At 70.3% G+C, this 56,254-nt stretch carries 55 protein-coding genes, 1 tRNA gene and 2 pseudogenes (1 of these 58 cut by a window edge); 27 read left to right on the plus strand and 31 right to left on the minus strand.

The window, feature by feature from the left end:
• The 3 genes and pseudogenes from CW359_RS46900 to CW359_RS36705 form a co-directional block, all read right to left on the minus strand.
• Nucleotides 1-293 (minus strand): annotated as a pseudogene (locus tag CW359_RS46900) (hypothetical protein); the annotation flags it as partial.
• Nucleotides 294-1,139: 846 nt separating this feature from the next.
• Nucleotides 1,140-2,609, minus strand: a pseudogene (locus CW359_RS47210) (SUKH-4 family immunity protein); the annotation flags it as partial.
• A 3-nt stretch (nt 2,610-2,612) separates the two neighbouring features.
• On the minus strand, nt 2,613-3,629 hold the full coding sequence (locus tag CW359_RS36705) for an SMI1/KNR4 family protein (protein WP_105974544.1): 1,017 nt from the start codon (nt 3,627-3,629) through the stop codon (nt 2,613-2,615).
• 410 nt (nt 3,630-4,039) lie between these two features.
• Here CW359_RS36705 and CW359_RS36710 point away from each other — a divergent pair, with 410 nt between their 5' ends.
• Nucleotides 4,040-4,633 (plus strand): YwqJ-related putative deaminase, encoded by a 594-nt coding sequence (locus CW359_RS36710; protein ID WP_105974545.1) that lies wholly within the window; start codon nt 4,040-4,042, stop codon nt 4,631-4,633.
• A 113-nt stretch (nt 4,634-4,746) separates the two neighbouring features.
• Entirely contained in the window at nt 4,747-5,241 is a 495-nt protein-coding gene (locus CW359_RS36715) for an SUKH-3 domain-containing protein (RefSeq protein WP_105974546.1), read from the plus strand.
• 169 nt (nt 5,242-5,410) lie between these two features.
• On the opposite strand, the gene CW359_RS36720 is transcribed toward CW359_RS36715, so the two are convergent.
• The gene (locus CW359_RS36720) at nt 5,411-6,727 is read right to left on the minus strand and encodes a sensor histidine kinase (RefSeq protein ID WP_105974547.1); all 1,317 of its coding nucleotides are present in this window, start codon (nt 6,725-6,727) and stop codon (nt 5,411-5,413) included.
• A 335-nt stretch (nt 6,728-7,062) separates the two neighbouring features.
• On the opposite strand from CW359_RS36720, the gene CW359_RS36725 reads away from it, so the two are divergent.
• From CW359_RS36725 to CW359_RS36750, 6 genes are all read left to right on the plus strand, one after another.
• Nucleotides 7,063-7,134, plus strand: a tRNA-Gln gene (locus CW359_RS36725).
• 129 nt (nt 7,135-7,263) lie between these two features.
• Nucleotides 7,264-8,712 (plus strand): bifunctional UDP-N-acetylglucosamine diphosphorylase/glucosamine-1-phosphate N-acetyltransferase GlmU, encoded by a 1,449-nt coding sequence (glmU, locus tag CW359_RS36730; RefSeq protein WP_105974548.1) that lies wholly within the window; start codon nt 7,264-7,266, stop codon nt 8,710-8,712.
• Between the two features lie 78 nt (nt 8,713-8,790).
• On the plus strand, nt 8,791-9,774 hold the full coding sequence (locus CW359_RS36735; RefSeq protein WP_105974549.1) for a ribose-phosphate diphosphokinase: 984 nt from the start codon (nt 8,791-8,793) through the stop codon (nt 9,772-9,774).
• Between the two features lie 197 nt (nt 9,775-9,971).
• Nucleotides 9,972-10,556, plus strand: coding sequence for a 50S ribosomal protein L25/general stress protein Ctc (locus tag CW359_RS36740; protein ID WP_105974550.1), 585 nt, complete (start codon nt 9,972-9,974; stop codon nt 10,554-10,556).
• A 71-nt stretch (nt 10,557-10,627) separates the two neighbouring features.
• Nucleotides 10,628-11,230 (plus strand): aminoacyl-tRNA hydrolase, encoded by a 603-nt coding sequence (pth, locus tag CW359_RS36745; protein WP_105974551.1) that lies wholly within the window; start codon nt 10,628-10,630, stop codon nt 11,228-11,230.
• A 65-nt stretch (nt 11,231-11,295) separates the two neighbouring features.
• A complete protein-coding gene (locus tag CW359_RS36750) occupies nt 11,296-11,787 on the plus strand; it encodes a hypothetical protein (protein WP_232838766.1) in 492 nt (163 codons plus the stop codon).
• 67 nt (nt 11,788-11,854) lie between these two features.
• Here the strand turns inward: CW359_RS36750 and ppc are convergent, their stop codons facing one another.
• Nucleotides 11,855-14,596, minus strand: coding sequence for a phosphoenolpyruvate carboxylase (ppc, locus tag CW359_RS36755; RefSeq protein ID WP_105974553.1), 2,742 nt, complete (start codon nt 14,594-14,596; stop codon nt 11,855-11,857).
• A gap of 297 nt (nt 14,597-14,893) precedes the next feature.
• Here ppc and CW359_RS36760 point away from each other — a divergent pair, with 297 nt between their 5' ends.
• Nucleotides 14,894-15,913, plus strand: coding sequence for an acyl-CoA desaturase (locus tag CW359_RS36760; protein WP_105974554.1), 1,020 nt, complete (start codon nt 14,894-14,896; stop codon nt 15,911-15,913).
• On the plus strand, nt 15,910-16,587 hold the full coding sequence (locus tag CW359_RS36765; protein ID WP_105974555.1) for a TetR/AcrR family transcriptional regulator: 678 nt from the start codon (nt 15,910-15,912) through the stop codon (nt 16,585-16,587). Before CW359_RS36760 ends, CW359_RS36765 begins: the two co-directional genes overlap by 4 nt.
• A 6-nt stretch (nt 16,588-16,593) precedes the next feature.
• On the opposite strand, the gene CW359_RS36770 is transcribed toward CW359_RS36765, so the two are convergent.
• Both CW359_RS36770 and CW359_RS36775 read right to left on the minus strand, forming a co-directional pair.
• Nucleotides 16,594-17,217 (minus strand): Uma2 family endonuclease, encoded by a 624-nt coding sequence (locus CW359_RS36770; RefSeq protein WP_105974556.1) that lies wholly within the window; start codon nt 17,215-17,217, stop codon nt 16,594-16,596.
• A gap of 161 nt (nt 17,218-17,378) precedes the next feature.
• Nucleotides 17,379-18,194 (minus strand): trans-aconitate 2-methyltransferase, encoded by an 816-nt coding sequence (locus CW359_RS36775; protein WP_105974557.1) that lies wholly within the window; start codon nt 18,192-18,194, stop codon nt 17,379-17,381.
• An 89-nt stretch (nt 18,195-18,283) separates the two neighbouring features.
• Here CW359_RS36775 and CW359_RS36780 point away from each other — a divergent pair, with 89 nt between their 5' ends.
• Nucleotides 18,284-18,781, plus strand: a complete 498-nt coding sequence (locus tag CW359_RS36780; protein ID WP_105974558.1) for a MarR family winged helix-turn-helix transcriptional regulator — start codon at nt 18,284-18,286, stop codon at nt 18,779-18,781.
• A gap of 62 nt (nt 18,782-18,843) precedes the next feature.
• Here the strand turns inward: CW359_RS36780 and CW359_RS36785 are convergent, their stop codons facing one another.
• Nucleotides 18,844-19,617 carry a LuxR C-terminal-related transcriptional regulator gene (locus tag CW359_RS36785; protein WP_105974559.1) on the minus strand — a complete coding sequence of 258 codons (774 nt, stop codon included), beginning with the start codon at nt 19,615-19,617 and terminating at the stop codon, nt 18,844-18,846.
• 297 nt (nt 19,618-19,914) lie between these two features.
• Between CW359_RS36785 and CW359_RS36790 the strand changes: the two genes are divergently transcribed.
• Both CW359_RS36790 and CW359_RS36795 read left to right on the plus strand, forming a co-directional pair.
• The gene (locus CW359_RS36790) at nt 19,915-20,400 is read left to right on the plus strand and encodes a GNAT family N-acetyltransferase (protein ID WP_198655523.1); all 486 of its coding nucleotides are present in this window, start codon (nt 19,915-19,917) and stop codon (nt 20,398-20,400) included.
• A gap of 31 nt (nt 20,401-20,431) precedes the next feature.
• Nucleotides 20,432-21,325 carry a sulfotransferase family protein gene (locus CW359_RS36795; protein ID WP_105974561.1) on the plus strand — a complete coding sequence of 298 codons (894 nt, stop codon included), beginning with the start codon at nt 20,432-20,434 and terminating at the stop codon, nt 21,323-21,325.
• Between the two features lie 31 nt (nt 21,326-21,356).
• Here CW359_RS36795 and CW359_RS36800 read toward each other — a convergent pair whose 3' ends face one another.
• The 3 genes from CW359_RS36800 to CW359_RS36810 all read right to left on the minus strand — a co-directional run bounded on the left by CW359_RS36800 (nt 21,357) and on the right by CW359_RS36810 (nt 24,216).
• A complete protein-coding gene (locus CW359_RS36800) occupies nt 21,357-21,770 on the minus strand; it encodes an SHOCT domain-containing protein (RefSeq protein ID WP_105974562.1) in 414 nt (137 codons plus the stop codon).
• A 46-nt stretch (nt 21,771-21,816) separates the two neighbouring features.
• The gene (locus CW359_RS36805; RefSeq protein ID WP_105974563.1) at nt 21,817-23,214 is read right to left on the minus strand and encodes a DUF2252 domain-containing protein; all 1,398 of its coding nucleotides are present in this window, start codon (nt 23,212-23,214) and stop codon (nt 21,817-21,819) included.
• A 126-nt stretch (nt 23,215-23,340) separates the two neighbouring features.
• A complete protein-coding gene (locus tag CW359_RS36810) occupies nt 23,341-24,216 on the minus strand; it encodes a LysR family transcriptional regulator (RefSeq protein ID WP_105974564.1) in 876 nt (291 codons plus the stop codon).
• Between the two features lie 103 nt (nt 24,217-24,319).
• Between CW359_RS36810 and CW359_RS36815 the strand changes: the two genes are divergently transcribed.
• Nucleotides 24,320-24,685 (plus strand): YybH family protein, encoded by a 366-nt coding sequence (locus CW359_RS36815; RefSeq protein ID WP_105974565.1) that lies wholly within the window; start codon nt 24,320-24,322, stop codon nt 24,683-24,685.
• 19 nt (nt 24,686-24,704) lie between these two features.
• On the opposite strand, the gene CW359_RS36820 is transcribed toward CW359_RS36815, so the two are convergent.
• The 3 genes from CW359_RS36820 to CW359_RS36830 form a co-directional block, all read right to left on the minus strand.
• Complete coding sequence (locus CW359_RS36820) at nt 24,705-24,965, minus strand: hypothetical protein (RefSeq protein WP_105974566.1); 261 nt, start codon at nt 24,963-24,965, stop codon at nt 24,705-24,707.
• Nucleotides 24,962-25,309, minus strand: coding sequence for a DUF6247 family protein (locus CW359_RS36825; protein ID WP_105974606.1), 348 nt, complete (start codon nt 25,307-25,309; stop codon nt 24,962-24,964). The genes CW359_RS36820 and CW359_RS36825 overlap by 4 nt, the downstream gene beginning before the upstream one ends.
• 86 nt (nt 25,310-25,395) lie before the next feature.
• Nucleotides 25,396-26,124, minus strand: a complete 729-nt coding sequence (locus tag CW359_RS36830) for an ATP-binding protein (protein ID WP_157968705.1) — start codon at nt 26,122-26,124, stop codon at nt 25,396-25,398.
• 145 nt (nt 26,125-26,269) lie between these two features.
• On the opposite strand from CW359_RS36830, the gene CW359_RS36835 reads away from it, so the two are divergent.
• From CW359_RS36835 to CW359_RS36845, 3 genes are all read left to right on the plus strand, one after another.
• Nucleotides 26,270-27,109, plus strand: a complete 840-nt coding sequence (locus CW359_RS36835) for a helix-turn-helix domain-containing protein (protein WP_232838767.1) — start codon at nt 26,270-26,272, stop codon at nt 27,107-27,109.
• Nucleotides 27,109-27,309 (plus strand): DUF397 domain-containing protein, encoded by a 201-nt coding sequence (locus CW359_RS36840; protein WP_105974569.1) that lies wholly within the window; start codon nt 27,109-27,111, stop codon nt 27,307-27,309. Before CW359_RS36835 ends, CW359_RS36840 begins: the two co-directional genes overlap by 1 nt.
• A gap of 171 nt (nt 27,310-27,480) precedes the next feature.
• Nucleotides 27,481-28,053, plus strand: coding sequence for a hypothetical protein (locus CW359_RS36845; protein WP_157968706.1), 573 nt, complete (start codon nt 27,481-27,483; stop codon nt 28,051-28,053).
• Nucleotides 28,054-28,066: 13 nt separating this feature from the next.
• On the opposite strand, the gene galK is transcribed toward CW359_RS36845, so the two are convergent.
• From galK to CW359_RS36880, 7 genes are all read right to left on the minus strand, one after another.
• Entirely contained in the window at nt 28,067-29,248 is a 1,182-nt protein-coding gene (gene galK / locus CW359_RS36850; protein WP_232838768.1) for a galactokinase, read from the minus strand.
• A 28-nt stretch (nt 29,249-29,276) separates the two neighbouring features.
• Nucleotides 29,277-30,239 carry a UDP-glucose 4-epimerase GalE gene (gene galE / locus CW359_RS36855; RefSeq protein WP_105974571.1) on the minus strand — a complete coding sequence of 321 codons (963 nt, stop codon included), beginning with the start codon at nt 30,237-30,239 and terminating at the stop codon, nt 29,277-29,279.
• Nucleotides 30,239-31,297: a galactose-1-phosphate uridylyltransferase gene (galT, locus tag CW359_RS36860; protein WP_105974572.1), complete on the minus strand. Its 1,059-nt coding sequence runs from the start codon at nt 31,295-31,297 to the stop codon at nt 30,239-30,241. Before galT ends, galE begins: the two co-directional genes overlap by 1 nt.
• Nucleotides 31,298-31,450: 153 nt before the next feature.
• Nucleotides 31,451-32,134, minus strand: coding sequence for a helix-turn-helix transcriptional regulator (locus CW359_RS36865; RefSeq protein WP_105974573.1), 684 nt, complete (start codon nt 32,132-32,134; stop codon nt 31,451-31,453).
• 222 nt (nt 32,135-32,356) lie between these two features.
• On the minus strand, nt 32,357-33,898 hold the full coding sequence (locus CW359_RS36870; protein WP_105974574.1) for an outer membrane protein assembly factor BamB family protein: 1,542 nt from the start codon (nt 33,896-33,898) through the stop codon (nt 32,357-32,359).
• Nucleotides 33,899-33,946: 48 nt separating this feature from the next.
• Entirely contained in the window at nt 33,947-35,701 is a 1,755-nt protein-coding gene (locus CW359_RS36875) for an outer membrane protein assembly factor BamB family protein (protein WP_105974575.1), read from the minus strand.
• Nucleotides 35,702-35,944: 243 nt separating this feature from the next.
• Nucleotides 35,945-37,750: an ABC-F family ATP-binding cassette domain-containing protein gene (locus CW359_RS36880; protein WP_105974576.1), complete on the minus strand. Its 1,806-nt coding sequence runs from the start codon at nt 37,748-37,750 to the stop codon at nt 35,945-35,947.
• A gap of 460 nt (nt 37,751-38,210) precedes the next feature.
• Between CW359_RS36880 and CW359_RS36885 the strand changes: the two genes are divergently transcribed.
• A complete protein-coding gene (locus CW359_RS36885; RefSeq protein WP_105974577.1) occupies nt 38,211-39,818 on the plus strand; it encodes a S8 family peptidase in 1,608 nt (535 codons plus the stop codon).
• A gap of 107 nt (nt 39,819-39,925) precedes the next feature.
• Here CW359_RS36885 and CW359_RS36890 read toward each other — a convergent pair whose 3' ends face one another.
• From CW359_RS36890 to rsmA, 5 genes are all read right to left on the minus strand, one after another.
• Complete coding sequence (locus tag CW359_RS36890; RefSeq protein WP_105974578.1) at nt 39,926-41,899, minus strand: sensor histidine kinase; 1,974 nt, start codon at nt 41,897-41,899, stop codon at nt 39,926-39,928.
• A gap of 164 nt (nt 41,900-42,063) precedes the next feature.
• Nucleotides 42,064-42,843 (minus strand): MHYT domain-containing protein, encoded by a 780-nt coding sequence (locus CW359_RS36895; RefSeq protein ID WP_105974579.1) that lies wholly within the window; start codon nt 42,841-42,843, stop codon nt 42,064-42,066.
• 143 nt (nt 42,844-42,986) lie between these two features.
• Complete coding sequence (locus tag CW359_RS36900) at nt 42,987-44,069, minus strand: peptidoglycan recognition protein family protein (protein WP_232838769.1); 1,083 nt, start codon at nt 44,067-44,069, stop codon at nt 42,987-42,989.
• A 295-nt stretch (nt 44,070-44,364) separates the two neighbouring features.
• Nucleotides 44,365-45,264, minus strand: a complete 900-nt coding sequence (locus tag CW359_RS36905) for a 4-(cytidine 5'-diphospho)-2-C-methyl-D-erythritol kinase (RefSeq protein ID WP_105974581.1) — start codon at nt 45,262-45,264, stop codon at nt 44,365-44,367.
• A complete protein-coding gene (rsmA, locus tag CW359_RS36910; protein WP_105974582.1) occupies nt 45,261-46,169 on the minus strand; it encodes a 16S rRNA (adenine(1518)-N(6)/adenine(1519)-N(6))-dimethyltransferase RsmA in 909 nt (302 codons plus the stop codon). Before rsmA ends, CW359_RS36905 begins: the two co-directional genes overlap by 4 nt.
• Nucleotides 46,170-46,534: 365 nt before the next feature.
• On the opposite strand from rsmA, the gene CW359_RS47215 reads away from it, so the two are divergent.
• The 5 genes from CW359_RS47215 (at nt 46,535) to CW359_RS36940 (ending at nt 49,598) form a co-directional block, all read left to right on the plus strand.
• Entirely contained in the window at nt 46,535-47,347 is an 813-nt protein-coding gene (locus tag CW359_RS47215; protein WP_157968707.1) for a hypothetical protein, read from the plus strand.
• Nucleotides 47,348-47,369: 22 nt separating this feature from the next.
• Complete coding sequence (locus tag CW359_RS36925) at nt 47,370-47,744, plus strand: Tox-REase-5 domain-containing protein (protein ID WP_105974585.1); 375 nt, start codon at nt 47,370-47,372, stop codon at nt 47,742-47,744.
• 87 nt (nt 47,745-47,831) lie between these two features.
• Nucleotides 47,832-48,209 (plus strand): hypothetical protein, encoded by a 378-nt coding sequence (locus tag CW359_RS36930; RefSeq protein WP_232838770.1) that lies wholly within the window; start codon nt 47,832-47,834, stop codon nt 48,207-48,209.
• A 163-nt stretch (nt 48,210-48,372) separates the two neighbouring features.
• Nucleotides 48,373-48,780: a hypothetical protein gene (locus tag CW359_RS36935; protein WP_105974587.1), complete on the plus strand. Its 408-nt coding sequence runs from the start codon at nt 48,373-48,375 to the stop codon at nt 48,778-48,780.
• 428 nt (nt 48,781-49,208) lie between these two features.
• On the plus strand, nt 49,209-49,598 hold the full coding sequence (locus CW359_RS36940; protein ID WP_105974588.1) for a VOC family protein: 390 nt from the start codon (nt 49,209-49,211) through the stop codon (nt 49,596-49,598).
• 315 nt (nt 49,599-49,913) lie between these two features.
• On the opposite strand, the gene CW359_RS36945 is transcribed toward CW359_RS36940, so the two are convergent.
• Nucleotides 49,914-50,372 (minus strand): hypothetical protein, encoded by a 459-nt coding sequence (locus CW359_RS36945; protein ID WP_105974589.1) that lies wholly within the window; start codon nt 50,370-50,372, stop codon nt 49,914-49,916.
• A 274-nt stretch (nt 50,373-50,646) separates the two neighbouring features.
• Here CW359_RS36945 and CW359_RS36950 point away from each other — a divergent pair, with 274 nt between their 5' ends.
• The 3 genes from CW359_RS36950 to CW359_RS36955 all read left to right on the plus strand — a co-directional run bounded on the left by CW359_RS36950 (nt 50,647) and on the right by CW359_RS36955 (nt 51,729).
• The gene (locus CW359_RS36950; protein ID WP_105974590.1) at nt 50,647-50,922 is read left to right on the plus strand and encodes a hypothetical protein; all 276 of its coding nucleotides are present in this window, start codon (nt 50,647-50,649) and stop codon (nt 50,920-50,922) included.
• A gap of 183 nt (nt 50,923-51,105) precedes the next feature.
• Complete coding sequence (locus CW359_RS47220) at nt 51,106-51,234, plus strand: hypothetical protein (RefSeq protein ID WP_269805621.1); 129 nt, start codon at nt 51,106-51,108, stop codon at nt 51,232-51,234.
• A 237-nt stretch (nt 51,235-51,471) separates the two neighbouring features.
• Nucleotides 51,472-51,729, plus strand: a complete 258-nt coding sequence (locus CW359_RS36955; RefSeq protein WP_105974591.1) for a hypothetical protein — start codon at nt 51,472-51,474, stop codon at nt 51,727-51,729.
• Nucleotides 51,730-51,947: 218 nt separating this feature from the next.
• Here CW359_RS36955 and CW359_RS36965 read toward each other — a convergent pair whose 3' ends face one another.
• The 4 genes from CW359_RS36965 to rsmI form a co-directional block, all read right to left on the minus strand.
• Nucleotides 51,948-53,315, minus strand: coding sequence for a ubiquitin-like domain-containing protein (locus CW359_RS36965; protein WP_408647566.1), 1,368 nt, complete (start codon nt 53,313-53,315; stop codon nt 51,948-51,950).
• Between the two features lie 104 nt (nt 53,316-53,419).
• A complete protein-coding gene (locus CW359_RS36970; RefSeq protein ID WP_105974592.1) occupies nt 53,420-54,289 on the minus strand; it encodes a TatD family hydrolase in 870 nt (289 codons plus the stop codon).
• Nucleotides 54,290-54,422: 133 nt separating this feature from the next.
• A complete protein-coding gene (locus tag CW359_RS36975) occupies nt 54,423-54,821 on the minus strand; it encodes a hypothetical protein (RefSeq protein WP_105974593.1) in 399 nt (132 codons plus the stop codon).
• Between the two features lie 217 nt (nt 54,822-55,038).
• Nucleotides 55,039-55,893, minus strand: coding sequence for a 16S rRNA (cytidine(1402)-2'-O)-methyltransferase (gene rsmI, locus CW359_RS36980; protein WP_105974594.1), 855 nt, complete (start codon nt 55,891-55,893; stop codon nt 55,039-55,041).
• A 73-nt stretch (nt 55,894-55,966) separates the two neighbouring features.
• Here rsmI and CW359_RS36985 point away from each other — a divergent pair, with 73 nt between their 5' ends.
• Nucleotides 55,967-56,254: the beginning of a dolichyl-phosphate-mannose--protein mannosyltransferase gene (locus tag CW359_RS36985; RefSeq protein ID WP_105974595.1), read on the plus strand. Its footprint extends 1,455 nt past the window's final position; 288 of the gene's 1,743 nt are visible here — the first part of the coding sequence; the start codon lies at nt 55,967-55,969; its stop codon lies beyond the right edge, outside the window.

Genomic DNA, 56,254 nt, shown 5'->3' on the forward strand with positions numbered 1-56,254 from the left:
GGTGCGGAGAGGTGAGGAGGAGTGGAGAGGTGGGGGGTCGGGGGTGGCGGGAAGCCGGGGGTGGGCGCACCCGGGGGCACCTGGCCGGGGCCCGCGAGGGTCTGGGCCGGGGGCGGGACATGGCCCGCGAGGCCGGGGGTGGGCTGACCGCCGGGCGCCGGGATGCCGGGGACGGGCTGACCGCTCGGCGCGGGCATACCGGGGACCGGGCGGGCGCCGGGCGGCGGGGGCGGCTGGGGGGTGTTCGGGGGTACGCCGGGGGTGCCCTGGGCGCCGGGTGCACCGTGGGACACCGGGAAGCCGGGAGTGCCCGGGGCGCCGGGGGCGCTTTGTCCGGCGGAGGCACCGGGAGTGCCCGGGGTTCCGGGGACGGGTTGCCCGCCGGGGGTGCCCGGGGTTCCAGGGGCACCGGGGAAGGCGGGAGCACCTGGGGCGGCTTGCCCGGCGGGGGCGCCGGGGAAGCCCGGGGCACCTTGGCCGCCGGGAGCGCCGGGAGCGCCGGGAGCGCCGGGGAAGCCTGGGGCACCCGGAGCGCCAGGGAAACCGGGAGCACCTGGGGTCGAAGCGCCTTGAGCCCCGGGACCGCCCGGGCTACCGGGAGCGCCAGGGAAACTCGGGGCACCCTGGGCACCGTGCCCACCGGAGGCGCCGGGCGTACCGGGGGCGCCGCCGGGGAAGCCAGCAGCACCCTGGCCCCCAAGACCGCCTGGGGCACCGGGAGCGCCGGGGAAGCCCGGAGCCCCCGAGGCACCCTGCCCGCCGGGAGCACCCGGGAAGCCAGGTGCACCTTGGCCGCCGGGAGCGCCCGGGGTACCGGGAGCACCGGGGAAGCCCGAAGCGCCCGGGGCGCCCTGCCCGCCGGAAGCACCCGGCGCACCCGGACCACCAGGGAACCCAGCAGCACCCTGGCCCCCGGCACCGCCCGGGACACCCGGAGCACCGGGGAAGCCCGAAGCCCCCGAGGTACCCTGCCCGCCAGAGGCACCAGACGCACCGGAAGCCGACGATCCAGCAACCGCACCAGGCACGCCCGGAGCCCCCGGCGGTGGCGGAACCCCAGGCCCGCCCGGCGGACGGGGCACGTTCGCGCCGCCGACCTGGACCGGGTCGGCGAACATCGTCGCGGCCTGGTGAACGCCCTCGGGAGTCGCGCCCCCGGGCGAGTTGGGAGCACCGGGCCTGTTCGGAGCCCCAGGGGGACCCGGAGGCTGAGGCGCACCGGGCCGGTTCGGGGCACCCGGAGCTGCCGGAACACCGGGCGCGTTCTGCGCCCCCGGAGCCCCCGGAACCCCCGGCGGACCAGGCGGGCCCGGCGGGTTCGCCGCACCCGGAGCACCCGGAACCCCCGGCGCCCCTAGAACTCCTGGACCTCCCGGAGGCTGAGGCGGCCCAGCCCGGCCCGGGCCGGAGAGCATCGTCGCGGCGTGGTGAACGCCGTCAGCCGACGCACCCCCAGGCGGATTCGGAGCACCAGGAGCCCCCGGCGGACGCGAACCACCGGCCGCAGCACCACCGTCACCGGAACCGAGACCACCAGTCCCGCCAGAGCCGCCCGCCCCCTCAGCCCCACCTGCCTCAATCGCCGAAACGAACTGCGTAGGCACATACCCACCCGGAGACCCGGTCCCCGCCACCGGAGGTACAACCCCCGGACGCGCACCCGGAGTTGTTCCAGCCGCACCCGGCGTAACCGGTGCGCCCGGCGACGACACAACCCCCAGCCGCGCCCCCGGAGTACCCGGCGCACCCGGCGGAGGTGGAGTGCCCGTGCCCCGGGCGCCGCGCGGCGGTGGGGCCTTGCTGGTCGCCGCGTCCGCGATGTCGCCGGCGTTGGGCGCCAGCGGACGTCCCGGAGGCGGGTAGCCGTACGAGGGACCGCTCGCCGCCTGGGGATAGCCGTACGCCGGAGCGCCACCCGGACCCGGGCCCGGAACCGGACCTGCCCCCGGGCCAGAAACCGCTCCCGCTCCCGCACCCGCAGCCGCTCCAGCACCCGGAGGGATCCGGTCGAAGTCGTCCCGCGACCGCGGAACCTCCTCCTCGCCCAGCGGCGGCGAGAACACCGTCGCCGGCAGCGGCACGGAGCGGTCCTCGCCCGCGTCCACGCTGGTCGTGTCGGTGCCGGTCCACGGCGTGGCCCCCGGCGGCACGGCATCCATCGGCGGTGCGTCTGCACCCGCAGGCGCACCGGAGGTGCCCGTACCCCCGCCGGAGGCGTCGCCCCGGCGGTCCGGGATGCCCAGCTTGTCCGCCGCCTCCTGCAGCCACTCCGGCGGAGTCAGCAGGAACGACGTCTGGTTCAGGTCGACCCTGGCCGGAGGCGCCGGTACCGCGTCCTCGACGGCGTCCGGGCGGCCGTACTCCTCCTCGTACCGGCGGATGACCTCACCCACCGGCAGCGCGGGCCACAGCGTGGCCTCGCCGCTGTCCCGGGCGAGGACCAGGCGCTGGGCGCCGCCGTCCGAGCGCGGGCCCTCGGCCCGGTCCTCGGCCCAGACCACGAAGCCCAGCTCGAACTCCCGTACCCGCACCTCCCGGTGCTGGTACGACGGCACGTCACCGTTGACCCATTCCTCGGCGCGCTCCTGCGCCTGCGCGAAGGTCACCATCGGTCAGTTCACTCCCCCACCGAAGTCACCGGACGACCCCGAGTCCGCCGTGGGCACCGCGCGTGCGAAGCCGCCGTCCACCATCAGGTTCGCCACCGTCTCCAGCTCCGGCGGATTGCCCGCGAGCCGGGACAGGAACTGGTCGAAGTCGTCGCCACACGGCAGCAGCAGCCGTCGTACACGATCGTCCGGCGGCCAGGTCGGATCGACGTCACGCGCGTCGTCGTACGCGCAGAACCACACCGAACCGAGCCGCTCGCCCTTCACCTTCACCGCCAGCAGACCGCCCTGTACGAAGCCGACGCACAGGTAGTCCTTGGTGAGGTGGTCACGCAGGCACTTGTTGACGTACACGAGGTCGTTCACCGCGGCCTCGTCCCGCACCGTGAAGAACGGCTGGTCGATCAGGAGCCCCAGCTCCGCGTCGAGCGCGGCGCCCACCGGCGCGCAGCCGCCCGCCGCCTTCAGGAAGGAGCGGTAGGCGCCCGGCAGGCGGTAGCCGAGGTCCTCCTCGACGCCCTGGACCTGCTGCTCGGTCACCGCGACCGCAGACTTCGGCAGCGCGAAGTGCGCGGGCCGCGTCTCCTGCAAGGGGCGCGTGCCGCGCTTGTACTGGTCGACCGTCGAGGTCGCGATGCCGCCGTGGTGCCGCAGCAGCGCCTTCACCTCGACGGGGACCAACTCCAGGCGCCGGCCTCCCGGCGCGTGGTGCCAGGTCCAGCCGTGCGGGGTCGCCACCGACGGGACCGTGTCCCACAGCTCGTGGCCGGACGCCGCCAGCGCCGCGTTCGCCGACACGTAGTCCGTCAGCCGCAGTTCGTCGACGCCGAAGCCCTCGGGCGGCTCGGCGATCTCCGCCACCGCACGCGCGTAGAGCGAGAAGTCCGGATAGCCGTGTTCGTCGACCCGCACCCCTCTCGGATGCCGGGTGGCCCGTACCGGGTCCGGGAAGTGCACGACCTGCCCGGCGTAGGCCGCGTTCGGCGGCACGGCTCGCTGCCCGAGCCGACCTGTCGTCATGGCGGTTGCCCCCTGCGGCGTTCTGTAGGACCAGCACATCAGTGCGGGCCGTACGTCTGTCACATCACATGCACATCACATGGACCACACGCGCACCTCGCGCGTACGTCACCTCACGCCCCGATCACGCCCCCGAACCCGTCCCGACCGTCAGCACATCAGTGCGGACAGCCGCCCGGACGAGGCCGTGGATCGCGGTTGCCCGACAGCCTATGCGGTACGCCGACACCGGTCACCGGCACCGGCCACCGGCACAGGTCACCGCCCCGCCGCTTCCGTGACCTGCCGTCACCCCGCCGTGACGGTACGCCGAAGCCCTGGCGTGTCACACCGCCCCAGCTTCCGCACCAGCCACGCCATTTGGCACTCTGTGTCCGCCGGGGGGATGTACGGGGGAGGCACGGGAGGGGATGACGATCATGAACGCGACGCAGACGGGGACACACACGGGGCGGCCCGCGGGACGACCGACGCAGGGCTCGGCGGGCACACCCGCGCCCGAAACGCCCGGTACGGGCGGCAGACCCGGCGGCGACCCACGGGTCGGCTGGAGCGCCAGCGAGACGCCCCGCGTCCCGGCCCTCCGCCACCGCCGCGACGGCATACTCCCGACCGTCGCCGCCGCCCTCTCCGTACGCGGCGAAACCCTCACCGGCACGGCGGCACGCGGCGACCAGCCGCCCGCGCTGCACCCCCTCGTCCAGGACTTCCTGGACACCCTCACCAGCGTCCAGCGCGACCGCTCCACCGGCCGCTGCGCCGAGGCGCTCCTCATATCCCGGCAGATCTCCGTCGCCGACGAGGCCCGCAGCCGCCGCGCCGCCCGCAAGCCCATGACCAACGGCGAGGCCCGCAGGGCACTGAAACAAGCCAAACTCACCGCCCGCCGCATCCGCGAGGACGGCGACCCCCTCCACGGCAGCTTCGCCACGCCCTGCCGTTCCTGCACCGCCCTCAGCGCCCACTTCGGCGTCCGCATAGTCGACCCGTCGGCAACCGACTGACGACGCCCGCTCCCACTCCCGCCCCCGCTCCCACTTCCCCTCCCCACCACGCACCACGGCGCCGCACGCACCCCCGGCCGCGCCGGTCCATGACCTCGACGATCGAAGGGCAGATGCACACCGACCGCACGTCAACCACCCGCTTCCCCGTGGCCGTGGACGCCGCCCTGCGCGCCGCCGGCTGGCAGCCAGGCCGCTGGGACATAAAGCAGGCCGAGTACTGGGCCGACACCCTGCGCGGCCACATCTCCCCCGCCGGCCACCGCCACGCGGTCTTCCCCGCCGCCGTCGAGGCCTGGGCCGAGTTCGGCGGCCTGCACCTCACACCCCCCGGCCCCGGCCGCCAGGTCGCCCCCAGCGCCCTGCACCTGGACCCCCTGCACGGCCTCCACATGGCCCGCACCCTCGCCGACCTGGGCCGCGCCCTGGACACCGAGGTCTGCCCCCTCGGCGAGGAACGAGAGACCCAGTCCCTCCTCGCCATCGACACGGAGGGCCGCGTCTACGCCCTCGACCACACCGGCGACTGGTACCTCGGCCCCGACATCGACCAGGCCCTGGCCACCCTGGTCACCGGCCTGGAACCGGTCCGCCTGACGACTCCCTAGGCCGGGAAGAAGCCTGGGCCGAGGGGCAGTCGGTTGGGCCGAGGGGCCCGCAGTCCGAGGGACGCACGGCCCGAGGGCCAGCCGGGGCCCGAAGAGACACCCGGCCCGAAGAGACACGCGAACCGAACGGACACCTGGGCCGGAAGGCCACCCAAGCCGCAAGAAACACCTACGTCGGAATGACCGCCGACACCCGGAACCCCCCGGCGTCCGTCGGCCCCGACACGAAGACGCCGCCCAGGGCGGCCACCCGCTCCTTCATCCCCAGCAGGCCGTTGCCGCCCGACGGCAGCCCGACCAGCGAGGCCGAGGACGGCTCGGGCGGCGGCTCGTTCTCCACCTGCATCGCGATCTCGCCGGGCCGGTGCGCGAGCCGGACATACGTCTTCGCGCCCGCCGCGTGCTTGTGGACGTTCGTCAGCCCCTCCTGCACCACCCGGTACGCGGTCTGCTCCACCTCCGCGCCGTACGACCGCGCCTCCCCCTCCACCGACAGATCCACGACCATCCCCGCAGCCGCCGACTGCCCGATCAGCTCCTCCAGTTCGGACAGACACGGCCCGTCCCCCACCCCGTCACCGCTCTCGGCGGCCCGCGAGGCGGCGACAGCGGCGGCCACCACCCCCACCGACGCCAACGGCACACCCTGCGCCCGCCGCCCCAGCCCGTCCCCGGACCGCAGCACACCGAGCATCTCCCGCAGCTCGGTCAACGCCTGTCGCCCCATGTCCCCCACAAGGGCGGCGTTCCGCACCGCCTTCTCAGGATCCTTCCGCGCGACGGCCTGCAGCGCGGCAGCGTGCACGACCATCAGGCTCACCCGGTGCGCGACCACGTCGTGCATCTCCCGCGCGATCCGCGTCCGCTCCTCGTTGCGCGCCCACTCCGCCCGCTCCTCGGCCCGCTCGGCCAGCAGCTGCAACTCCCGCTCCAGGCTGTCGGCCCGCTCCCGCAGGCTCTCCATCAGCCGCCGCCTGGCCCCCACGTACAGCCCGAGCAGCAGCGGCGGCGCGGTCACCCCGAGGGACGTCGTGATCGCGACCACGGGAACGAGCCAGTCCCCGATCTTCAGCCCCCCGTCCGCCACCCCCTGGTGCGACCGCACGAACGTCACGATGAGCGTCCCCACCATCGCCATCCCGGCCAGCGACCCGATGATCCGCCGGGGCAGCTCGGAGGCGGCGAGCGTGTACAGCCCTACGATGCCCATCAGATAGCCCATCTGGGCCGGCGCGACGGCGATGGACACCAGCACGACAGCGATCGGCCACCGGCGCCGCAGCAACAGCACCGCCCCGGCGACAAGTCCGAACACGATTCCGGCCGCCACGGGAATCCCCGCGTCCCTGGCGAACGGGATCCCCTCCGCCGCGCACTCCCCCGCGGACAGCAACGCGAGCCCCGCGTCCAGCACCGCACTGCGCCACCTGGCCCACCACCACGGCCCGGTCAGGGCCGCGGTGTGGTCTTCCCCCGTAGTGGTCATGCGTCCAGCCTACGGGCGCCACACCCCGCTTTTCCGGTGAGTTTCGACGACTGGCCTACACCACATGGGGCCGCGACACCACAATCGAACAGAAGCGAAACCCACCAGAATCCCTCGAACTGCTGAATCGTGCACCGTTCGACCCCGGAAGCGAGGATTCCGACCGGAGGGTTTGCCCGTGGAACACGCGTGCGGCAAGCGCGCGGACCACGAGGGGGCGCGGGAGCGGACCCAAGAGCGCCGGGCAACACCGTCGCATCGAGGGCCGGTGGTACGGCATAGTGGTGGGTGCCAATTCGACGGCCTGACCAAATGTCCGGTTCAGTCGACTTCATTCCCCCGTGGTGTAATTGGCAGCACTGTGGCTTTTGGTGCCATCTGTCCGGGTTCAAGTCCTGGCGGGGGAGCAATACCAGAGCGATACCGAATGTGGGCCCTGACAGCTCTGTCAGGGCCCTTACTCATGTCCCCCACGAAACGCCCCGGTATCCTGCGGATGTCCACCCCGCCCCCTCCGCAGCCGAAGGGCACACCCCGTGAGCGCCAATCGCCCCGCCGCCGTCGTCGTACTCGCAGCGGGTGAGGGCACCCGTATGAAGTCGGCCACACCCAAGGTCCTGCACGAGCTGTGCGGGCGGTCGCTGGTGGGCCATGTGCTCGCCGCCGCCCGTGAGTTGGACCCCGAGGAACTGGTCGTCGTCGTGGGGCACGCCCGTGAGAAGGTCACCGCCCATCTGACCGAGGCCGACGCCGCCATCCGTACCGCCCATCAGGCGCAGCAGAACGGCACCGGTCACGCCGTACGCATGGGGCTGGAGGAGCTGGGCGGGACCGTCGACGGGACTGTCGTCGTCGTCTGCGGTGACACCCCGCTGCTCACCGGGGCCACCCTGCGGGCCCTCGCCGCCACCCACTCCGCCGACGGCAACGCCGTGACCGTGCTGACCGCCGAGGTGCCGGACGCGACCGGGTACGGGCGGATCGTGCGGGACGGGGCCTCGGGTGCCGTCACCGCGATCGTCGAGCACAAGGACGCGAGCGATTCGCAGCGGGCCATCCGGGAGATCAACTCCGGGGTGTTCGCCTTCGACGGGCAGTTGCTCGCGGACGCGCTCGGGAAGGTGCGGACCGACAACAGTCAGGGTGAGGAGTACCTCACCGACGTCCTCGGGATCCTGCGGGAGGCGGGGCATCGCGTCGGGGCCTCCGTCGCCGGTGATCACCGCGAGATCGCCGGGATCAACAACCGGGTGCAGCTCGCCGAGGCGCGGCGGATCCTCAACGACCGGCTGCTGACCGAGGCCATGCTCGCGGGGGTGAGTGTGATCGATCCGGCCAGTACGTGGGTCGATGTCAACGTCACCTTCGAGCAGGACTCCGTCGTCCACCCCAACACGCTGCTCCAGGGGGCGACCCACCTCGCCGAGGGTGCCGAGGTCGGGCCCAACTCGCGGCTCAAGGACACCCGGGTGGGGGCGGGGGCCCGGGTCGACAACACCGTCGCCGACGGGGCCGAGGTCGGGGCTCAGGCGAACGTCGGGCCCTACGCCTATCTGCGGCCGGGTACGCGGCTCGGGGTCAAGTCCAAGATCGGGACGTACGTCGAGACCAAGAACGCGTCGATCGGGGACGGGACGAAGGTGCCGCACCTGTCGTACGTCGGGGACGCGACCATCGGTGAGTACTCGAACATCGGTGCCGCGAGCGTGTTCGTGAACTACGACGGCGAGGCGAAGCATCACACGACCGTGGGGTCGCACTGCAAGACGGGTTCGGACAACATGTTTGTGGCGCCTGTCACGGTCGGGGACGGCGCGTACACCGCGGCCGGCTCCGTGATCACGAAGGACGTACCGCCCGGCTCGCTGGCCGTGGCCCGGGGCCAGCAGCGGAATATCGAGGGTTGGGTGGCCCGCAAGCGTCCGGGGAGCGCGGCGGCGAGGGCGGCCGAGGCCGCCTCCGCCCAGCGGGAGCACGAGAGCTGACCGGAAACAGGTGCGCCAAAGTCGTCGTACCGTGATAACTGCACACCCCGCTGTAGACACCTCTGAGGAGACAGTGCTGTGACCGGGACCAAGACGACCGGCGAGAAGAAGAAGATGATGTTCTTCTCCGGCCGCGCCCACCCCGAGCTTGCCGAGGAGGTCGCCCAGCAGTTGGGGGTCGGGGTTGTCCCGACGAAGGCCTTCGACTTCGCGAACGGTGAGATCTACGTTCGTTACGAGGAATCGGCGCGTGGCGCGGACTGCTTCGTGATCCAGAGCCACACGGCTCCGATCAACCAGTGGATCATGGAGCAGCTGATCATGATCGACGCGCTGAAGCGTGCTTCGGCCCGCTCGATCACCGTGATCGTGCCGTTCTACGGTTACGCGCGGCAGGACAAGAAGCACCGTGGGCGTGAACCGATCTCGGCGCGTCTGATCGCCGACCTGATGGCGACGGCGGGTGCGGACCGCATCCTCACCGTCGATCTGCACACGGACCAGATCCAGGGCTTCTTCGACGGCCCGGTGGACCATCTCTTCGCGCTTCCGCTCCTCGCCGACTACGTGGGCGACAAGGTGGACAAGGGCAAGCTGACGGTCGTGTCGCCGGACGCCGGCCGGGTGCGCGTCGCCGACCGCTGGTGCGACCGGCTCGGCGCTCCGCTGGCGATCGTGCACAAGCGGCGTGACAAGGACGTGGCGAACCAGGTGACCGTCCACGAGGTCGTGGGCGAGGTCAAGGGCCGGGTGTGTGTGCTGGTCGACGACATGATCGACACCGGTGGCACGATCTGCGCCGCCGCGGACGCGCTGTTCGCGCACGGTGCCGAGGACGTCATCGTCACCGCCACGCACGGCGTGCTGTCCGGCCCCGCCGCCGACCGGCTGAAGAACTCCCGGGTCAGCGAGTTCATCTTCACGAACACGCTGCCGACGCCGGGTGAGCTGAGCGGCGACCTGGACAAGATCACGGTGCTGTCGATCGCGCCGACGATCGCGAGCGCGGTGCGCGAGGTGTTCGAGGACGGTTCGGTGACGAGCCTGTTCGACGAGCAGTGAGCCTGTCGCCGTTGAGGCAGAACGCTTCTGCATGATCGATTTTTCTATGGCCTCCCCTGCCGAGTAGTCTGTGCGAGTTGCTCGGCGAGGGAGGCCGTACCCATCAGGTACGGCTGTCCGTTATCGACGCGCTCTTCGTAGCAGGCCGTTCGTGGCCGGGTGACCTGTCCGTCTCTCATCTACGAGGAGTGCACAGCATGTCCGACGTAAAGCTCACCGCCGAGACCCGCACCGAGTTCGGCAAGGGCGCCGCCCGCCGCATCCGCCGCGAGGCCAAGGTTCCCGCGGTCGTCTACGGCCACGGTGCCGACCCCGTCCACATCACGCTCCCGGGCCACGAGCTGCAGCTCGCCCTGCGTACGCCGAACGTCCTGCTCACCCTGGACATCGAGGGCCGCACCGCGCTGGCGATCCCGAAGGCCGTGCAGCGCGACCCGCTGAAGGGCTACCTGGAGCACGTCGACCTGCTCACCGTGAAGAGCGGCGAGAAGGTCACCGTCGAGGTCTACGTCCACACCGAGGGCGAGCTGGCCCCGGGTGCCTTCCTCCTTGAGCACGTGCTGAGCACGCTGACCGTCGAGGCCGAGGCCACGCACATCCCCGAGTCCGTCACCGTGTCCATCGCGGGCCTGGAGGCCGGTGCCTCCATCCTCGCCAAGGACATCCCGCTGCCCAAGGGCACCACCCTGGCGATCGACGAGGACGCGGTCGTCCTCCAGGTCCTGTCCGCGCAGGCGGAGGAGGCCCCGGCCGAGGGCGAGTCCACGTCCACCGAGGCCTGATCCCCGACTCGGTAGAGTTCATCGGCCGCCGTTCCCACCAGGGGGCGGCGGCCGACGCGCATCAAGGAGAGATGGACGTGACGACCGACGCGGGCGCCCCCTGGCTGATCGTGGGACTCGGCAACCCCGGGCCCGAGTACGCGGCCAACCGGCACAACGTCGGTTTCATGGTGGCCGACCTGCTGGCCACACGGATCGGCGGGAAGTTCAAGCGGGCCGGCAAGGCACAGGCGCAGGTCGTGGAGGGGCGGATCGGCCCGCCGGGGCCGTACAACCGCCGGGTGATCCTGGCGAAGCCGATGTCGTACATGAACCTGTCGGGCGGGCCGGTGAACGCGCTCAAGGACTTCTACAAGGTGCCCGTCGCCAACATCGTCGCGATCCACGACGAGCTGGACATCGACTACGGCACCCTGCGGCTGAAGTTCGCCGGCGGGGACAACGGCCACAACGGTCTGAAGTCGATGACGAAGGCCTTCACAGCCGAGTACCACCGGGTGCGGTTCGGCATCGGGCGCCCGCCCGGCCGGATGCCGGTCGCCGACTTCGTACTGAAGGATTTCGGCGCCTCGGAGCGCAAGGAGCTGGACTACTTCGTGGACCGGGCGGCGGACGCGGTGGAGTGTCTGGTGGTCGAGGGGCTGGAGCGGGCGCAAAGCACGTACAACTCCTGACTTGTCCGGGCGTCCGGACCGCCCGAGGTTGACTCGTCGTGGAGGCATGGCCAATGATCCCGGCCATGCCTGCCACAGCCACCACCTCCCGCCAGGCCCCGATCAGCGCCCTCCGGTTCGGACAGCTGACCGCGATGGGTACGGTCGCCGCGCTGATCCTGATCGCGGGCGTCTGGGCGTCCTGGGGGACGGCCCAGCACGTGATGCTCGCCAAGGGCCGCGAGCAGGGCACGATGACGGTGGCGAAGTGCGAGGACGGCGTCTGCACGGGCTCGTACCGGCCGGTGTCGGTGGGCTCCGAGGCGCGCGGCGAGGTGGTCCTGGACCAGTCGGTCGGGGTGAGCGAGGGCGAGACGTACACCGTGGTGGTGAAGCCCGGCAGCAGTGATGTCGTACGGTCCGGCCCGGCCGGTTTCCTCTACGCCTGGGTGCCGCTGGGCGGCGCGCTGCTGCTGGCGTCGGTCGTGGTGGCGGGCGGCCTGGGGCTGACCCGGACGGGCTGGGCGCTGGCGGGGAGCGGGCTGGCGCTGGTGACGGCGGCGTGGGTGGTGTTGTAGCCGACGTGAGGGTGCCCCCGTACACATCTGACTCATGTGTACGGGGGCACACCCGTGTGGGTCCGGCTCAGCCGGTGTTGCGCAGGCCCGCCGCGACTCCGTTGACCGTGAGGAGCAGGGCGCGGGCGAGGAGCGGGTCGGGTTCGGCGCCGGCCGCCGCCGCGTCGCGCTGGCGCTTGAGGAGGGTCACCTGGAGGTAGGAGATCGGGTCCAGGTAGGCGTCGCGGATGGTGAAGGTCTGCTTCAGCACGGGGGTGGCGTCGAGGAGTTCGGACTCACCGGTGACGCGCAGGACCTCGGCGACGGTCAGCTCGTGCTCGGCCCTGATGACGTCGAAGACGTGCTTCAGCTCGTCGGGGACGAGGGTGTCGACGTAGTGGGCGGCGATCCTGAGGTCGGTCTTCGCGAGGGTCATCTCGACGTTGGAGACGAAGTTGCGGAAGAAGTGCCACTGTTCGTGCATCTCGTCGAGCACGGTGTCGAGGCCCGCGTCGCGCAGGGCCCGCAGGCCGGAGCCGACGCCGAACCAGCCGGGGACGATCTGGCGGGACTGGGTCCACCCGAAGACCCACGGGATGGCGCGCAGTCCGTCGAGGGAGACACCGGAGCCGGGGCGGCGGGAGGGCCGGGAGCCCAGGTGCAGATCGGCGAGCTGGTCCACCGGCGTGGAGGCGAGGAAGTACGTCGGCAGGTCCGGGTCCTCCACCAGGCGGCGGTAGGCCGCGTGGGCGGCGTCCGAGACGAGGTCCATGGCCGCGTCCCAGCGGGCGAGGGACTCGTCGGACTGGCGCGGTGAGGTGTGCAGGGCGGAGGCCTGGAGGGTGGCGGCGACCGTCAGTTCGAGGTTCTCGCGGGCCAGCGAGGGGACCAGGTACTTGTCGGAGATGACCTCGCCCTGCTCGGTGACCTTGATCTCGCCCTCCAGGGTGCCCCAGGGCTGCGCGAGGATCGCGTCGTGCGAGGGACCGCCGCCCCGGCCGACGGTGCCGCCACGGCCGTGGAAGAGCCGCAGCCGTACGCCGTACCGGTGGGCGACGTCACGCAGGCGCCGCTGGGCGCGGTGGATCTCCCACTGACTGGTGGTGATGCCGCCGAACTTGGAGGAGTCCGAGTAGCCGAGCATGACCTCCTGGACGTCGCCCCGCAGCGCGACGAGGCGCCGGTAGGACGGGTCGGAGAGCATGTCCTCCAGGATCGTGTCGGCGGCCTTCAGCTCGTCGGTGGTCTCCAGGAGCGGCACGATGCCGATCTTGGCCCAGCCGCCGTGCAGGTCGATCAGCCCGGCCTCGCGGGCGAGCACGGCAGCCGCGAAGACATCGTCGGAGCCCTGGCACATCGAGATGATGTACGACTCGATGACCTCGGGCCCGAAGACGGCGAGCGCCTTCTTGACGGTCTCGAACACCCCGAGCGTCTTGGCACCGGCCGCGTCGAGCGGCGCCGGGGTCGGCGCCAGCGGCCTGCGGGACCGCAGTTCCTTCGCGAGGAGCTTGTTGCGGTACTCGCGGGGCATGTCCTCGTACCGCCAGGACTCCTCGCCGAGCCGGTCGAAGAGCTGGCCGAGGGCGTGGTGGTGGGCGTCGGCGTGTTCCCGTACGTCCATGGTGGCGAGCTGGAGGCCGAACGCGGCGAGGGTGCGGATCGTACGGTCCATGCGGCCGTCGGCGAAGAGGCCGCCGCGGTGTTCGCGCAGGGAGGTCTGGATGAGGGTCAGGTCCGTGAGGAGCTGGCCGGTGCCGAGGTAGTCGCGGCCGGGGACGTGCGGGGTGTCCTTGGCCAGGCGCTGCTTGGTGTTCTCCAGCTTCTGCCGGATGCAGGTGGCCTTGAGGCGGTAGGGCTCCTCGGCGTTGAGGCGCTTGTAGCGGGGGCTGATCTCGGGCAGCAGCTCGATGTCGGCGCGGAGAGACTCCAGGAGTTCCTCGGTGGCTCCGGTGTAGCGGATGGAGTTGGAGAGGAAGCCGCGCAGCTCGTCGATGAGTTCGAGGGCGTCGTTGATGCCGTGCTCGTGCTGGAGGATCAGGACATCCCAGGTGACCTGCGGGGTCACGTTGGGGTTGCCGTCGCGGTCGCCGCCGATCCAGGTGCCGAAGGTGAGAGGGCGGGTGTCGTCGGGGATCCGGACGCCGACGCGCTCCAGTTCGGCGGTGAGGTCCTCGAGTACGTCCCCGACGGCGCCGGCGTGCAGTTCGTCGAGGTAGTAGATGGCGTTGCGGGCCTCGTCGGCGGGCTCGGGGCGGACGACGCGGAGTTCGTCCGTCTGCCACACGAGGTCGATGTTCTCGGCCAGACGGGTGTCGTAGCGGCGCCGGTCCGTCTCGATGACGGGGGTCTCCAGCAGGGCAGCGATGCGGCGCAGCTTGTTGAGGACCGAGCGCCTGGCCGCCTCGGTGGGGTGGGCCGTGAAAACTGGACGAACGTTGAGATTCCTGACCGTGGCGCGCAGATGGTCGGGGTCGGCGTCCTTGAGGCGGTCGGCCGTACGGGCGAGGAGGCCGCCCTCGGCGGCTCGCCTGGCGCGCAGCTCGCGGCCTCGGTGCACCTGCTCGGTGACGTTGGCGAGGTGGAAGTAGGTGGAGAAGGCGCGGACGAGCTTGGCGGCGGTCTCCAGCTCGGTGCCGCGCAGCAGCTCGGCGGCGGCCTCGCCGTCCTCGCGGGTCAGATGACGGACCTTCTCCACGAGTTCCAGCAGCTCAGGGCCCTCCTGGCGGACGAGGGTCTCGCCGAGCAGGTCGCCCAGGCGCCGGATGTCGGCGCGCAGTTCGCTGCTGGTCGTGATCGTGGCCTGGCCATGGTCGTCGGCACTGCTCACAGGTGCGGCTCCTTGCAGTGTGGAGGCTCGGCGGGGCATAGGGGCGGGGCATCCGGGAACTAAACAAAGCGGACCGCGCTGTCCGACCGGTCTAAGGATAGGTGGCGAGGGGGACGCGCAGAATTTCGGGCTCTTGCCGCCGGGCGACGCGCTGCCATACTTACGACGCCGTAGGTTACGCAACCGTAGGGAGCCTGAGGATCCGAGGGCTTTCTCGGATCCCGTACCCCGGTGTCCGCCCGCTGTCCGCCCGTTCTGCCCAAGCCGACTGGACCCACCACCCCACAGGGGACGCGCATGACCACCTCCGGTTCCGAAGTGATCGACGACGCTTCGAACTCGACCGTGCCCGACGGCACTCCGCTGCCCTCCGCCACCCTGGGCGGGGAACAGAAACGGTCGCTCGAACAGATCACTCTCCTCCTCTTCATCATCGTCCCGTTCCTCGCCGTGCTGACCGCTGTGCCGCTGGCGTGGGGCTGGGGGGTGAGCTGGCTGGACCTCGGCCTGCTCGTCTTCTTCTACTTCCTGGGCTGCCACGGCATCACCATCGGCTTCCACCGCTACTTCACGCACGGCGCCTTCAAGGCGAAGCGCCCGCTCAGGATCGCGCTGGCGATCGCCGGATCAATGGCCGTCGAAGGCCCGCTGGTGCGCTGGGTGGCCGACCACCGCAAGCACCACAAGTTCTCGGACGCGGAGGGCGACCCGCATTCGCCGTGGCGCTTCGGGGAGACGGTTCCGGCGTTGCTGCGGGGCCTGTGGTGGGCGCACATCGAGTGGATGTTCGACGAGGAGCAGACACCGCAGGACAAGTACGCGCCGGACCTGATCAAGGACCCGGCGATCAGGACGATCTCGCGCCAGTTCCTGCTCTGGGCCGGGCTGTCGCTGATGCTTCCGGCGCTGATCGGCGGCCTGGTGACGATGTCCTGGTGGGGCGCGTTCACGGGCTTCCTGTGGGGCTCGCTGGTCCGCGTCTGTCTCCTCCACCACGTGACCTGGTCGATCAACTCGATCTGCCACGCGGTGGGCAAGCGCCCGTTCAAGTCCCGGGACCGCTCGGGGAACGTGTGGTGGCTGGCCGTCCTGTCCTGCGGCGAGTCCTGGCACAACCTGCACCACGCCGATCCGACGTCGGCGCGGCACGGTGTGGAGCGCGGGCAGATCGATTCCTCGGCGCGGCTGATCCGCTGGTTCGAGAAGCTCGGCTGGGCCTATGACGTGCGCTGGCCGTCACGCTCGCGTATCGATTCCCGCCGCAACACGGATCTGGACAGCTCCCGGCGCCGGAAGGAGCCCGCGAAGGCGGCATGATTGACGCCGTGGCAGCCGACTCCAGCAACACTGAGAGCAATGAGAAACCGCGGCGCCCCCGCCGCACCCGGATGACGGGTGCCGAGCGCCGGGCCCAGTTGCTGGAGATCGGCCGCACGCTGTTCGCGGCGAAGGGCTTCGAGGCGACGTCGGTGGAGGAGATCGCGGCCAAGGCCGGCGTCTCCAAGCCCGTCGTCTACGAGCACTTCGGCGGCAAGGAGGGCCTGTACGCGGTGGTGGTGGACCGCGAGATGCGCCGCCTGCTGGACATGGTGACCAGCTCCCTGACGGCAGGCCACCCCCGCGAACTCTGCGAACAGGCGGCCTTCGCCCTCCTCGACTACATCGAGGAGTACACGGACGGCTTCCGCATCCTGGTCCGCGACTCCCCCATCCCCCAGTCGACGGGTTCCTTCGCGTCCCTCATCTCGGACATCGCCACCCAGGTGGAGGACATCCTGGGCCGCGAGTTCAAGAGCAGGGGCTTCGACCCGAAACTGGCCCCCCTGTACGCCCAGGCCCTGGTGGGCATGGTGGCCCTGACGGGCCAGTGGTGGCTGGACGTACGCCGCCCGCGGAAGGCGGAGGTGGCGGCACATCTGGTGAACCTGGCGTGGCACGGGTTGGACGGCTTGGAGGCGAAGCCGCATCTGATAGGGCGGCGGAAGAGCTGACGGGGGTCAAGCGCGAGTGACCGTGTCCCCGATCGTGAAGCCCTTGGCGGGGCCGACCGGGATGACTACATCCACGCCGTAGAGGACACGCTGCTCTGCGTTGTAGGTGGCCTTCTTGTAATCGGGCTCGGTCAACACCAGCACAGCGCCACCCTCATCGAAGTCATCGATGATCACGTAGATAGGGATGTCCGCCCGAGCGTACTCGCGGCGCTTGCGTACCCGGTCGCGCTCGATGTTTCGGCGGCCGGGAGAAACAACTTCGACGACCATGAGAACTCCCGCCGCGTCGACTCCCAGGTCGTCCTCGTCGGGGATCTCATCCAGGTCCCTGGGAGCGATGAAGAGGTCGGGAATCCAGGACTTGCGACGGTGGATGACGTTGATGTCCTGGTATGGCGCATGGTCACCATGCGCGAGATGGACCTCCAGCGCCCGGCGAAGGCGGTTGATGAGCACGCCATGACGACGGCGACCTGTCGGCGACACCTCGATGGACCCCTCGATGATCTCGGCGCGGTAGCCCTCGGGAAGGTCCATGGACTTCCATGTCTCCCAAAGGATCTCGTCGAGGGTCGAGACCGGCTCGTCCTGCATCACGGGAATCACCTCATGCGCGAGAGCAGTCATCAAGAAGCACCTCCTCCTTCAGTGTGGGCGCGGGCGCCACTGCGGCACAAGCGACACCCGAACGCTACGGAGGCGAAACGCCTGGTGCCGCCCCTTCTCACCTGATCATCCGAACGAGTGATCGCGCCTCGCAGGGCGATGCCCACGGCGGTGATCACCCTTCACTCACCCTTCCGCGCCACCACGAACAACCGCTGGAACGGCAGTACCGTCCCGTACCCCTCCGTCGGGTACACCGCCCGCAGCAGGTCGCGGTACTCCGTCAGGAAGGCGTCCCTTGCCTCCGGGTCGGCCGCCAGGGCCGTCAGTACCGGGCGCAGGCCCGTGCCCTTGGCCCAGTCGAGGACCGGGTCCCCGCCTGCCAGGACGTGGAGGTACGTCGTCTCCCATACGTCCGGCTCGCAGCCCAGGCGGGCCAGGCGGTCCAGGTAGACGAGGGGGACGTGGACCGAGTCGTCCCGGCGGAGTGCCTTGCCGAGGCGGCTTCGCCAGCGGGCGCCCGTGGCCAGTTCGCGCATCAGGGTGTGCAGGGGGGCGTCCAGGTTGTTCGGGACCTGGAAGGCGAAGGTGCCGCCGGGGGCGAGCGCGTCCAGCCAGGCCGGGAAGGCGTCCAGGTGGCCTTCGACCCACTGGAGGGCCGCGTTCGACACGATCAGGTCGTACGTCTCCGAGGGCGCCCACGCCGAGGCGTCCGCGTGGGCGAAGTCGAGGTGTCCGCCGCCCGCCGTGGGGCCCGCGTAACCCGCCGCGCGTTCCAGCATCGGTGCCGAGTTGTCGTACCCGGTGATGTGCGCGGTGGGCCAGCGGTCGGCGAGGAGTGTGGTGACGTTGCCCGCGCCGCAGCCAAGGTCCGCTATGCGGGGACGGGTGGTGTGAGGGAGGGCGGGGACTCTGGCCAGCAGGTCCGTGAAGGGGCGGGTGCGGTGGTCCGCGTGGCGCAGGTACTGGGCCGGGTCCCAGGTGGGGGTCGTCGTCATGGCTCCCACTCTCCCCCCATATTTATCTCGACGTCAAGAGACTTGATGCCAAGAGACTTCACGTCGACACAACCACTACACTGATCGTCATGGAGGACGAGGTCGATCGGCTGGTCGCTGCGTGGCGCCGGGAGCGCCCGGACCTCGACGTGGAACCACTCGAAGTGCTCAGCCGGGTCAGCAGGCTCGCCCGGCATCTGGACCGTGCGCGCAGGCTCGCCTTCGCCGAGCACGCCCTGGAGCCATGGGAGTTCGACGTACTGACGGCGCTGCGGCGGGCCGGGAACCCGTACCAGCTCTCCCCCGGACAGCTCCTGACCCAGACCCTGGTCACCTCGGGCACGATGACGAACCGTATCGACCGGCTGACGAAGAAGGGCCTGGTCGAGCGGCTCCCCGATCCCAGTGACCGGCGGGGTGTGCTGGTGCGGCTCACTGTCGAGGGGCAGGACAGGGCGGATCAGGCGCTCGCCGGGCTGCTGGACCAGGAACGCGCCATCCTGGCCGAGCTGTCGCGCGCACAGCGGGGCGAACTCGCCGGGCTGCTGCGGCAGTTGACCGCGCCGTTCGACAACATCCCCGGCTGATCAGCAGGGTTGCGGGGGGTAGCGGGGGTACCGCGAGTACCGGAGTTCCTGCCCGGTCGCCGCTACGCGCTGCTGCTCTCCTCCACGCCCAGCCGGTTCGTGGTTCCCAGGTCGACGGGGCCGACCCCGGCCCGGCGGGCGAGGGCGACGGCGGCGAGGGTGGAGTGGACGCCGAGTTTGCCCAGCACGTTCTGCATGTGTGTGCGGACCGTGTGCGGGGAGAGGAACAGGCGCTCGGCGACGGCCTTCCGCCCCAGCCCGGCGACCATGCACCGCAGTACCTCCCGCTCCCGGGGAGTGAGGGACTCGACGAGCCGTTCGCTCTCGGTGCGGTGCTTGCGGGCGGCGGTCAGTTCGCGCAGGACGCCGGTGAGCAGGGCGGGCGGGAGGTGGGTCTCGTCGCGCAGGACGCCCCGGATGACCGTGAGCAGCCGGGACAGCGAGCAGTCCTTGGCGACCCAGCCGGAGGCCCCCGCCTGGAGGGCGAGTGCGGCCCGGCGCGGGTCGTCCTTCTCGGCGAGGACGACGATCCGTACATGCGGATGGCCCGTACGGACGCCCGCGACCAGCGAGATGCCGTCGACCAGCCCTTCCTCGTTGCCCTCCTGCACGGGCACCGCCGGACGCGCGCCCGGGACGTTGCCGCCCAGGTCGGAGTCGACGAGCAGGACGTCGAACCGGCGGCCCTCGGCCACCGCGCGCTCCAGACTGCGCAGCGCGGCGGGACCGCTGCCGGCGGCGGAGACGTCGACGTCGGGCTCCGCGGCCAGTGCGGCGGCGAGCGACTCGGCGAAGATACGGTGGTCGTCGACGACCAGGACTCGGATGCGAACCACTGAAACCCCCTTCCCCGAGCTCCTCAAGAGCTGGGGACACCCAATCGTCGGGGGGACACCCCGTGCGGACACGACGCCCGGAGCAGTCCCCGGCTGTTGCTTCTGGCCTGGGACGGGGCTGTCGCAGTCACTGGGACACGGCCGCCGCCGTGCGATGACTGCTACCCCCACTCCGGGCGTCGTACCCGACTGTCTCGCCCCCTGATCAGCACCGGCCCCCACCGGTGCTGTTCATCAGGGTACGGCCGGGAGGCAGGAGCGGAAGGTAATTCGCAGAACTGATTGGCCAGCGCGTTTATGGTGTGCCGCATGTTTCGTATTGAGACAGAAGTCGACAAGGAATGGCTCACTCTGCTCCGGGCGGGGCTGCGCGACGCGAACACGACGGCCTCCCCCGTCCTGCGCGCCCTGCGCGGCACCCCCGCCGAACGCGAACTTCCGCTCCACGTATGGGCGTTGGACGAGCGTGGCGAACTGGCGGGCGGTGCGGTCGGCTACACCTGGACGACCTGGCTGCACGTCCAGTACCTCTGGGTCGACCCCGTGCACCGGGGCGCGGGCCTGGGCTCCCGGCTCCTCGCGGAGGCGGAGCGCAAGGCGCGCGAGGAGCGCGCGTGCAGCCACGTACGCCTGGAGACGTGGGACTTCCAGGCGCCGGACTTCTACCGGAAGCAGGGGTACGAGGTGGTGTGTGTGATCCCGGACTATCCGCCGGGGGTGACGGAGTACACGCTGACGAAGCGGCTGGGGCATTCAGGCCCGTCTCAGGTGAGGCCAAGGTAAGTCTCAGGTAAGAGTTCTAGCGTGCCGGACCATGAGCATCCTGCGGAAGCTGAACTCCAAGCTGGCCGACACGACAGGTTTCCAGGTCCGCCGGGTCCCGGCGCCGAAGGCCGACGGTCTGAACGCGGTGCCGAAGCCGCGGCAGCCCAGGCCGGCCCGGCCGCCGGCCGCGCCCCGGCACCCCGTGGACCCGGAGTTCGACCGCCTCCTCGACCGCCCGGTGTTCGTGCTGGCGCCCGTCCGCTCGGGCTCCACTCTGCTGCGCATGATGCTGGGCGCCCATTCCGAGCTGCACGCCTCGCACGAACTGCATCTGACCGGCCTGGAGGTCTACTTCAAGTCGGGCAGCCCGACCGAACGCTCCTTCGAGGCGCTCGGGCTCGGTTACGAGGATCTGGAGGGCCTGCTCTGGGACCGGGCCCTGCACCGGGAGCTGGTCAAGTCGGGCAAGCCGTTCATCGTGGAGAAGACGCCGGGCAACACCTTCCAGTGGCAGCGGATCGCCGAGACCTGGCCCGACGCCCGCTTCGTCTTCCTGCGCCGGCACCCGGCCGCGGTCGCCCGCTCGTGGCACGAGGCGGTGCCGGACCGTACCCGGGAGGAGGCGGCGGCCCGGGTGCTGCAGTACATGGTGGCGATGGAGGAGGCCCACGCGAAACTCGGCGGCCACATCCTCACGTACGAGGATCTCACCGCCGACCCCGCCACCGAACTGCGCGCCCTCTGCGACTTCCTGGACCTGGAGTGGCAGCCCGGGATGCTGGAGTACGGCAGCAGCCTGGAGGGCGCGGTGCTGGGCGGCGGCTTCGGCGACTGGAACGACAAGATCCGCTCGGGGAAGGTGCAGCCGGACCGGCCGGCGCCGGCGGCCGGGGAGATACCCGAGGTGCTGCGGGAGATGTGTCGCACGTGGGGCTATCTGTAGCTTCCCAGCGTTCCCAGCGTTCCCGGTGCGGTCAGGACGACAAGACCTTCTCCTTCGCGTGCTGGAACTCCGCCTCGGTCAGGTCACCTTTGTTCTTGAGTTCGGAAAGTTTGGCCAGTTCGTCCGCGTGGCCGCCCGTGCCCGTCGCCGTCTGGCGGATGTACGCGTCCAGCGAGTCCTGCCGTGCCCTGGCCGCCTGGTGTTCGCGCTTGCCCATGTCTCGGCCCCGGACGATCAGGTACACGAGGATTCCGAGGAACGGCAGGACGAGCAGGAAGAGGGTCCAGCCCGTCTTCGCCCAGCCGCTCAGGTCGTCGTCGCGGAAGACGTCCCCGAGGACGCGGAACAGCAGGATGATCCAGAGGATCCACAGGAAGACCCACATCATCGTCCAGAACGCGCCCAGGAGTGGGTAGTCGTATGCCAGGTACACGCTGTCGCTCATGGTCGTTCTCCTGTCTCCCTGTGTCTGCCTAGGTGCTCTGTTCTCCCTAGGTGCTCTGCGCGCCGACCCGGCCGGTGCGGACGGCGTCGACGAGGGCCTGGTGGTCGCGCTCGTTCTGGTCGGCGTAACTCTCGGCGAAGACGGTGAGCGCGCGGTCGAAGGTGTCGCCCGCGCCGAGGTAGGCGGCGATGGCGACGCGGTCCCCGGAGCGGGCGTGCGCGCGGGCGAGGGTGGCGCCGCAGAGTTCGCCGAAGGCGCGCATACCCCTGGGGACCATCAGGTGGGGTTCGGCGATGCCCTTCCAGTCGCGCAACTGGCGGATGTAGAAGTCGCGTTGACGTCCGTCGAGGCCGACGAGGCGTTCCCAGCCGAGGAAGATGTCGCTGGTCGCCTGCATGAGGCGCTGCCCGCTGACGACGCGTTCGCCCTGGTTGTCGTAGTCGCTCGCACCGGCGTACGGGGCCAGTACGGAGTGGTCGGCCTCCTTGGCCTGGAGGAGCAGGGGGTCCTCGTCGTCCCGGCCGAGCAGCAGGACGATCCAGCAGCGGGTGCCGACGCTGCCGACCCCGACGACCTTCCGGGCCATGTCGACGAGCCGGTACCCGCTCAGCAGGTGCCGGCGGTCGGACTGCAGGCTGTGGCTGTAGCGCCGGATCAGCTCGCGCAGCTGGTCCTCCATGCCGTCGGGCTCGATGCCGGGCATCAGCTCCTGGAGCGGCACGATCAGGGGCGGGTCGGGGGTGATCCGGCGCCGGCCGTCGCTCACCCGGGTGAGCTTCCCGAAGGCCTGGCGGCTGTCCCGGCGGCGGGCCTTGGCCATGGCCTGCCGGGTACGTTTCCGGCCGCGCGAGTCGAGCCGTTCGTCGGCCAGGCCCTGGAGTACGTCGGCACTGGCCTGGGCGTACCAGACGGCGAGGTCGCCCTGCCCGGCGAAGGCGCGCATGCGCTCGCGGTAGGAGCGCACGGTGGCCCGTACGACGGCGGCTCGCTCGGCGTCGGTGTAGCCGTTCTCGCGTCCGGCGATGACGAGGCTGGCGGCGAGGCGTTTGACGTCCCATTCCCAGGGGCCGGGGAGGGTCTCGTCGAAGTCGTTGATGTCGAAGACGAGGTGGCGCTCGGGGGAGGCGAGCAGACGGAAGTTGAGGAGGTGGGCGTCTCCGCAGAGCTGGGCGGTGAGGCCGGTGCGGGGGGTGTCGGCGAGGTCGCCGGCCATGATGGCCGCGGCGCCCCGGTAGAAGCGGAACGGGGACTCCAGCATCCGGCCGTAGCGGATGGGGACGAGTTCGGGGAGGCGGGTGGCGGACTGGGCCTCTATGACGTCCACGGGGTCGGGTCGTTTCGGCGAGGGCTCGTACTCGGCGTGGGCGGATCGGGGTGCGTCGGCCCGGGCCGCCCGTCCCCGCGCCGCCCGTTCTTCCGGGTCCCCGCTGCTCCGGTCGGCCATGACGCCACCTCCTGGGCGAAGCCGCGCCACGGGGCACCTGCCCCGGCCGGGCCCCGGCCCTCTCCCACGGTTCCACACTCGGCAGGGGCGGGCATCTCGGCCAGGGGCCGGGTGGGGTGGCATGGCTCAGGCGAACGCCCGTCCGCAGTGGACGAGCAGTTCGCGCAGAGCGGGGCTGTGCGGGCTCCGCCAGACCAGGGCGAGCAGCGCCGGTGTGTCGACGTCGTCGAGGGGGCGGGCGGTGAGGCGGTCGCGGTGGTGCGTGGCCATCGACTCGCTGAGGACGCCGACGCCGAGCCCGCGGGCGGCGAGGTCCGCGACGGCGTCCGCCGAGCCGGCCTCCAGGGCGATCCCGGGTTCGAGGTCCTGCGCGGCGCAGGCACGGTCGAGCACCGCGCGCAGGCCGGTGCCGGGCGGCATGCACACGATCGGGTGGGCGACCAGGTCGCGAAGGGTGACCCGGCGCCGGTCCGCCAGCGGATGACCGGGCGGTACGGCCACCACGAGCCGCTCGCTGACGACGGTCAGCGCGTCCAGCCCCTCGGGGGGTGCGGTCGCGGTGCCGATGAGAGCGAGGTCCACGGCACCCGCGCGCACCTTCTCGACGAGCCGGTCGGAGTTGTCCTCCAGCAGCGCAAGTTCCACACCGGGATGCGCGCGGTGGAACCCGGCGAGGGCGACGAACAATGGGGTGACCGTGCAGCCGACGACCATCCCGACCGTGAGCCGGCCCCTGATCAGGCCGGTCACCTCCCCCACCGCCTGCCCGACCGCCCCGGCCGCCGCGAGCGCGGCACGGGCGTGTTCGAGCGCGGCCTTTCCGGCGACGGTAAGGGTGGCGGTGCGCCCGGAGCGGTCGAACAGCTCGGCGCCGAGTTCGTGTTCCAACCTGCGGATCTGGGCGCTGACACCGGACTGGCTGATGTGCACCCGCTCAGCGGCACGCGTGAAGTTCCGCTCCTCGGCGACGGCGACGAAGTACTCCAGCTGCCTCAGTTCCATGAGCGTTGATTCTAGTTTCCAGAAGAACCATCTGTTGGACTTCTGACTGACCGCTGACCAGGCTGGGAGGCAGGCCACCCGTTCACGACCTCAGGAGACACCCGTGCCGAAGTACGAGAAGGCCATGCGGCCCGAGGACATCACCCGTCTGTTCGTCGAGCGGTCCAACGCCGGCGACGCAGCCGGGGTCGCCGCCCTGTACGAGGCGGACGCGGTGCTGGCCTATCCGCCCGGCGAGCGGACGGTGGGCCGGGAGGCGATCCGGGCGCTCTGGGAAAAGGTCCTGTCGACCAGCCCCCGCTTCACATCGGAAGCCCCGCTGCCGACCCTGGTCAGCGGGGACATCGCCCTCACCTCGACCCCGCCGAAGGACGGGACCGGCGCCCGGGCCCAGGTCGTCCGGCGCCAGCCCGACGGGAGCTGGTTGCGGGTGCTGGACCAGCCCGAGTTCACACCTCCCGCGCGTTGAACACCGGCGGGAACTCGGCTCAGCCGTACCAGGTCACGTTGCACACGTAGACGCACTCGTGACGCGGCACCGCGAGAAAGCTGATGAAACCTCTGCCGCCGAGGAGATCGAATTCCCGCAGGCCGCCTTCCTTGTCCACGGGGCGGCCTACCCGCACGGAGTCCGGCCCGAGGGCTGCGAGTTCCATTGCCAGCCGCTCCACCTCGGCGACGGCACCGGGAGGCAGTCCACCGGTGATGTACTCCTCGCTCGGGTTGTAGTCCCAGGTCCAGTCGCTCACAGACCTGCCTCTGCCTCGGCCGCCTCACGGATCAGCAGGATCTCGGTGATCGCGTCGGCCGGGTCCGCCTCGCCGCCGTCCACAATCCGCTCCAGCTCACGCAGGCGGGCCGCCTGCTGAGGGTGCCGCTCGATGGCGACGAACACGGCCCACGAATGCACGAAGCTCCGCAGGGGAGCGAGGCTCTGGGTCTGCTGTGCGTTGGTCGTGGCCTCGAAAAGATGCTGGGTGAGCGCGGGCATCCGGCTCGGCGCGATCCGCGCGACCGCTGCCCGAAGCGCGTCGGGTGTCAGCTCGGGCATGGGGATCAGCGGTCCGTAGGGACCGTCGGTCTGGGCGCTCACGGAGACCTCCGGTGCGGGTGGTGCGGTCCTCGTACGGTACCGGGAGCGGAGGTGGGGTGGCGTGTGTACGGAGGTGAGAGCGGCCTTCATGTCGGCACTCCCCCGGTCGTGCGCACTGCGACCTCGGCCCAGACCTCCAGCCCCCTGCCCGACCTCCGCGTTCCCCACCGGTCGGCCAGCGCGTCGGTGATCAGCAGTCCGCGCCCGTTCTCTTGCCGCGGCCCCTGTTGCCCCATCGGCACGGGAACCACGGGCGCGCATCCGCTGCCCCCGTCGGTCACGCTGACCGCAAGCGTATCTGCGGTGAGAGCGCACGCAATCGTGATTGCACGGCTGTCGCTGTGCTCCAGGGCGTTCGCGACCAGTTCGCCGGTGATCGACTCCAGGTCGTCCAGGGTTTCTGGCGGCAGGCCCCATGCGGTGGCTTCGGCTCGTACCCGGTGCCGGGCGGCCGGCCCGGAGGCCAGGTCGTCGCCGGGGAGGGAGAATTGGCAGAGATTGCTGGAATCAGCCGGGCCGGGATTCATCGTGCCGCGCATGTCCTCGACCGCGTCCAGACGAACGCCACGGTACTCGGCGATGAGCAGCGCGTCGCGGAGTGCGTCCGCCAACTGCTCTGCCATTAGGCCGAGTTCGGCGACCTTGGCGGCACCGGGTACGGCGATCATCTCCCGGGCCCGGCCGAGGAGGCGGTTCGCGAGGCCGAGTTGGGCGGCCTCGATCCGGTCGGCGATGCGGGAGACGGGGCCGTGGCCGTCGATGCCGGTTTGCCGCAGGAGGCGTACTCGGGGCGTACCGGCGCGGTCCATTCGCATGAGGGCTCCTTCTCTGTGGGGGCATACGAGAAGTTGGGTAAACGCCGACCGCGACGCTCACCACAACCATTGAATACCGTTTGACAGCGGCCGAGTTGGAGACGAAACGGTGACCGTACGAGGATCAGCGGGCCCCGCTGGTCGCATGCAGATCGCCCGCGGACTCAGGGCACTTCGCACCCGGGCAGGCCTCACGCAGTCCGAAGTGGCCAAGCGGGCGGGGGTTTCCGTCGGAACCGTGAATCGGTACGAGACGTGGCAGGACCGCGCCAAGCTCAGGGTGCCCACCGTGGCGGCGCTCGCCGACACATGCGGTGCCAGGCCAGAGGAACGGGACACCCTGATCCAGCTCGTCCGCAACCAGGAGAACGGTTGGTGGATGGATCACCCAGCCGTACCCGAGGTGATGGATCCGCTGATGTCCTTCGAGGATGTCGCCTCGTACGAGCACGTGTTCGCAAACGCCCTGGTCCCCGGTCTGCTCCAGGCCCCGCGCTATGCGCTGGCACTGCACGAGGCACAGGACGTCCGCACGGAGGCGGATGCGATCGCGAACAAGGTGGACGCCCGGACCAAGCGGCAGGCGATTCTGGAGCGCTCCCCCGCGCTGCACCTGTGGGTGGTCCTCGACGAGGCAGTGCTCCGACGGCCCGTCGGCGGAACGGATGCGATGGTCGAGCAGTTCGACCACCTACACACCATGGCGCAGCGCCCCAACGTGGACATTCAGATCCTCCGGTTCGCCACCGGTGCCCATGCGGCCGGCTCGGGCGGCCACTTCCTCGTCCTGGGCCGTGACGACGAGGGAGACCCGCTCTGCGGGATGAACGTCGTCTACCTCGAACTCCACAAGCGGGGGCTCTACCTTGACGATCCGTCCGAAGTCCAGAACTACAGACTCATGTTTGACTACCTGAGATCGCAAGCGGCCGACGCGTCACTCAGCCTCGATCTACTGACTGCGGCACGACAGGAGCTCACCTGATGAACAACACCGCAGGATCCGCCGAGTTCGCAGCAGCGGACTGGTTCAAGAGCAGCTACAGCGCGGCCGACAACGAGTGCGTCGAGGTCGCCCGCTCCCTGTCACGAGTGGGGATACGTGATTCCAAGACACCTGTTCGAGGTGTGGTCACGCTTGCCGTCGACGCATTCGCCCAGTTCGTCAACGCCGTGAGGTCTTGACCTGGCACCACCTCGGCAGATCTGCTCCGTACACCCGGCAGACACACCGACAGCGGACAAGCCTCAGGTCTACCACCACCGGTGGCCCGCGCTTGGCTCTGCCACCTCGCGCGCCCTCACCACAAGGTGTGCAATGGGCACAGAGGGATGATTCGGGCGGAGCGCAGAGCCATGAGGGACCCCACACAGAAACCTCGACTGTCGAAGGCCGAGAGCATCGCACAGCTGAAAACACCACAGTGGGGCGCGGAGGCTCCCGCCCAAGTGGTGTTCCGTGGTTACGGCAAGCTCATCGATCCCGAGCAGCGGGAAGCAGAACTGACGCGGTTCATCGGCTACATGACAGCCCAAGGATGGACGCAAATCCACCGTATGCCTGGAGCCGTCCTCCTCTCCCGGACCCACCAGGCCAATGGCGGGACGGCTCTTGTCGTGGGGGCGACCGGGGTTGCCGCAGGTACCGCTGTGGGCGGCATCGGTTTCGCCGGAGCACTGGTCGGCATCGGCATGATCTTCTTCGGCGTCCTGCTGACCGTCACGATCATCGGCGCAGTCATCGGCATCCCCATGATCGTGGCAGGGGCGGCCGTCTTCACCGGGGGCGCCACCGCAGCCACCGCCGGTGGCGCGATCGGGGCAGGCGGCATGGCAGTCGGAATCAGCGGTGCCGCCTCCCACGATCAGGCGCTGCGCCTACAGGCCTGGACTGACGAAACGGGTCGAATATTCACCAAAGGCGCTTAGCTCAAGCCCTCTGTCATCCGACCCGACGCGCCCCCGCCGAAGGCACCGCCGCGAACACCCGGGGCGCCGTGTAGCCGGCGGCGGCGAACGACTCCTCCACCGCCTTGCCCACCCGCTCCGCGTCCCCCGCCTCCACCAACACGATCGCCGAGCCGCCGAAGCCGCCGCCCGTCATCCGGGCGCCGAGGGCGCCGGAGTCGACGGCGGACGCGACGACCAGGTCCAACTCCGGGCAGGAGACCTGGAAGTCGTCCCGGAGGGAGGCGTGGCCCTCGGTCAGGATCGGGCCGATCGATCTTGTGTCGCCGCCCGACTTCAGCAACTCCACCACCCGCTCGACCCTGTGGTCCTCCGTCACCACGTGGCGCACCAGGCGGCGTACCTCTTCCTCCTCCCCCAGGCGGGTCAGCGCCGAGGGCAGGTCCTCGTACGGCACGTCCCGCAGCGCCCGCACGCCCAGCAGCTCCGCGCCCCGCTCGCAGCCCGCCCGGCGCTTGCCGTACTCGCCCTCGCTGTGGGAGTGCTTGACCTGGGTGTCCACCACCAGCAGGGTCATGCCCTCGGCCGCCAGGTCGAAGGGGATCTGGTCCTGGGAGAGGTCCCTGGTGTCGAGGAAGAGGGCGTGGCCCTCCGTGCAGCACGCTGACGCCGTCTGGTCCATGATGCCGGTCGGGGCGCCCACGTACACGTTCTCCGCGCGCTGGCACAGGCGGGCCAACTGCCAGCGCTCCAGGCCCAGTTCGTACAGGTCGTTCAGGGCCAGGGCGACCACTACCTCCAGCGCCGCCGACGACGACAGACCCGCGCCTGTCGGGACCGTCGACGTGAGGTGGATGTCCGCGCCCGCCGACACCGCCCCGTGGCCCGCGTCCCGCAGCGCCCAGACCACGCCTGCCGGGTACGCCGTCCAGCTCTTGTCCGACTCCGGTGTCAGGTCCGCCACCCGCAGTTCGGTGACGCCGCCCTCGATGTCCGAGGAGTGCAGGCGCAGGACGCCGTCCGTGCGGCGGGAGACCGCTGCCAGCGCCGTGTGCGGGAGGGCGAAGGGCATGACGAAGCCGTCGTTGTAGTCGGTGTGCTCGCCGATCAGGTTGACCCGGCCCGGCGCCGCCCACACTCCCTCCGGTACCGATCCGTACAGCCCTTCGAACGCCTCGGCGACATCCGCGGTGGTGCTGCCCGTCATGCCCGTCATGCCCTCTACCTCTTACCTTTCCTACGTCCTACTTGCTGTTGCGCTGCGCGAACTCCCACGCGTCCGCGACGATTCCCGCCAGGTCGGACCGGGTCGGGTTCCAGCCCAGGCGGGTCTTGGCCCGTTCGGCCGACGCCACCAGGACCGCCGGGTCGCCGCCCCTGCGCGGGGCCACGACCTCCGGGATCGGGTGGCCGGTGACCCGGCGTACCGTCTCGACGACCTCGCGGACCGAGAAGCCCTCGCCGTTGCCCAGGTTGCAGATCAGGTGTTCGCCCGGCTGCGCCGCCGTAAGGGCCAGGAGGTGGGCGTCCGCCAGGTCCGCCACGTGGATGTAGTCCCGTACGCACGTGCCGTCCGGCGTCGGGTAGTCCTCGCCGAAGACCGAGATCGCCTCCCGCTTGCCCTGGGCGACCTGGAGGACCAGGGGGATCAGGTGGGACTCGGGGTCGTGGCGCTCGCCCTGCGTCGCGTACGCGCCCGCCACGTTGAAGTAGCGGAGCGAGACCGCCGCGAGGCCGTGGGCCGTCGCCTCGCTGGTGATCATGTGGTCGACGGCCAGCTTCGAGGCACCGTAGGGGTTCGTCGGGGAGGTGCGGGCCGTCTCGACGATCGGGGTCGTCTCCGGCTCGCCGTACGTCGCCGCCGTGGACGAGAAGACCAGCTTGCGGACGCCCGCCTCGCGCATCGCCGTGAGCAGGGCCATCGAGCCGCCGACGTTGTTGTCCCAGTACTTCTCGGGCTTCACCACCGACTCGCCGACCTGGGAGGAGGCCGCGAAGTGGAGGACGCCGTCGAAGGAAGAGTCCAGCCACTTGGCGGCGTCCTTGATGTCGCCCTCCACGAACGTGGCACCTGCCGGGACGCCCTCCCGGAAGCCCGTCGAGAGGTTGTCGAGGACGACGACCTCGTGGCCGGCCTCCAGCAGATGCTGGGCGACCACCCCGCCGACATAGCCCGCACCGCCGGTGACCAGGTACTTACCGCTCATCAACTCGCTACCTCTCGCAGTCGCTGTGCCGCCGACTCCGGCTGGATGTCGTTGATGAACACGCTCATCCCCGACTCGGAGCCCGCGAGGAACTTCAGCTTGCCGGAAGTACGGCGAATGGTGAAAAGCTCCAGGTGGAGCGCGAAGTCGTCGCGGTTGACGCCGTCGAACTCCTCCAGGGTGCCGAACGGCGCCTGGTGCCAGGCCGCGATGTACGGCGTAGGCGGCTCACCCTCGCCGAAGATCCGGTCGAAGCGCCTCAAGAGTTCCAGGTAGACCTTGGGGAACTCTGTGCGCGCCTCCTCGTCGAGCGCGAGGAGGTCCGGCACGCGGCGGCGCGGGTACAGGTGGACCTCGTACGGCCAGTGGGCGGCGTACGGCACGAAGGCGACCCAGTGGTCGGTCGCCAACACCAGCCGCTCACCTGCCAGTTCGCTCTCCAGGATCTCGTCGAAGAGGTTCTCGCCGCCCGTCGCCTCCTTGTGCGCGGCGACCGAGCGCAGCATCAGGCCCGTACGCGGGGTGGTGAAGGGGTACGCGTAGATCTGGCCGTGCGGATGGCCGAGGGTCACGCCGATCTCGGCGCCGCGGTTCTCGAAGCAGAACACCTGCTCGACGGCAGGGAGGTGGGACAGCTCCGACGTGCGGTCGGTCCACGCCTCCAGGACGAGCCGGGTCTGGTCCTCGGTGAGGTCGGCGAAGGACGAGTTGTGGTCGGAGGTGAAGCAGACCACCTCGCAGCGCCCGGAGTCGCCAGCCAGCGAGGGGAAGCGGTTCTCGAAGACGACCACGTCGTACGAGGAGTCCGGGATCTCGCTCAGCCGGTCGCCCTCGGTCGGGCACAGGGGGCACTCGTCGGCCGGCGGGTGGTAGATGCGGCCCTGGCGGTGCGAGGCGATGGCCACCTCGTCGCCGAGCAGCGGGTCCCGGCGTACCTGCGACGTGGTCACCGTGCGCTCCAGGGGGCGCCGGTCCACCGCGTCGCGAACTGTGTCGTCGCGCAGGTCGTAGTAGATGAGCTCACGACCGTCGGCGAGCCTCGTCGAGGTCTTCTTCACGCCGGACTCTCCATCCGTACACACACCTAGCTTCAAACAGAACCGAACACATCAAATCATAAATCCACAACGGCCGGTATGGCCAGCCTGTCCGTGGAACGCCAGCGGAGCCGGAGTTCAAGGGAACTCCGGCTCCGCGGTCTGGAAGTGCCGTCAGTGCTGCTGTTGCCGCACCGGACCCGCCCTGTCCAGCAGTCCCGTACGGGCCGCCAGGGCCGCTGCCTCCAGCCTCGACCCGACCCCCAGCTTCATCAGCACCCGCTGCACATGCGTACGGGCCGTGCTGGGCGCGATGCCCATGCCGGCGGCGATGAGGCGGGTGTCCTCGCCGTCCGCGACCCGGACCAGGACCTCGACCTCTCTCGGCGTGAGCATCTGGAGGAGGCGCTGGCCCTCGTCGTCGGGCTGGGCGGCGGGGTTCAGGAGTTCGCTGAACGCGCCCTGCAGCAGCTGCGGCGCGACCGCCGCCTCGCCCGCTCTGGCCTTCATGATGGCGCGCTCGACGCCCTCTATGCGCTCGTCATGGCGTACGTACCCGGAGGCGCCCGCGGCGAAGGCGGCGGCGATGCCGCGCGGGCTGGGCACCGGGCCCAGCACCAGGACCGCCACCTGTGGACGCTCGCGCTTGATCCTTACCACCGGGTCGAACATGCCCGGTTCGGCCGGTGTGGCCGTGCCCAGCAGGCACACCTCGGGCGCCCGCGCGATCACCAGCTCCGCCGCGCCCGCGGCGGGCGCCGCCGCGGCGAGCACCCGGTGCCCGCGCAGCTTCAACGCCGAGGCCAGCGCCTCGGCGAGCAGTCGGTGGTCGTCGACCACCATCAGCCGCACTCCCATCGAGCCACCCCCCAGTCCCCCCAATGGTTGTCCCTTCTGGATGCCCATTGGTCCCCACGGACAGGAGCCCCCCGGCTCCCCCGCTTCTCATGCCCCCGGAAGCTACACGCTTGTTCGACGTTGCGCTTCCCCTACTGGAGAGAAGTGCCCCGGATCGCCGAAAATCCTCTCATTCGAGGGTGTTGATGTAGTACGCGCACCATCCCGGTCCTGAGCAGCGGTTCAGCCGGTGCCGTACGCGATGGCCAGGTACCTCGTGCCGCCCACGTCGGAGGGCTTGCGGGCGTAGACCTGGGAGAGGTAGAGGCGGCCGTCGCCGTAGATCAGCTCGGCGTACTCGGGCTGCATGCTCGTCTCGACCTCGCGCACCTCCTTCGTCGCCGGGTTCTCCATCAGCTTCGTCTGCGCGAACGTGTCCCCGTCGATGCTGACGACCTGGCCGCCCTTGTCGTAGGGCGGGCTCTTGTACGCGATCACGTTGCCGCCGTCCATGCGCAGCGGGGAGATCGTGTAGCCGTCGCCCGCGTCGGCGCGCTGGCCGTCCTGCTTGCCGGTGGCGAGGTCGAAGGCGACGATCTCGTTGGTCTTGCTGTACTCGCCGGTGCCGTCGTGGTTCTCGGTGGGGATGTACAGCCGGTCGTTGCCGACGGCGAGCTTGGTGCAGTACTCGATCCTGGTGATGCCGTCGCACTTGGCGGCGTACTTGTCGCCGGGCGCCGAGATCTTCGTACGCAGCTGTCCCGTCCTGTTATCGATGGAGAAGATGTCCGAGATGCCGCTGCCGTCACCGGCGGAGCGGTTGACGTCGGCGGCGACGACCAGGGGGTTCGTGGACACGATGCTCGCGTCCTCGATGCCCTTGCCCATCGCGTACTCGGAGAGGACCTTGCCGGAGACGGGGTCGATGGTCTGGATGTCGAGCTGGCGGGAGCCGTACGCACCGCACTTGCGCACCGCGACCAGTTTCTCGCCGCCGCCGTAGCCCGCGTCGTAGCAGGTGTCGGTGGGCTTGGGGGCCCAGAGCTGCTTGCCGGTGAGGTCGAAGGCGGCGCCGCCGCTGGTGGAGCCGACGGCGACCGTGCTCGCGCTGACCGTCACGTTGTTGAGGTTGACCACCTGGTCACCGGATTTGACCGTGCGGGTCCAGAGCTGTTTGCCCGCGTCGAGGTCGATCGCCGCGACCTGGCTGCAGCCGTGCGAGGGTTTGTCCTTGGTCGGCATGGCGGGCTCGTACACGATCGCAGTCTGGTTGCCCGTCGTGGTGTGGCGGCTCGCCGCGCAAACCGGGCCCGGCAGCGGGACCGTCCAGAGCTTGGTGCCCTTCACCGGGTCGTAGCCGACGATCTCCGCGCGCCCGCTCTTGGCGTACACCTTGTCGGTGAGCCAGGAGCCGACGACGGTCGTGCTGCTCTCGTCGGCGCCGACGGCGGGCTCGGGGAGCTGGAAGAGGACCTTGGAGGCGGTGTTCGCGGGCGCCTTCTCGGTGTTTCCGGTGCCTTCGCCTGTCGCCGCGCTGTTCTTGTCGCTCGTCGCCGCCCGGTCGCCGGTCCCGTCCGTCCCGTCGTTCTTCGTCGACGAGTACCAGATCCCGCTGCCGATGATCAGCGCGATCGCGGCGACCGCCGAGACGATGATGATCGCCTGGGCGTTCGACTTCCGCTGCGGGGCGGGCGGTTGGGGCTGGTAGCCGGGTTGCGGCTGCTGCGGATAGCCGTAGCCGTACGGGGGTTGGCTGGGCGGCGGCGGGGGCGGCGGCTGGGTCATGGCGTGGGTACCTCGGGAGCGGGGAGGGGAGAAGGGGGGGCGGGCGGCCTACTTGCCGTAGGCGAGGATCAGCTTCTCCTTCTCGGTGTCCTTGCCGCTCAGTCTGGTCGTGGAGAGGTAGAAGCGGCCGTCGGTCCAGTCGTACGCCTTGGAGTAGAAGCCGTTCTCGACGCCGGCGGCGGACGCGGGGTTCTTCAGCAGCGTCTTCGGGGTGTGGGCGCTGCCGGTGACGGGGATCGACACGACCTGGCCGCCGGTGTCGTACGACGGTTCGACGTAGGCGATGAGCTGGTCGCCCTCGATCCTCAGCGGCAGCATCGACTCGTCGGCGGGTGACTTGACGCGCCACTTCTGCTTGCCGGTGGCGAGGTCTATGGCGACGATCTCGTTGGCGCCTGTGCCGGCCTCGGTCGGCAGGTAGAGGGTCTGGGCGTCGGCGGTGACGCCCTGGCAGCCCTGGAGGTCGCGTTCGAGGATCGCCCAGCCGCAGACGGGGGCGAAGGACTCGTCGACCGTCACCTCGGAGCGGAAGCCGCCGTCGGAGGCGAGCGTGGAGATGTTCCACGACTTCTTGTCCTCGTTGGTGAGGTAGAGGACGACGGGGTCGACGGAGTAAGTACGGCCGACCGCCCAGCCCTTGGGGATCGCCCTGGTCCACTTGGCGGCCCCGGTCCTCGGGTCCAGCTCCTGCACCTCGTCGTGCTCGGTGGAGGTGCCCGCCCCGCACGACGACACGGCGATCAGCTTCGCGCCGCCCGCGAAACCGGCGGGGAAGCAGGCAGCGCCGTACTTCACCTTGTCGAACAGCTTGCTGCCGGTGGCGAGGTCGTACGCCGTGCCGGACTGCGAACGCCCCACCATCAGCGTCGACTTGGTGATCGTCAGCTCGACGCTGAGGGAGCTGTCGAACAGCGCGCCGTCGGCGACCTCGGCGCTCCAGCCCTTGGCTCCGGTGTTCAGGTCGAGGAGCTGGAGCTTGTTGCACTTGGCGCGCTCGCTCGCGCCGTTCATGTAGGCGACCACGATCTTGTCGTCGGCGGACTTCTGCGGGGTGACGGCGCAGATCTTCTGCGGGAAGGTGATCGGCCCCCAGGCCGTGGCCCCGTCGGCGACGCGGAACGCGAACACCTGCTTGTACGCCGCCTTCACGGCCACCTTGCCGGTGATCCACATGCCGTTGGCGTCGGCGCCGGAAGCGGGTGCGTCCGGGGCGTCCTTGGACCAGAGCACCTTCGACTCGCCCGCCTGACGGCCCTCGTTGAGGTTGTCGGGGTCGGCACCGGCGGTCCCGCCGCCGTTGTCGCCGTCGTCGGTGCCGGGGTTGGCGGGGCCGGAGGGGGGCACGGAGAGGTCGGGTCCGGCCGACGCGGGCTTCTTGTCGTCACCGCCACCGGTCACGGCGTACACCGTGCCCCCGATGACGAGCAGCGCGGCGAAGGCGGCGCCGAACAGCAGGGCGGGGCGCCGCTTGAAGGGGTTGCCGGGGCCGGGCGGCGGCGGGGGTACGGGGGCGCCGGGGAACTGCGGGGGCTGCAGCTGGCCGGGGTAGCCGTAGCCGGGGGCGGGCGCGTACCCGTAGGGGCCCGGCTGGGCCGGATATCCGGGCTGCGCGTGCTGCCCGGACTGGCCGCCGTACGGGCCCGGTTGGGCGTAGGGGCCGGACTGGGGCGGGACCGTCGGCAGGGGTGGCGGGCCCGCCGGGGGCGGCGGGGTCCCGTACGGCGAGCCCTGCGGCGCGGACTGCGGCACCTCGGGCGGTGGTCCGAAGCCGCCCTGGGGCGGCTGGCTGGGCGGCTGGGTCATCAGCGCGCTCCCCCTTCAGCTGATTTTTAGCCACGCCCTGAGGTGCGCAAGAGGCACGAAGTACTGGTGGAGTACTGGGTGGTCGGGCCCGCTCAGGGTGTCTCAGAAGGCCCTTTCTACCACTCCGTGGCCGTGCCGCACCGGACTGTATCCGCCCCGACCGCCTCTGTTCCCAAGGGCGAACCGCTCCGTGATGCCGCCGTTATGCGCGTTCACGTGTCCTTCATGCCCTGTCTGTGAACTTCACGCGTCATCCGCGAGTTCCAGCCACCGCAGTTCGAGTTCGTCGCGTTCGCCGGAGAGTTCGCGCAGTTCGGCGTCGAGTTTGGCCACCTTCTCGAAATCGGTGGCGTTGTCGGCGATCTGGGTGTGCAGCTTGCTCTCGCGCTCGGAGAGCTTGTCCAACTGCCGCTCGATCTTCTGGAGTTCCTTCTTCGCGGCCCGGCTGTCGGCGGCGCTCTTCTCGGTGACGGCCTTGGCGGCGGCCACCGGTACGGCGGCGGCTGCGGCCTGCTCGATGCGCTGCCGCCGCTCCAGGTACTCGTCGATACCGCGCGGCAGCATACGGAGGGTGGCGTCGCCGAGGAGGGCGAAGACGCGGTCGGTGGTGCGCTCGACGAAGAAGCGGTCGTGGGAGATGACGACCATGGAGCCGGGCCAGCCGTCGAGGAGGTCTTCGAGCTGGGTGAGGGTCTCGATGTCGAGGTCGTTGGTGGGCTCGTCGAGGAAGAGGACGTTGGGCTCGTCCATGAGCAGGCGCAGGATCTGCAGCCGCCGCCGCTCACCACCGCTGAGGTCCCCGACGGGGGTCCACTGCTTCTCGCTCCCGAACCCGAAGGTCTCGCAGAGCTGTCCGGCGGTCAGTTCGCGCCCCTTGCCGAGGTCGACGCGGTCGCGGATCTGCTGGACGGCCTCCAACACCCGGAGGTTCGGGTTGAGTTCGCCGACCTCCTGGGAGAGATAGGCGAGCTTGACGGTCTTCCCGACGGAGACCCGGCCGGCGGCGGGCTGCTTCTCCCCGTCACTGCGGGCGGCCTCGGCCATGGCACGGAGGAGGGAGGTCTTGCCGGCGCCGTTGACCCCGACGAGGCCGATGCGGTCACCGGGGCCGAGCTGCCAGGTGAGGTGCTTGAGCAGCACCTTCGGTCCCGCCTGCACGGTGACGTCCTCAAGATCGAACACGGTCTTGCCGAGCCGCGACGACGCGAACTTCATCAGCTCGCTGCTGTCCCGGGGCGGCGGTACGTCGGCGATCAGCTCGTTGGCGGCCTCGACACGGAAGCGCGGCTTGGAGGTACGGGCGGGCGCCCCGCGCCGCAGCCAGGCCAGCTCCTTGCGGACGAGGTTCTGCCGCTTCACTTCCTCGGTGGCGGCGATGCGCTCCCGCTCGGCACGCGCGAAGACGTAGTCGGAGTACCCGCCCTCGTACTCGAAGACATCCCCCTTCTGCACGTCCCACATCCGGGTGCAGACCTGGTCGAGGAACCACCGGTCGTGCGTCACGCAGACGAGCGCGGACCGTCGCTCACGAAGATGCCGGGCGAGCCAGGAGATCCCCTCGACGTCGAGGTGGTTGGTCGGCTCGTCGAGGACGATCAGGTCGGGCTCGTCGATCAGCAGCTTGGCGAGCGCGATCCGGCGCCGCTCACCACCGGAGAGCGGCCCGATGACGGTGTCGAGCCCCTGCGGGAACCCCGGCAGGTCGAGCCCGCCGAACAGTCCCGTGAGTACGTCCCTGACCTTGGCGTTCCCGGCCCACTCGTGGTCCGCCATGTCCCGGATGACCTCGTGGCGGACGGTGGCGGCGGGGTCGAGGGAGTCGTGCTGGGTGAGCACGCCGAGGCGCAGCCCGCCGGAGTGGGTGACGCGCCCGGTGTCGGCCTCCTCCAGCTTGGCGAGCATCCGGATGAGGGTGGTCTTGCCGTCGCCGTTGCGCCCCACGACCCCGATCCGGTCCCCCTCGGACACCCCGAGCGAGATCCCGTCGAGCAGGGCACGGGTCCCGTACACCTTGCTGACGTTCTCGACATTGACGAGGTTGACGGCCATTTTTCTCCTGACGCGGGGGTGGGTCGACCTTCCAGGGTAGAGGGGCGGGTCCGGTGCGGCACACCTGGTGGTGGGGAAGGCCGCGGTGCGCGGCTCCCGGGGGCGGGTCGGAGCGGGCGGCGGCGCGTCCCCTCGGCTCCATGTACGGGGTGGGCCGGGTGGCGAGGCGGGCCCGGTCGGGGTCCTTCTCCCGGGCCACCAGGGCGAAGGCGTGGGTGAGGCCGGCTGCAGCTGCTCGGCGACGGGCAGCGCCCCCGGCACCCCCAGCCCTCCCGGCCCTCCCAGCGCCCTCCCGTTACCCGGACGTAGGGATTCCCCTAATTGACGTGATCTCTTCAATTCGGCGACGGTGTGCCCACGGAGACGCCACCCCCCTCACCCCCCACACGTCCCCGTTCAATTCGTGCACGTCGTACAAGAGGGGAACCACCCCGTGTCCGTACCGCACTCCCCCACAGCCATGTCCGCCGGGCGCCCCACCCCCGGCTCCGGCCTCAGATTCGGCGCTCTCGGCGCGCTCGTCGCCGCCGCCTCCGTGCTCGCTCTCGGCGGTGCCGCCATCGGTCCCGCCTCCGCCGCCGCCCCGGCCGTCGGTGTGATCCAGGGTGCCGATGCCGAAGGTGCCATCAAGGACAGCTACATCGTCACCCTCAAGGACAGCGCCGGTTTCCGGGCCGCGTCCAGCAAGGGCAAGGCGCTCGCGACCCGTTACGGCGCCGAGGTCGAGCGGACCTACAAGTCGGCCCTGAACGGGTACGCCACCGAGATGACCGAGGCCGAGGCCAAGCGGCTCGCCGCCGACCCGGCCGTCGCGAAGGTCGTGCAGAACAAGACCCTGCACATCAACGACACGCAGACCAGCCCGACCTGGGGCCTCGACCGCATCGACCAGGCCGACCTGCCGCTCGACTCGGCCTACACGTACCCGTCGAGCGCCGGTAGCGGCGTGACCGCGTACATCATCGACACCGGCGTCCGGATCACCCACACCGACTTCGGCGGACGCGCCTCCTACGGCTACGACGCCATCGACGGCGACACCAGCGCGAACGACGGCAACGGACACGGCACGCACGTCGCCGGGACCGTCGCCAGCGCCACGTACGGGGTCGCCAAGGCCGCCAAGATCGTCGCCGTGCGCGTGCTCGACGACTCCGGCTCCGGGACCACCGACCAGGTCGTCGCCGGTATCGACTGGGTGACCGAGAACCACGTCAGCCCGGCCGTCGCCAACATGTCGCTGGGCGGCGACGCCGACTCCGTACTCGACGAGGCCGTCGCCAACTCGATCGCCTCGGGCGTCACTTACGCCGTGGCCGCGGGCAACGACAACACCACCGCGTCCTCCAACTCCCCGGCCCGTGTGGCCACCGCGATCACCGTGGGCGCCAGCACGAGCGCCGACGCGCGGTCCTCGTTCTCCAACTACGGTTCCGCACTCGACATCTTCGCGCCGGGATCGAGCATCACGTCGACGTACAACACGTCGAACACCGCCACCGCCTCACTCTCCGGTACGTCGATGGCGTCCCCGCACGTCGCCGGCGCGGCTGCCGTCTACCTGGGCGAGAACCCCAGCGCCACCCCCGCCCAGGTCGCCACCGCGCTGACCTCGGCCGCCTCCAGCTCCACCCTCACCAGCGTCGGCACCGGCAGCCCCAACCTGCTCCTCCAGGTCACCCCGGCCGGTGACAGCGACGACGACGGCGGCGACACCGGCACGGCCTTCGAGTCGACCACCGACGTGTCCATCCCGGACGCCGGTTCGGCCGTCTACTCGCCGATCACGGTCAGCGGCCTCACCGGCAGCGCGCCCAGCGACCTCTCCGTGTACGTCAACATCGTGCACACCTACCGCGGTGACCTGGTCATCGACCTGGTCGCCCCGGACGGCTCCACCTACCGCCTGAAGAGCAGCAGTTCCTCGGACTCCACCGACAACGTCGACGCCACCTACACGGTCGACGCGTCCAGCGAGACCACCGTCAACGGCACCTGGCAGCTCAAGGTCCAGGACGTGTACAGCGCGGACACCGGCTACATCAACAGCTGGAAGCTCACCTTCTGAGCCGCACCCGCACCGGCTGACTGACAGAAACCGAAGCCGTGCGCCCCGGGGACACCAACTCACCCGGGGCGCACGGCCGTTCACAAGAACCCCCAGGGGTAGGGGAGTTACTGCACCTGCCCGCGCTGCTGCGGAATCGGCGCCGTAGCCGTGGCCGACAACACGCGCCCGTACGTGTCCTCGTGCTCGGCGTCGTGCACGGGCATGTCGTCGCGCAGCAGGTTCTCGGGGATGAGCACGGCCGCGGTGACGCCGCCGCTCGGGGAGTCGCGGAGTTCGACGCGCAGGCCCTGGCGGTCCGCGATGCGGTTCACCACGAACAGGCCGATCTGCTTGGCGTCGAGGAGGTCGACCTTCTCCGAGCGGAGTTTGCGGTTGGCGTCGGCCATCGTGTCCTCGTTCATGCCGAAGCCGCTGTCCTCGACCTCGATGAGGACGCCGCCCTGCAACCGGGCCGCGCGCAGCCGCACCTTGGCGCTGGGCGGGGAGAACGAGGAGGCGTTCTCGACGAGTTCGGCGAGGAGATGGATGACGTCGGCGACCGAGCCGCCGTTCAGCGAGACCCGGGGGACCTCCCAGACCTGGACCCGGCTCGCGTCCTCGATCTCGGCGACCGCCGCACGCAGGGTGTCGGCCAGCGGGATGGGGTCCCGCCAGCCGCGGCCGGGCGCGATGCCGGAGAGGATGAGGAGGCTCTCGGAGTGCCGGCGCATCCGGGTGGCGAGGTAGTCGACGCGGTACAGCTCGTGCAACTCGGCGGCATCGCGCGGGCGTTGCTCCAGCCGGTCGAGGATGTCGAGCTGGCGGTGGAGCAGCACCTGGCTGCGGCGGGCGAGGCTGACGTACACCCCGGAGATGCCGCTGAGGAGTTCGGCCCGCTCGGAGGCTGCCTTGAGCGCGGCCCGCTGCACGGCCGTCAACGCGGTGCCCACCTGGGCGAGTTCGTCCCCGGCGAGGCGGTGCAGCGGGGCCTCGGCGTCGATGTCGACACCCTGCCCGGCGTGCAGTCGCCGCATGGCCTGCGGGAGCCGGCGTCCGGCGACTTCGAGGGCGGAGTTGCGCAGATCGAGCAGCTCGACGATGAGCCCGCGCCCGACGGAAACGGAGACGAGCAGGGAAAGGAGCACACCGACAAGCCCCAGCACCACGGCGATCCCGGATGCGCCGAGGGTGTCCAGGCCGAACGGGTTCGCCTTGGCGGCGGCGGCCGTACCGGCCTGGGTCTCGGCCTTGCCGAGCGCCGACAGCACACTCCCGGCGGAGCCGTCCCACCCCTTCAACAGCCCGTCGGCCACGGCGGATCGACCGGGCCCGGCACTCCGGACGCGATTCTCGATCGCCGCGAGCTGACGGTAACTCTGGCTCTCCAGAAGGATGTTGTACGCCGTCCGGTGCTCGGGGCGCAGATCGGCGACCGCGGGCTTCAGCAGGCTCCGCTGGACGGTGACCGCGCCGACGAACAGCGCGTACTGATCGCCGGTGAGCCGTCCGGCACGGACGCCGGCCGCGATGAGCGCCTCCTCCTGGGCCAACGCCTCGCGGGCCCGGGAGAGTTCGAGGACGACCCGGGCCTCGGAGGCGGTGGTGGTGCCCTTCTCCCCGGTGAGCGCGCCGGTGACGGCGAAGGCGTCCTCGACGATGCGGGTGTACGCCGGGTAGCTGTCACTCTTCGACGCGCGCAGGGTGTTCAGCCCCTTGGCGTCGGCGGTGAGCCGGTCGAGACGGTCGGGAAGGGCCGAGTTGAGGAGCGCGGCGTCGGAGCTGGACGAGTTGACACCGTCGAGCAGGGCGTCGACCGCCTTGTCGGTGGCCACCTGAACGCGGACCAGGGCGTCCGCGTCGGCGGTACCGGTGCTCGCGGCGGCGGTCCGCTCGGTCTGTATCGCGGTGCCGAAGTCTGCGACGGGGGCGAGCAGTTCGGAGTTGACCTCCTTGGCCCGCTCGGCGTCCCCGATGGTGGACGCGGTGGTGACCGCCGCGAAACTCCACAGCGCCATGAGGGAGACGACGGGCAGCATCAGCAGGGCAACGATCTTCGCCCGCACGGATCGAGGACGAAGCCGTTCGGCGGCGCGAGTCATGGTCACCTTTTTCGGCGCGGGCGGGGCTTGGTTTTTCAGCGCGGTCGGGGCTTGGTTTTCAGCCCGTCCGGCGTTTGAGGACGAGGCCGTTCAGGCCGACAGCGGGGGTCTGGGGGCGCAGCCCCCAGGGATGGGAACGGGTAGGGGCGGCGGGGGCGAAAAAACTAGGCGGTGGACAGCTCGACCTCGCGGAGCAACTCCGCCGCGACCGCCGCCTCCCCCCGCTTCCCAGTCGGCGACAACGCCACATACGCCGAGGCAAGGAACAGGAACGACCCCAACAGCACCGCCAACGGAAACAGGAACTCCGTGGCGGTCGCTCCCGGCAACTCCGCACTGCTGGGCGCGAGCACGACATCAACGGCGAACATCGCGGTGTAGTGCATGCTGCTCACCGCGAGCCCCATCACCAGCGCGGCCACAGTCGCCAGCACCGGCCCCCGCACGATCAGCGTGAGCGTGAGCGCCGCGGTCGCCGCGACGACGGCGATGGCGACGGAGACCATGACGAGCGTCGGGTCGTACGAGACGGCGCCGTGCAGATTGAGCGCGTACATGCCGGCGTAGTGCATCGCGGCGACCCCGAGCCCGGTGCCGAGCCCGCCGAGGACGACGGACCGGACCCGGGAGCGGCCGTACCCGGCGGTGAAGACACCGGCGGCGACGACGGCGATGGCGGTGACCAGGCTGAGGACGGTCAGCGGGACGTCGTAGCGGATGGGGGTGCCCTCGACGCTGAAGCCCATCATCGCGACGAAGTGCATGGTCCAGATGCCGGAGCCGATGGCGAAGGAGGCGAGCGTCAGCCAGTTCCGCTTGGAGGCGCCGTCGGACTCCAACGCCCGTACGGTGCAGCGCAGTCCGAGTGCGGAGCCCAGACAGGCCATCGCGTAGGAGAGGACGGGGGTTATCCATCCGGCGCTGAAGTGGTCCATGTGGCCCATGGGGGAATTCCTCTCGCCCGAGGCACGGGCAGCACTGTGCGGTTTCATGGGAGGGGCCGGCGGGGAACCGGCCCCTCAGCACACCCAAGTGCCCTTCGCCCAAGCGCTGTCGGCTGCTTGGCGGCGCTCTTGGCTACTTGGCGCTACTTGGCGGCGACGGCGGTGCGGACCTCGCCGAGGAGGTCGTACATCGTCTGGCCGGGGCAGTCGGTGGCGAGCCAGTCGCGGTGGCCGCTGATCGCGTTGACGTCCCTGGTGACGCCGTTGACCGGGTTCACATAGGTCAGCTTCGCCTGCGGGTCGAGGCCCTTGAAGCGGGCGATGACCTTGATCAGGCGGATCAGCGAGGCCTTGGCGGCGTCGGTGGGCGGCTGGGCGACGAGGTTGCCGAGCAGCGCGATGCCGAGGTTGCCGGAGTTGAAGCCGCCGGTGTGGAAGGCGGTGACGAGCTTGCCGTCGGCGTCGAAGGCCGGGACCGGGTCGTCGCCGGAGTAGCGGCCCTCGTAGACGACGCCCGCCTCGTCGATGAGGAAGTGGTAGCCGATGTCGCCCCAGTCGAGGGTGACCGCGTGGTACTCGTAGATGCCGCGCACGGTCGACGCCGGGTCGGGGTCGGCGTTCAGGGTGTCCGTGTGGTGGACGGTGACCGTCTGGAACGGGTAGTACGCCTCGGGCGAGTTGACCTTGCCGTCCTTGTACCGCTTCGACTCGTCGGCGCCCCACGCGGGCCGCGACAGGTACCGCACCCCGCGTACCCGGGTCGGTTCGGTCGGCACGTGGAAGGTCTTGGCGGCGCCGCCGGTGGTGTCGATCGCCAGCGACCGCGCCCCGCTCGCGCTCGCGCCGTCGGGCAGCTTCAGCTCGTACGCGGTGGCGTCCCCCGCCGCCACCAGCGCCGTACCGCCGCCCTCGACGGTCGCGCAACCGCCGCTCAGCTCCTGCCACTTGCCGGGCGCGGAGTCGCCGTCCGCGAACCTGATCCCGGCGCCGTCCGCGGCACCGCTCCAGCGCACGCCGACGTACGAGATGGCGAAGGCGGCGCTCGTCTCTGCGGTGCCGGTGGCGGCCTCGGTACGGGTGGCCGGGAACTTCTGCGGCTCGGTACCGGCGGTGCCGGACGCGTCGCCCGTCGTGACGGACGCGCCGGAGTCGCCTCCGCTGCCGGCCGCGAAGACCACCGGGGTCAGCGCGCCGCCGACGGCGACGGCGCCCGCGGCGCCGATCACACCGCGCCGGGTGACGGGGACTTTCCTGCGATGGGACGGTGACGAGGACGAGGGGGGAGGTACGGACACGGAGATGCCTTCCGGAAGTGCTGGGGGAGTTGGCAACTCAAGGGGGACCCCACGCCGCGCGTACTCGTGCGACCCGTGAGGGGAGTGCGACGGCGAGTGCTTGAAGTTGAAAAGACCCTACGCGTCACGTCCGCCCCACCCGCACCGCCCCGGGCCAAGGAACAGTGAATTCCCTGTGGAGGTCGGAAATATGGGGTAACCCGAAAGTAACTCTATGTGCTCACCGTCACAGCACACTGGCGCCCGGCACCGGCCCGGCGGCCACCCGTACGGAACGACACGTCCCGGACGCCGCGAGCGCCTCGGCGACCTGCCGAGCGGCCCCCGCGTCCCGGGCGAGGAAGGCGGTCGTAGGCCCGGAACCCGAGACCAGAGCCGTGAGTGCACCGGCCGCGCGACCGGCGGCGAGGGTGTCGGCGAGGGCCGGGAAGAGGGAGAGCGCGGCGGGCTGGAGGTCGTTGGAGACGCTGACGGCGAGGGCGTCCGGGTCCCCGGAGGCGAGCGCGTCGAGCAGCCCGGCCGAGGCCACAGGCGGCGGAACCTCACTGTCCGCGACCGCGACGAGCCGGTCGAACTCCCGGAACACGGCGGGCGTGGACAGCCCGCGCTCGGCCATGGCGAACACCCAGTGGAAGTCACCACCGGTCTCCAGCACGGTCAGCTTCTCCCCCCGCCCGACCCCGAGCGCGGCACCCCCGACCAGACTGAAGGGCACATCGCTGCCCAACTCGGCGCAGATGTCGAGAAGTTCGACACGCGAGGCACCAATGCCCCACAACTCGTCGCAGGCGACGAGCGCCCCGGCACCGTCGGCACTCCCGCCCGCCATCCCCCCGGCGACGGGGATGTCCTTGGCGATGTGGATGTGCACATCGGGCGTACGTCCGTACCGCTCGGCGAGCGCGACGGCGGCCCGGGCAGCGAGATTCGTACCGTCGAGGGGCACTTGGGCGGCGTCCGGCCCCTCACAGGTGATCCGGAGCCCGGCGGCCGGGGTGACGGTGACCTCGTCGAAGAGCCCGACGGCGAGGAAGACGTTGGCGAGGTCGTGGAAGCCGTCGGGGCGGGCGGCACCGACGGCGAGCTGGACGTTGACCTTGGCGGGAACTCGTACGGTGACGCTCACAGCTGCCCGGACTCCCCGCTGACGTCGCTGTCGTCCTGCTCTTGAACCTTGTTCTCGGCGATACGGACGAAGTCCTCGACGCCGATGGACTCGCCGCGGGCCTGCGGGGAGACACCGGCGGCGACGAGGGCGGTCTCGGCGGCGGCGGCCGAACCTGCCCAGCCGGCGAGCGCGGCGCGCAGGGTCTTGCGCCGCTGGGCGAAGGCGGCGTCGACGACGGCGAACACGTCGAGCCGGGACGCGGTGGTCTTGAGCGGCTCGGCCCGCCGCACCAGCGAAACGAGCCCGCTGTCGACGTTGGGCGCGGGCCAGAAGACGTTGCGCCCGATGGACCCGGCCCGCTTGACCTCGGCGTACCAGTTGGCCTTGACGGAGGGCACGCCGTACACCTTGGACCCGGGAGGAGCGGCGAGCCGATCGGCGACCTCCGCCTGCACCATGACGAGGGTCCGCTCAATGCTGGGGAAGGTCTCCAGCATGTGCAGCAGCACGGGCACGGCGACGTTGTACGGCAGATTGGCGACCAGGGCGGTGGGCGGGGGCCCCGGCAGCTCGGTGACGCGCATGGCGTCGGAGTGCACGAGGGAGAACCGGTCGGCGCGGGTGGGCATCCGTGCGGCGACGGTGGCGGGCAGCGCCCCCGCGAGCACGTCGTCGATCTCGACGGCGACGACCCGGTCGGCGGCCTCCAGCAGGGCAAGGGTGAGCGACCCGAGCCCCGGCCCGACCTCGACGACGACGTCGTCGGGCCGCACATCGGCGGTGCGCACGATACGCCGGACGGTGTTGGCGTCGATCACGAAGTTCTGCCCGCGCTGCTTGGTGGGCCGAACACCGAGGACATCGGCCAGCTCACGGATGTCGGCGGGGCCGAAGAGGGCGTCGGGGGCGGGGCTGGTACTCACGGGTCAAGGGTACGGGGGGTGGGGGTGTGAGTTCGCGGCCGTTGTCAGTGGCGGCGCCTAGGGTGCTCGGCGTGGGGGTGTCCGGGGCCGGTCCCGGCCCTGTTCATTAATTCTGAGCAGGCGTTTTTATGCCGTGCTTACATTGATCGTCGGCGCGGGGAGGTGGACTTCGCCGTGCCGCGATTCCGGGTGTTCACGCATGCCTGTCCGGCGTGCGCCTGGCGCTTCTGACCACGCCTGTTCCGCAGCTTCCGCAGCTTCCGCAACGACCTGGTCGTAGCCGACCGGCAGCCCGGCATGGGTCTGACGGCCGACAGTTACGACGGTTTCGACAGCGCCGCCGCGGAGCAGCTGCGACAGGACCAGTGCCTGATGGCAGGGGTGCTACGGCTGGGCGGGCCGGGCATGTTCACCACCTCGCAGGACGCCATCAACGCGACCCCGGACAAGCTGCACACGGCGGCGAACCGGGAGCGCTGGAACGGATACTCCGCTGGCCAAGGCGTTCGACCAGGACAAAGGGCTGCTACGCCAAGGACGCCCGTGACTCCGCCGACCAGGCGGCCCTGGACGCGTCGGCCGCCCGCCAGGCCTCGTCGGAGGCCGCGCGGGCGGCGAGGGACGCCCGCACGGCGGCCGACAGCGCCGAGAAGGCCGCGAACGCGCAGCAGATCGAGACCGGGACCGTCGTCGACCAGGACGGTGCCATCGGCAACATGTTCTTTGTCGTCGACCGTCTTGAGCCGATCGGCGAACCGGAGGTCGTGGAGAAAACCGACAGCTGCGACAACTGGATCGACCAGCTCTTCTACAAGGGCGACTGCACGATCACCACGGAGATCCGGTTCAAGGCGATCCTCGACCTGCACATGTGCACGGCGGAGGAGCTGAACCCTTCCCAGTACACGTGCCCGTCCGACGCGACGGTCTATCTGGGCGAGCACCCGACGAAGGAGCTGTCCGAGGAGGTCACGCACACGATCACGATCGCCGAGTACCAGGCGAACATCGACCCGGTCGACATCGTCTTCGGGGGACGAAGTCATCGCCGGTATCGGCACAGCAGTGGCCAGGGAACTCGGCGAGGCATGCAAGAAGATCCCCCGCACTGCATCCCTCACGACCCGTTCTGCAAGCGCTGTGCCAGAATGCTGGGTCGAACTGGGCGGGCCTGGTAGGTGGGTTGCAGAAAGGGAGTCGATGAAATCTACCGACCCTGAGTTCATCTACCAGCAGACGGTGACGGACGGTGTTCCACTTGGCTTCGTGTACAAGGTCTCCGCACCTTCCCAAGCGAGTGGCTTCGTCAAGTTCGACGGCTACAAGAACGGCACTCTCATCGATGCCAAATACCTGCACTATCCCGACAGCTTCATCGAGCAGAGCACGGGCAAGCTCAGGTTTCCCACAAAGGAGACAGGTACGATGAAGAAGCAGGTCGAAGCAGCGAACGGTGTGCCCGTCGTCTGGTACGTGGACAACGAAAGAACGGCAATCGCTTTGCGGCACTGGGCGGTTGACAACAACGTCAAGGGTATCGAGATCACGTTCAGGCCCGTCCCTGTTACCGGGTGAACACCGGTGTCCCCAGCTCCCCTCGGAGTCGGGATACACCAGGCATCGTTACTTCCAGAAGGGAATACAGTGAGTTACGGCCTGGCGATGTACAAGTTCGTTGATGGAGAGATCACCCCGCCGGACATGGACGTCGTGCGGGCGATTGTCGCTCCTTACGATGCCGCACCCGAAAAGGCGGCGAACGCCTTGGATTTCTGGATCCGTGCCGCAGACGGCGGCGAGGCCGAACTGTCCGTTGCCGACAACGTCATCGGAGTCGACCGTCCAGCGCTGGGCGAGATCCGCGGCATCATCGCTGAACTCGCGAACCGACTTGGCGCGGGCATTCTCACTCCTCGCGGAACGTTCCTGTTTCGCGAGGACAGCCGAGCCCACCTTCCTGAGGGGCTGGGGGACGACGCCATTTTCGTCCCCGAGATCACCCGCGAAACGCTTGAGGCAGTCGAAGCCGGTACCGCATAGCCGACCGAACGACTCCCCGCGCGTGACTGGGGCCCGCACTCTTCGCCCTGTGATGAGTACGGGCCCCATTGCCGGCTCACCGAGAACAGTGCTGTCCGACCTGCCGTCCGGCGCACGCCGACCAACGGGGAGCCGGTGCCGTGATCAAGAGAGGGCTTCGGGCATGACCGATTTCATCCGTACCGGGAGGCTGTTCCGAGTGGTCGGGTTCAACCCGTCCCACCGGCAGCTCTTCCTGCAGAGCCAGGCGACGCTGATCGACGGGACCTCGACCCACATCGATGTGCATATCGGTCACGTAAGGCTGATGCTCCTGCAACCCTACTACCGCAATGGCCTGCACATCAGGCGTGCCAGTCCCGAGCAGTTCGCGGTGTTGACCGAGCGGCACGGGCTGAAACCCGACGACGCGGCGTACACATGGATGCTGGACCCTGACAGCGACAGCTTCGTCGTAGGAGGCGTCCCGGACTGGCGCGAGGCGGAGTACGCGCTGATGGGCGGCAGGGAGTCGCTGTTCGACGGGCCCTGGCCGGAGGACTTCCCGATGGAATCGGGAATCCTCTTCTGACGCCTCGGCGTTACGGACACACAAGGTGAGGGCGGCACCCGTATCTCGGGGGCCGCCCTCACCTTGTCGCTTCTGGTGCGGCACCGAACGCGACTCGAACCCGAGGCAGACAGTTCTGCTGACCTGTCGGCCGCCACCAGCCGCCGCCTGCCCGCCTGCCTGCCCCTGCGGGGAGACCGCGACAGCGCACCGATCCGGCCGGGTGGTCTACATCGAGCCCGACGCCGAGACAGCTTCGGCACTGTTCGGAATGGTGTCTGACCTGCCACCCGCACTGATACCGACGTTCGTTCCGCAGGGACGAGAGGGCCCACGACCGAAGAGGCTCCGAGCGGGACGGAGTGTGCATCGCTGAACTCCGGCAAGGCTCTCTCAAGAGATCGCGATCACGCCGGAACCGGAGCCGGGGCTGGGCTAGAAAGACCGGTATGGAACTCACCCAGATACGCCTGCTGGTCTCCGACTTCCCAGCTGTCTACCGCTTCTACCGCGACGTACTCGGGCTCAAGCCACAGTTCGAGGCCGAGAACGGCCCGTACGCCAAGCTCAGCCCCGACACCGGGCCCGCCGCGATCGCGCTGCAGGACCGGTCGCAGATGGCCGGCGTGCTGGAGCAACTGGGTACGGAGCCGGAGGGACACCGCAGCCTGGTGGTGCTCCGGGTGGCCGACCTGGACGCCGCCCACGCCGAACTCACCGCTCGCGGGGCGGACTTCACCCGGGCGCCGGGCCCGATGGGCGACCGGATGCGGGTCGCCCACCTGGAGGACCCGGAAGGGAACCTGATCGAACTCCAGGAGTGGCTGGCGCCGCGATGAGCTGCGGTACTCATTCCTTGCCTGCTCGGCAACCGGCCGCGCGTCTCGGTCCGTTGTGGCCCGTGCGCTACCGGGACGAGCGGCACCGGACGGCGAAGGTCCGCTGCGTTCGGAGGGGTTCGGGGGCTTCTGGGCCGATGGTCCGGCCGCCGGGCTGAGCTTGCCCCAGGGGCTCGTCGCCGACCTGTACACGTGGGCGAAGTCGGGCCCGGCCGGAAGGTGATGTACAAGGGGCTTGCCAATGGGGGCCTCACCGCGTTGGCGTCGATCACCTGGCGAGGGGAACGGCGGCTTCAGCGGGCGCGGCGCACGCGGCTACTCCGGGAGTTCGAGCATCGGTTCGCCGCAGGACTGGCATTCGGCGTACACGTCGAGGTCGTTGAGGATCTCGGCGTACTCGGGGTGCCCCTTGAGTGCCGCCGTCGCGGCGAGCAGATAGCGGGTCGTGATCTGGTCGTGTTCCGCCGTGACCAGCGTGTCCGCCAGGAGGGTCAGGGCCTCGGGGAGGGCGTGGCGGTAGGCGTCCGCGATGTCGTCGGGCAGGTCGGTCGGGACGTCTCCCAGGTCACCGGAGCAGATGGCCACGAGACCGACGACGTACAGGTATTCGTCGCGGTCGGCGGCAGGCAGGCCGCGCGCGATGGCGACCAGATGCGGCACCGAGGCGTAGGCAGCGGGCCAGGCGGTGCCCTCGGAACACAGGTACGGCCACAGGTCGTTGAACCGGGCACGGGAGGTGGGCTGGTCCACCAGGTGCCTCAACTCGTCCGGCACGTAAGGGGCGTCCTCCGCCCCCTTCCCCCCGGACCAGCCCTCGGTGGTCGAGGGCGGGCCAGCGCGGGTCGTCCAGAGAGATCATGGGCGAGAGTGTAGGCGGGGGCCGAGTGCCGGGGTGGAAGGGGTGGAAGGGGTGCAAGGGGTGTGCGCGAAGGCGGGCGGCACGAAGTGGGCTCTGGTCCACTGCTTGTGGAGGGCTCGCAGGCAGTGATGTCAGAGGCGCGTGGTGAGATGACCCCGCTCTGTCAGCCGCCTCGTGGGAGATGTTCCGATGCCGGTGTACCCGTCCCTGACCCGGGCTCTGGCGGAGGCGTTGGTCGACGTCCTCTGGTTCGTCGAGGGCTGCGAGGACGAGCGGATGGACCCGGATGACGCGGTCAAGGTCTTGGAAGGTGTCGCCCATCTGGTGACCCAGCTGTCGAGTGATCAGCGGAGCGAGTTCATCGGCCTCCTCGGTTCGATGGCCGCGAAGGAGGCCGATCCTTCGCGCCGTGCGTTCCTGGAGGGCTTCCCTGAAGGTTTCGGACTCGTCGAGGAAGGCTCCTGACCCGGGTTCCACGCAGAGAACAGCACGCGCTTGCTCGTACGCGTCCGGGGCCCAGCCGGACGTCGGCTGGTACTCCCCTGGGCTCTGCACCGGTCCGGCGTTCTCGGCGAACAAGTGACGACACACGAGAAGCCGCCGACGATGAATGGGACGTGCCGCTCAGCCGAATCAGGATCGCGCACGGTGAAGATCACCAGGACCGACATCGGCGCGATGGGCGGCCTGTCCGTGGTCGTCACCTGGGAGGAGGGCGGCGCGGACCGATTCCGAGCGGGTGATGAGCTGCCGGTGAGCGACCCGGACTCCACCTGACCTGCGCGACCTGACGGACACGACGAGGGCGACGAAGGCAAAGACCGAGGCGGGGAACGGCCCGTACGCCAACCTCAGCCCCGGCAGCGGCAGCGGGGTCTGTCTGCTGCCGGACCTGCGTCGCGTTGCCAACCTGCTTGAGTGCACGCCGAGTTGGCGGAGGCTGGGTGCGGGACGAGGCGAGGCTCCTGGTTGGATGGGTCGGCGACAAGTACAGGCGGACGAAGGACGGATCTCATGGGAACGACACAGGGCCCGCCGGTCGGGCACGAGGACATCCACGTCCCTGCGGGACGGACCAGGTGGTGGGTGGTCGCCCTCATCCTGGGTCTGCCGGCACTTCTCATCACTGGCTTCCTCGCCATGGTCGCGATCTGGGTACTGACCGACGACTCGTCCGAGGCCGAGCAGCGACCTCCCCACGCTCTTCAGGTGAGCGTGGGAGCCGCTTCGGCGGGAAGCACTCCTACGTTGTCCCAGACATCGACGATGTGACGCCGAGGTCTCTCTTCGAAGGCCTCACGCCACGTCACCGGTGAGGAACACACGAATTCAGGGTGCGGAACGGGCCCTGCGGATGGGTGACTTGACGGACTCCACGCAGCCGTTGCCATCGCCGCCGCCCTCCGTGTGCGCCGGCGGGCCGGTGTCCTCCGCATCGGAGCTTGGGACGCCGACCCCAACCACCGCAGCCGAAGCTGGAGAAGATCCGCTCACCCGTGCAACCGCACCCCACAATGCGGCCAAGGCCCCGCCCCCCGCTGCACATACAGCCTCTTCGCCCTGAACGTCTGCTCACTCGCCGTCGCGTCCTGCGGGCGCCCCGAACCGCCCAGGCTCTGCCATGTCTGCGTGTCGAACTGGTACAGGCCCCCGTAAGTCCCGGACGGGTCAACCGCGTTCGGGCGGCCCCCGGACTCGCAGGCCGCCAGCGACCCCCAGTCCAGATGGTCCGCCCCCTGCACCGACGTCGGCATCGGCTTCGAACCCACCCTCACCAGCTGGGCCCTCGGCTCGCGCACCACCTCCGTACGCACCCGGCGTGGCTTCTGCTTCACCCCGTTGACCGACCGCAGGGCGAAAGTGACCCTGCGCAGGCCCGGGCTGCCCGCCTGGTCGACCACCTCCGTGCCCTTGAAGAGCGAGGCGTCCTGGGTGCGGCGGACGTCGAAGGGGATCTGTTCCTCCCGTACCTCCTTCGAGCCCGTCACCCGCAGTACCGTCACCGTCTGGCCGTCGCGCGGGAAGCTCGCGGAGGCCACCGAGATCGTGTCCTCCCCTCGGAGGGTGATCCCGGCCTCCTCCACCGCCTCGCCGACCGTCGCCGCGTTCGTGCGGATCGTGCGGGCCCGGCCGTCCGCCATGATCGTGACCGTGCGCTCGGTGCGGACGTCGATCGTGAGGCCCTGGCGGCCGATCTTCTGGGAGCGCGCGAGCGACAGGTACGCGCCCTCCGCGCGCACCCCGAACTCCCGCAGCGCCCCCTCCACCGTCTGCGCCGTCGTCCACAGTTCGCGCCGTTCACCGTCCAGAGTGATCCGTACGGGTCGCCCGTAGTGGACGTGGACCTCGTCGCCGCTGGCCAGCGCGGTGCCCGGCGCGGGCGCGACGACGTCGTGGGCGCCCACCGGCACCCCCTCGTCGGCCAGCAGTTCGGTCACGTCGTCGGCGAAGGTGTGCAGGGTGCGCGGCTTGCCGTCGACGTTCAGTTCGATCGCCTTGTCCTTGGCGACGAAGGCCGTCGTACCGCCCGCCAGGAACGCCACCACGAGCGCCTGCGGGAGCAGCCTGCGGATGGCGTCCGGCCGTTCGGAACCCTTGCGGCGCTTGGTCGAGCGGCGGTCCCGGGCCCTCCCCGCGACCGGCTGCGGCTGGGGCAGCTGCTGCCGGGGCAGCGCCGGCGGCGGCTCCGGGGGCGCCGGGGGCTCGTAGGCGGGCCGGTACGTGTCCTCGTACGGCGGCGGCCCCGGCATCACCGTCCCGTACGCCACCGTCTCGGCGGTGTGCGGGTCGTACCCCCCGTACGGCGGCTGCGTTCCGCTGACGGTGCTGTACGTCTCGTACGGCGGCGAACTGCTCACGACGACACGCTCCAGGTTCCGGCGACGGGGACCAGAACCTAGCGGAGCGGCCGTCACTCTCCAAAGCGACGCGGCTACCGAGCGTCAACGCACGTGCGTGCGCGTCAGTAATCGAAGGCGCGTGCGGTGTTCGTCGCGATGGCCGACGCCAGCGTGTCCTCGTCGATGCCGCGTACGGCGGCCATCGCCCGCAGGGTGATCGGGATGAGGTAGGGGGCGTTCGGGCGGCCACGGTACGGCGCGGGGGTCAGGAAGGGGGCGTCCGTCTCCACCAGGACCAGTTCCAGCGGGGCCACGGCCAGCGCGTCGCGCAGGGGCTGGGCGTTCTTGAAGGTCATGTTCCCGGCGAAGGACATGAAGTAGCCGTTCGCTGCGCAGATCTCGGCCATCTCCGCGTCGCCGGAGTAGCAGTGGAAGACGGTCCGCTCGGGGGCGCCCTCTTCCTTCAACACCCGAAGGACGTCGGCGTGGGCGTCCCGGTCGTGGATGACCAGCGCCTTGCCGTGCCGTTTGGCGATCTCGATGTGGGCCCGGAAGGACCGCTCCTGGGCCGCCTTGCCCTCCGGCCCGGTACGGAAGTAGTCCAGCCCCGTCTCCCCCACGCCCTTGACCTGCGGGAGTCCGGCCAGCCGGTCGATCTCGGCCAGCGCCTCGTCCAGGGCCGCGTCCCCGCCGGGAACCCGCGCGCCCTGCCGGGACCAGCCGTCCGGGTCGCCGTGGACGATCCGGGGGGCCTCGTTCGGATGCAGGGCCACGGTCGCGTGGACACTCTCGTACGTGGCCGCCGTCTCCGCCGCCCACCGCGAGCCCTTGATGTCGCAGCCGACCTGGACGACCGTCCCCACCCCGACCGACGCGGCCTTGGCAAGCCCCTCCGCGACACTCCCGGCCTGCATGTCGAGGTGCGTGTGCGAATCGGCCACCGCCACGCGGAGGGGTTCGGGCAGTGGCGGCGCTTCGGACTTGGCAGGCATGCCCCGATCCTACGAAAGAGGCATGCCTGCAACTCCCTCAGGGGCGCGAGGCTGTGTCGATCTGCGGCTCCGCCGCGTGGGCGCGACCAGCCCCCACCGGGCCCGCAGCCGACAACCCGCCCAACCAGCGGAGCTAACTCGCCTTGCGGTGGAACGGGTGCAGGAGATCCGAGAAGTGCCAGTGGTGATGCTCTTCCTGCGGCGCCCCGGACTCACCGGCCCCGCCGGAGGCATCCGCCTGCTTCGGCACCGACCGCTGCGGACGCGCCGACTTCTGCACAGCCGACACCTGCCCCGCCCGCATGATGCGCACCACGTGGTTGTCGCAGTTCTGGCAGGTGGGCCGGGTCAGCGGCGACGGCACGACCCGGCCGTCCGCCACGTACATCACCATCTCGGCGCCATCGCCGTCGATGTGGTGCTCGATCTCGTACGACTGTTCCCAGCCGTGCCCGCAACGCATGCAGGCGAAGGAATACGACTCGTGAACGACGGCGGTGGCCGTGCTGCGGTGGCCGGTGATCTCGCTCATGCCAGCTCCTCTTGTCCGCTGGACACGGGACGGGTGCGTCCCTGTGAACCAGTGGACGCCTCTACCGGCGTGAAGGCATCAGACCTGTCGACTGTTGAAGGCGTTTTGGGCATTCCTTGTGGGAACAGCCCTGGTCCGAGGTCTGGGCTTTGCCTTTCGACTTACTCTTTTGCCCGGTTATGGCACCCGCGGATGCGTATCGCTCTTCACGGCGTTCTTATCCGCCACGAACGGCGTTCTTGTCCGCCACGACCGCGTCGAACACCTCCCGCTTGGGCAGCCCCGCATCGGCGGCAACCGCCGCGATGGCCTCCTTGCGCCGCTCCCCCGCCTCCTCCCGCACCCGCACCCGCCGCACCAGTTCCGCCGCGTCGATCTCCCCCGAGGCCCGCTCCGGGGCGCCCTCGACGACGACGGTGATCTCGCCCCGTACGCCCTCCGCCGCCCACTCCGCCAGCTCGGCCAGCGGGCCGCGCCTGACCTCCTCGTACGTCTTCGTCAGTTCCCGGCAGACGGCCGCCCTCCGGTCGGTGCCGAAGGCCTCCGCCATCGCGGCGAGGGTGTCGTCGAGGCGGTGCGGGGCCTCGAAGTAGACGAGGGTGCGGCGTTCCTCCGCCACCTCCCGAAGGCGGGACAGCCGTTCGCCCGCCTTTCTCGGCAGGAAGCCCTCGAAGCAGAAGCGGTCCACCGGCAGCCCGGAGAGCGCCAGCGCCGTGAGGACGGCGGACGGGCCCGGTACGGCCGTCACCTTGATGTCCTTCTCCACGGCCGCCGCCACCAGCCGGTAGCCGGGGTCCGAGACCGACGGCATCCCGGCGTCCGTGACCAGCAGCACCCGCGAGCCGCCCAGCAGCGCCTCGACCAGTTCGGGCGTGCGCGCGGCCTCGTTGCCCTCGAAGTACGACACCACGCGGCCCTTGGGCTGCACCCCGAGCGCCTGGGTGAGCCGGCGCAGCCGCCGGGTGTCCTCGGCCGCGATGACGTCGGCGCCGGACAGCTCCGCCGCGAGCCGGGGCGGCGCGTCCGTGATGTCGCCGATGGGAGTGCCCGCCAAAACCAGTGTTCCTGTCACGTTTCCATCTTCCCAGGGCCTCCAAGGGGCCCTTCCACCGGACGCACACAGCGCTGTTCCCTACGATGGCGCGGTGACCAGTACCGCGCCCTCCACGGACACCCGGCAAAGCGCACCCTCGCCAGAGCAGCGGCCGTCGTGGCAACAGCGGCTGCGCCGCTACGGATACACGGCGAAGCCCAGAAGCGATGTCCGGGACCGGCTGGTGCCGCCGTACACCGAGCCGAACCCCCGTCTGTGGGCGACCCTCGGGCTGCCGCCGACCCTCGGCGAGCGGATCAACCGCTGGTCGGGCTGGGGCGGACCGCTGCTGGTGACGATCCTCGCGGGCTGGCTGCGCTTCTGGGACCTGGGCGATCCG

The organism is Streptomyces geranii, from assembly GCF_002954775.1.
GTDB lineage: Bacteria > Actinomycetota > Actinomycetes > Streptomycetales > Streptomycetaceae > Streptomyces > Streptomyces geranii.

Coding starts and splice junctions, on each gene's coding strand:
- CW359_RS36705 (WP_105974544.1), bottom strand. CDS start 3,629: ATGACGACAGGTCGGCTCGGGCAGCGAGCCGTGCCGCCGAACGCGGCC.
- CW359_RS36710 (WP_105974545.1), top strand. CDS start 4,040: ATGACGATCATGAACGCGACGCAGACGGGGACACACACGGGGCGGCCC.
- CW359_RS36715 (WP_105974546.1), top strand. CDS start 4,747: ATGCACACCGACCGCACGTCAACCACCCGCTTCCCCGTGGCCGTGGAC.
- CW359_RS36720 (WP_105974547.1), bottom strand. CDS start 6,727: ATGACCACTACGGGGGAAGACCACACCGCGGCCCTGACCGGGCCGTGG.
- CW359_RS36740 (WP_105974550.1), top strand. CDS start 9,972: ATGTCCGACGTAAAGCTCACCGCCGAGACCCGCACCGAGTTCGGCAAG.
- pth (WP_105974551.1), top strand. CDS start 10,628: ATGGACGTGACGACCGACGCGGGCGCCCCCTGGCTGATCGTGGGACTC.
- CW359_RS36750 (WP_232838766.1), top strand. CDS start 11,296: ATGCCTGCCACAGCCACCACCTCCCGCCAGGCCCCGATCAGCGCCCTC.
- CW359_RS36760 (WP_105974554.1), top strand. CDS start 14,894: ATGACCACCTCCGGTTCCGAAGTGATCGACGACGCTTCGAACTCGACC.
- CW359_RS36765 (WP_105974555.1), top strand. CDS start 15,910: ATGATTGACGCCGTGGCAGCCGACTCCAGCAACACTGAGAGCAATGAG.
- CW359_RS36770 (WP_105974556.1), bottom strand. CDS start 17,217: ATGACTGCTCTCGCGCATGAGGTGATTCCCGTGATGCAGGACGAGCCG.
- CW359_RS36775 (WP_105974557.1), bottom strand. CDS start 18,194: ATGACGACGACCCCCACCTGGGACCCGGCCCAGTACCTGCGCCACGCG.
- CW359_RS36780 (WP_105974558.1), top strand. CDS start 18,284: ATGGAGGACGAGGTCGATCGGCTGGTCGCTGCGTGGCGCCGGGAGCGC.
- CW359_RS36790 (WP_198655523.1), top strand. CDS start 19,915: ATGGTGTGCCGCATGTTTCGTATTGAGACAGAAGTCGACAAGGAATGG.
- CW359_RS36795 (WP_105974561.1), top strand. CDS start 20,432: ATGAGCATCCTGCGGAAGCTGAACTCCAAGCTGGCCGACACGACAGGT.
- CW359_RS36800 (WP_105974562.1), bottom strand. CDS start 21,770: ATGAGCGACAGCGTGTACCTGGCATACGACTACCCACTCCTGGGCGCG.
- CW359_RS36805 (WP_105974563.1), bottom strand. CDS start 23,214: ATGGCCGACCGGAGCAGCGGGGACCCGGAAGAACGGGCGGCGCGGGGA.
- CW359_RS36810 (WP_105974564.1), bottom strand. CDS start 24,216: ATGGAACTGAGGCAGCTGGAGTACTTCGTCGCCGTCGCCGAGGAGCGG.
- CW359_RS36830 (WP_157968705.1), bottom strand. CDS start 26,124: ATGCGAATGGACCGCGCCGGTACGCCCCGAGTACGCCTCCTGCGGCAA.
- CW359_RS36835 (WP_232838767.1), top strand. CDS start 26,270: ATGCAGATCGCCCGCGGACTCAGGGCACTTCGCACCCGGGCAGGCCTC.
- CW359_RS36840 (WP_105974569.1), top strand. CDS start 27,109: ATGAACAACACCGCAGGATCCGCCGAGTTCGCAGCAGCGGACTGGTTC.
- CW359_RS36845 (WP_157968706.1), top strand. CDS start 27,481: ATGAGGGACCCCACACAGAAACCTCGACTGTCGAAGGCCGAGAGCATC.
- galK (WP_232838768.1), bottom strand. CDS start 29,248: ATGACGGGCATGACGGGCAGCACCACCGCGGATGTCGCCGAGGCGTTC.
- galE (WP_105974571.1), bottom strand. CDS start 30,239: ATGAGCGGTAAGTACCTGGTCACCGGCGGTGCGGGCTATGTCGGCGGG.
- CW359_RS36865 (WP_105974573.1), bottom strand. CDS start 32,134: ATGGGAGTGCGGCTGATGGTGGTCGACGACCACCGACTGCTCGCCGAG.
- CW359_RS36870 (WP_105974574.1), bottom strand. CDS start 33,898: ATGACCCAGCCGCCGCCCCCGCCGCCGCCCAGCCAACCCCCGTACGGC.
- CW359_RS36875 (WP_105974575.1), bottom strand. CDS start 35,701: ATGACCCAGCCGCCCAGCCAGCCGCCCCAGGGCGGCTTCGGACCACCG.
- CW359_RS36880 (WP_105974576.1), bottom strand. CDS start 37,750: ATGGCCGTCAACCTCGTCAATGTCGAGAACGTCAGCAAGGTGTACGGG.
- CW359_RS36885 (WP_105974577.1), top strand. CDS start 38,211: ATGTCCGCCGGGCGCCCCACCCCCGGCTCCGGCCTCAGATTCGGCGCT.
- CW359_RS36890 (WP_105974578.1), bottom strand. CDS start 41,899: ATGACTCGCGCCGCCGAACGGCTTCGTCCTCGATCCGTGCGGGCGAAG.
- CW359_RS36895 (WP_105974579.1), bottom strand. CDS start 42,843: ATGGGCCACATGGACCACTTCAGCGCCGGATGGATAACCCCCGTCCTC.
- CW359_RS36925 (WP_105974585.1), top strand. CDS start 47,370: ATGAAATCTACCGACCCTGAGTTCATCTACCAGCAGACGGTGACGGAC.
- CW359_RS36930 (WP_232838770.1), top strand. CDS start 47,832: ATGTACAAGTTCGTTGATGGAGAGATCACCCCGCCGGACATGGACGTC.
- CW359_RS36935 (WP_105974587.1), top strand. CDS start 48,373: ATGACCGATTTCATCCGTACCGGGAGGCTGTTCCGAGTGGTCGGGTTC.
- CW359_RS36940 (WP_105974588.1), top strand. CDS start 49,209: ATGGAACTCACCCAGATACGCCTGCTGGTCTCCGACTTCCCAGCTGTC.
- CW359_RS36950 (WP_105974590.1), top strand. CDS start 50,647: ATGCCGGTGTACCCGTCCCTGACCCGGGCTCTGGCGGAGGCGTTGGTC.
- CW359_RS36955 (WP_105974591.1), top strand. CDS start 51,472: ATGGGAACGACACAGGGCCCGCCGGTCGGGCACGAGGACATCCACGTC.
- CW359_RS36970 (WP_105974592.1), bottom strand. CDS start 54,289: ATGCCTGCCAAGTCCGAAGCGCCGCCACTGCCCGAACCCCTCCGCGTG.
- CW359_RS36975 (WP_105974593.1), bottom strand. CDS start 54,821: ATGAGCGAGATCACCGGCCACCGCAGCACGGCCACCGCCGTCGTTCAC.